This is a genomic window from Blautia sp. NSJ-175 (genome assembly GCF_022867815.1).
GTDB classification, from domain to species: domain Bacteria; phylum Bacillota; class Clostridia; order Lachnospirales; family Lachnospiraceae; genus Blautia; species Blautia celeris.
Genome location: NZ_JALIFQ010000002.1, coordinates 57,672 through 115,342, shown reverse-complemented (window position 1 = coordinate 115,342; position 57,671 = coordinate 57,672). Strand labels below are relative to the sequence as shown.

The window sequence follows — 57,671 nt, the reverse complement described above, 5'->3', positions numbered from 1 at the left end:
TGAGGAATCCGCTATTATTGACGGGGCAAATTATTGGCAGATATTCTGTAAGATATTTCTTCCTTTATTAAAACCCCAGATGGTTCTTTCAGCAGTAATGTATATGATTATTGTATGGAATGATTATCTTGGACCATTGGTATACATATCAAATTCGGAAAAATTTACGCTGCCTATCGGGCTGTCTCTGTACAAGGGAGCTCATACGACTAACTTCTCAGCAATCATGGCTATTACTGTGATTATGACGGTTCCCACAGTCGTGGCATTTTTTATAGGACAGAAGCATATCCTGGGAAGCAATATCTCTTCCGGGATCAAGGGATGATCAACTATGTTCCGAATATTGAAAAATCTGAAGGGTAATCCCAGAATATGCATTCTGATTGAGCCTCTTTGGAGCATTCCTTACAATCTTTATCTTCCCTATGCAACTGTTTTTATGTATGCATTAGGTATCCGTGATGCGCAGATTGGATTTTTGCTTTCCATAGGAATGGTATTCCAGGTGGCAGCATCTTTTGCAGGCGGTGTGATTACGGATAAATTGGGGAGACGGCTCACGACAGTAATTTTTGACATTACTTCCTGGTCTATACCCTGTCTGATATGGGCGTTTACAGAAAGTTTTGCAGGATTTGCCGTGGCAGCTGTTTTAAACAGCCTCTGGCAGATTACAAATAATTCCTGGACATGTCTTTTGGTAGAGGATTGTGAAAAAGAAAAAATAGTGGATGTGTATGCATGGATTCATTTTACAGGGCTATTGGCTGTTTTCTTTGCACCATTATCTGCTCTTTTAGTAAATTCACTGGGAGTGGTGGCTGCGGTCCGCAGACTATATCTGATGTCTTTTGTCCTTATGACCTTAAAGTTTCTGATTCTATTTTGTTTTGGAAAAGAAACACAGCAGGGGAAAATAAGAAAGCAGGAGACCGCGCAGATATCTTACAGGAAATTGTTCAGTCAGTATGGTGCAGTGATCTGCAAAATGATACATTCCCGACAGGTTATGACAGCACTTGCCTTTATGGCGCTGATGAATATTTCAGTCTTGATCACAGGTAATTTTTTTAGTCTGTATATTACCAGAACACTTGAAATCAGGGAAAGCTGGATTGCGGTGTTTCCTACAATTCGTGCAGTTATTATGCTGGTATTTATGTTGTGCATGCAGAGATGGGTCAACAGACTGCCTTTTCGACGGGTCATGATGACAGGATTTTTGTTCTATCTTGCGAGCCAGCTTGTGCTGATCTTCGCCAGAGCGGAGAGTATTGGTACGGTTTTAGTCTATACATGCCTGGAGGCGATTGGATATGCACTGGTCATGCCCAGAAAGGACAGCTTGATGTCCCTGTGCATTGACATCAGAGAACGGGCGAAAATGACGGCACTTCTGTATGTGGGCATGATTGGGATCAGTGTGCCGTTCGGATGGATAACCGGATGGCTGTCTTCAATTAGCGGGGAACTGCCGTTTGTCCTAAACATGGTACTTTTTCTGACAGGCATGATCATTGTGCGTATCAATAAGACACTGAAAGATTATGATAGAAAATATTACAGGTTTTAGTACATGGAGGTAAGTTATTTTATGGTTGCGGTACGGAAGAAAGGTAGGATTATTTTAGAATGAATTGGTCAGAATGTGTGATGATTTCCACAATATTGCCGGGAGAGGAAAGTGTGGTAGTAGTGGGAAGCATGAGATTTACTGTGCTTTCCGAACGGACGCTGCGGATGGAGTACAGTCCTTCAGGGAGATTTACAGATGCTCCGAGTCAGGTTTTCTTCCGGAGGGAAGGGAAGAAGACAGAATACAGACGTGAAATCCGCGAAGGGAAATTAAGACTGGAGACAGACTGTCTGGTGCTGAAATGTGCGGCAGAAAACAGAGAAGATTTTGAAAATACTTTGTCTGTGAAGATGAAGGAGACTGGACAGGTGTGGAACATAGGAGAAGCACCGAATGGGAATCTGGGTGGAACATTGCAGACTCTTGACAATATTGACGGAGCGGTGCCTCTTCCAAATGGTCTGCTGAATCGGGCAGGTTATACGATTTTCGATGACAGTAATACAGTGCTCCTGGATGAAAAGGGATGGCCCTATGAACGAGAACAGGGCAGCAGAGATTTATATTTTTTCTATTACGGTACGGATTATAAATGCTTTCTAAGGGAGTACTTTATGCTTTCGGGAAAAGTACCTGATATCCCACGGTGGACTCTTGGAAATTGGTGGAGCCGTTTTTATCCTTATACGCAGGATTCTCTGCTGGAATTGATGGATGCGTTCCGGGAAAGAGAGATTCCACTGTCAGTGTGCGTCATCGATATGGATTGGCACATCCGGGAGAATCCTTATCATGAAGGCTGGACCGGTTATACATGGAACAGAAATCTTATTCCCGAGCCGGAAAGACTGATTGCCGGACTGCACGAAAGGGGACTGAAGACGGCATTAAATCTGCATCCGGCGGATGGCATTGCACCTTTTGAGGACGGATACCGGGAGATGTGCCGGGATATTGGACAGGATGCAGATCAGGACCGGGTGATTCCTTTTCGTCTGGACGACAGAAAGTTTGCAGAAAGTTATTTTAAACACCTGCATGAGCCGAAAGAGAAAATAGGAGTTGATTTTTGGTGGATGGACTGGCAGCAGGATAATACTTTTAGTATCCCCGGACTGGATACGCTCTGGTGGATCAATCATTTACATTACTGCGATCAGTTAAAGCATGAGGGAAAGATACCGGTAATTCTGTCAAGATGGAGCGGGCCTGGTTCCCATCGTTACCCAATACAGTTTTCGGGGGACACTATCGTAACGTGGAAAAGTCTTGCGTTCCAGCCTTATTTTACAGCTACGGCCGCTAATGTGGGATGTTTCTGGTGGAGTCATGATATTGGTGGACACATGGGAGGTGTGGAGGACGGAGAACTGTTTTTGAGATGGATACAATATGGGGTGTTCAGCCCTGTACTCCGTCTGCATAGCAGTGATAATGAGTTCCAGGACAGAAGACCGTGGAATTATGGGAATGATATCTTTTCTCTCTGCCGGGAAGCTATGCGGCTGAGGCATGCACTGATTCCCTATTTGTACAGCGAGATGTATGCGTGCACAGAGGGGTGCCCCATTGCTGCACCTATGTACTTTTATCACAGAGAGGAGGAAGCGTATCAGGTTCCTCAGCAGTATTATTTTGGCAGATATCTGATTGCGGCACCCTATACAAGTCCGGCAGACAGGGAGAATATGCACAGTCATCAGGCAGTATGGCTTCCGGAAGGATTGTACTATGATTTCTTTACATACAAGACCTATGTGGGAAGTAAAGTTCACGGTATTTATGGAGACAAATCCCATATACCGGTGTTTGCCCGTGCTGGCTCTGTCATTCCCATGGCAGAGTATGTTTCCTTTGGTGATACTGAAGAACCAGCCCAACTGCTGCTGAAGATATTCTGCGGATGCAGCGGAAGTTATCTGCTTAAGGAAGGAGATATGCAGGACAGGGAAACAATGTTTGAGCTTTTTCATGAAAATGACATCATACAGTTTTCTATTCACAGGAGACAGGAAGAGAAGTACAGGAAAAGAGAGTATCACCTGCTTTTTATAGGGGTAGGAAAACCGGAGCTTGTCACTGCAGAGAATGGAACATTTGCGTTCCGACAGGAATATCAGAAAGAAAAGGCAGTACTGCATTTGTATGTGACGATGGAAAAAGGACAGGAGAGGTTACAGCTCTGTTTAAAGGCTGGCACACCTGAGGCAGACCCCGTAAGTCGGAAGATTATGGAAGTAAAGGAATTTTTGAAATCCTGCAGGATTAGCAATGCACTCAAAAAACATATTTATAACTGTTTATCTGAATGGAAGCCGTTGTGCAGGGAATCAGAGAAATTGTCCTTGGAATTGTCCGGTTTTATACGGGATATACGACAGTTGGTTCCGGATACAGTCCTCTGTGGCTTGCTTGAGATTCTGACTGGCTGCGGCTGCATAGAACTTTGTAATACAGCGCAGAGCAATGTCCTTTTATGGAATGCCGAAGATATGGAAGGATTCACTTACAGCATTCAACAGGAACTATACTGGGAAATCATTACTGAAAAAGGGAGTGTAGGAAATTTTCGCAGTATACCACTGAATAGGGAAAAGGATACGGAAAAGAAAAAGCTGGAAATTAACTGGTTTGACTTGTTCTGCAGTGTATTTGGATGTTGACGGGATACATATTATAAAGGTCTGTCCGAAACGGTGTGGTTCATGGACGTACTGTGCCAAAGTTAAACATAAAAAATGCAGGAATCAAGGGGGCTGTCCAAAACAAGCCCCCCTTGATTCCTGCATTACCTATCAGCCTTTTCCAGATAGGTACTAATTAAATGCACCAATTTTTCAATCTCAATAGGTTTGGTAGTATGTGCGTTCATACCGGCATTGAGCGAACGTTCCACATCATCCTGGAAGGCATTGGCGCTCATGGCGATTATGGGGATTTCAGCTGCCCCCGGCTTTTGGCACTTTCGGATTTCCCGGGCAGATGTCAGGCCGTCCATAACCGGCATCTTTATATCCATAAGAATCAGATCATAATATCCCGCCGGTTTTTGTAAATAGCTTTCCAGGGCTTCTTTTCCGTTTTTGCAGCGTTCCACCTGAAAATTGTAGCTGCCAAGCAGTGTCTGGGCAATCTCTGCATTGAGGTCATTATCTTCTGCAAGAAGAATGCGTTTTTCTTTTAAAGAGCTGTCTATCCTGTCCGCTTTCGGTGTGACCCGATCAGCGGCTGTCTGACATTTGGACAATTTCATCGGTATTGTAAAGTAGAACTCTGAACCGAATTCGAGCCGGCTCTCCACCTGAAGGGTTCCGCCCAGAAGTTCTACCAGGTTCTTGCAGATTGCCAGTCCCAGTCCTGTACCCGGGGTTTTGCTCATGTTATTCCCATCACCCTGTTCAAAAGCGTCGAAAATGACCTCCTGGTTCTCCGGGCTGATACCGCAGCCGGAGTCTTTGACTCGGAATGTGAATTCGGCCTGTTCCTCATTGACAGATACTTCCTCAGCCACCAGTACCACCATACCCATTGATTGTGTGAATTTTATGGCATTGCTCAGCAGGTTCCCCAGAATCTCGCGCAGAAAGACAGGATCGGAGATCACATGCTGGTGCCGGATACTGATGGCCCGTGTCAGGCCGACTCCGCCTTTGGTGGCAGCAAAATTATATTCAGCGATGATTTCCTCCAACAACTGACGCAGATCGTAATCCACTTCCCTGCATTCCATCTTGCCGCTCTCAATTTTTGACATATCCAGTACATCATTTACCAGCATCTGAAGGTGCTGCATGGAAAGTTTCATTTTATCCAGACAGTCCTCGATTTTATCCCTGTCATCCATATTTAATCTTGCGATATCGATCATACCCATAATGCCGTTCATAGGTGTACGGATCTCGTGGCTCATTTTGGAAAGGAATCCTGTTTTGGCAGCATTGGACTGGATTGCAACTGCCAGCTGCATTTGCGCTTCTTTCAGACGTTCGCGCTCCGTCACGTCCAGGAAAGTAAACTGAATGATACTGGAGACTTTGTCTTCTATGATCCAGTTGGCGGTACCTTCAATAGTGGTAAGGCCGCCGTCCTGTTTCGTCAGGTTAAAACGTACCTCACGCTGTTCACCCGGTTTACCAAGAGAATGCATAAAGGTACCGATTCCCGCCAGGCATTTCTGATGTTTGTCCTCCGGTGTCTCATTAAAAAGATGTCTTTCAATGTCTCCCTCATTTTTTTCATCCAAAATATCAAGTGCGATTTTGTTTATGCTCAAGATTTTATTGCTTCGGATATCCACTTGGACGATTCCGCATACAGCTGTATTATAGAGTACCTTGTAAAGTCTGTCATACCGGTCGCGCTCTGCCTCCACCTGCTCCAGGGCACGTTTTCTTGCGGTGGTGTCCATAAATGTACTCTGAATCAGTTTTTTGCCGTCCGGGGTGCAGATCACCTTTGCCACTCCTGTGACCCAGCGGATACCGTCATCCTTTGTGCAGACACGGTGTTCAAAACTGGCACATTCACCTTCTTCCTTCAGAGAAAGCAGTGTGCGCCGTATGTATTCCGTATCCTCAGAAACGGTCACCTGAGGAAGTGTCTGCGCTGTCTGCCTGCGAAATTCCTCCATGGACTTATAACCCAGCATTTGGAGGGCTTCACTGTTCGCGTTATAACAACGCAGGTTGTTGTCCTCTATTTCATATTGAACGATCCCGCAGACTACGTTTTGATACAGCTTATTATAATAATCGCGTTCTTTTTTGAGCTGCTCCTCATAGTCTTTGATCAGTGAGATATCAGTGACGATACACTGCAGTTCGATATGCCGTTCCTGCCGGAATGCTACGGCCTGCAGGGAACACCAGCGGCCTGTTCCATTCTTCTGCCACAGGCGGCATTCTACCTTGAGAAGTCTGCCGACGGAGGCGGCATCCCGGATTTCTTCCTTTAGTTCAACCCAGTCGGAAGTATGCAGGAGGCGGTCGAAACGGTTATGCAGGTCCAGGCACATTTCCTCCGAGGTATACCCGATCAGGTCAAAGAAGCTGTCATTTGCATACTCGATCACCAGGATATCATTGAATCTTAGGCGGAGCACACCGCCCGGGACACTGTCCGTCAGATGTTTTAGATCAAATTTGGCGGCTTCCAGACGTTTGGTGATATCGAACATGGATATGAGGACACCCTTTGGGGTGTGGGTATGGTCAAAATAAGGGCGGATCCGTACAAGCCAGATGACATTATTTTGATCGGTGATCTCCTTTTCCACAATTTTTCCATGTCTTGATACATCAGTTACATCCTGTGTAAAGTCAGGGTAAGAATCAAGGAAGTTGATCTGTGTGACCGGACGTTCCAGGTCTGTGACCCGCAGATTTGTATGCTGGAGCATAAGGGGCGTTATTTTTCGGATGTGCATATTTTCATCCACATACAGGGCACCCACATCTGCGTTCAGTAAAAGGTTATCAAAGTCCGCATTGGCAGTGGTCAGTTCCACAATCTTGTTCTGGTACTCAGCATTGATGGTGTAAAGCTCCTCGTTGACGGACTGCATTTCCTCATTGGTGCTTTGAAGTTCCTCATTGGATGCCAGAAGTTCTTCATTGGTGGCCTGCAGCTCTTCGTTGCGGGATTCCGATTCCTCTACGGCCAGTTTCAAATTCCAGTTGCTTTCATTCAGCGCATTTTCCAGGATCTGAATACGGCTGTCCTTTAATTCTCTTAAATCCATGGGGGAATCAGCAGCTTCTGACTCTGCCTTTTCTTCGGATTTGATTTGTATCAGGTAGTATTCCCCTTCGGTAAGGTTGAAAAAGCGAACTTTCACACACAAAACTTCCTCGGGGTAGTCTGCCAGGCCGGTAGCCCGTTTTTCAACGATACCGTCGGATATCTTTCTGGAATCCAGAAGCAGACGATTGAGAAAGGCAGCCAGGCTGGGAGAAAAAAAGGAGCTGAGGCCTCCGTCAAATTGTCCGTCCTGCATCCTCATATACTGCCCGCCGCCCTGAATGACCTGCAGTACCTTAAACTCATGATTGAGCAGAACGGATGGCCCGGCCATGGCGAACAGCAGCTTTTCAGAGATATTGGTAGAGTGCAGTTGTTTCTGCAGGGGATTAGCCTTCTGGATACGTTCTGTCTGGTGGGGAGAAAAATTCCCAAACATGTTCAAAGCCGGATACATGGAAATATCTTTTTTGGAATACTGTTTATTTTTAGAATATATCTTCCACTTTTTATCCAGCAGATTATAAGCATCTCCCATATCCCCAACGGATTCGCTGCTGCCTAAAAACAGATAGCCGTCATCAACTAAGAGCTGATAGAAGGAGGCCAGTGCCTTCTGCTGCATTTCCGGTTTCACATAGATGAACATATTACGGCAGACGATCAGATCCAATTTTGAGAAAGGGGCATCCCTGAAAATATTATGTTTGGCAAAGACGATCATTTTCCTGATCTTTTCGCCTGCCAGGTATCCGCCGCTTGTGTGTTCAAAGTAGCGGTCTAATATTGCCTGATTCAGATTTTCCAGAAGACTTTCCGAGTAAATGCCCTTCTGGGCGGTAGTGATGGCATTTTGATCCACATCTGTGGCAAATATTTTCACATCCGCAGTAAAATGCAGGTATTCCATACATTCGCAGAGCAGTATTGCCAGGGAATATACTTCTTCACCGGTAGAACATGCGATACTCCACAGGCGGATGGACTTCTTTTTCTTAAGGAGGGGAATGACCACATTCTCACCCAGATGGCGGAATGCTTCCTCATCCCGGAAGAAGGAAGTTACGCCAATAAGCAGATCCCGGTGAAGCTGGGCACGTTCTTCCTCTGTTGAGAGGAGATAGTCCAGATATTCCTCCACTCCATGGAAATTATTGAGTGCGATGCGGCGTTCAATCCTTCGGTAAATGGTATTTGTTTTATAGATCGTAAAATCAATATCCGAATACTGGCTGATAGCATTGAGAATGCAGGAATAATCCTCTGCCAGCTCCATGTGATCCGGTTCTTCCTGGTGCATGGACTGTATATGAGGATTTTTCAGGTATTCTCTCAGGGATGAGCCTATCTGCGTCACGTTTAGAATCAGGTCCACCATACCTGTTGAAATGGCACTCTGGGGCATGGATGCATACTGGGCCTCTGTGGGTTTCTGAACTATGACAAGTCCCCCGTTTTCCTTGATAGAGCCGATTCCAATCGCTCCGTCAGAACCGCTTCCTGACAGGATAATGGCCGCGGCATGCACATCGCTTACCGAGGCCAGGGACTGGAACAGCAGATTAATGGGCAGATAGAGCTGGTTTCGGTCATGAGCAGATTCCAGGTGAAACTTTCCTTCTTTCATGGTCAATGTTTTTCCCGGGTGATTTAAGTAGATGTGATTGGGCTGGGGAACTGCGCCTTCCTCGGCCAACTGCACCGGCAGACTGGAGGATTTCTGCAAAATTTTATCCATCAGGCTGACTGCGTCCGGCGAAAGATGCTGTACAATAATAAAAGATGCGCCGGTGTCCGGCGGCATATGCTGAAATAGTTCCTGTAATGCCTCCACACCCCCTGCGGAAGCCCCTACACCAACATAACATCGAACATTTTCCTGATTCAGTGTAAGATGCTCTGCCTGACCGGCATCCTTCTCTTCCATAATAGTCTCCTTTCATGCAGACAATAACTATGGCTATAGTATATATTTTTTTATATTTGATTTATAACTTTTCTTTTTATGCAAAAAACACCTGATGAAGATATTTCCTCATCAAGTATTATTTAAGTATATCATATGGAATGACACATTGCACTTGTATTTGCCAAAGTTTGTCATTCTTAAGTAAATATTAAACTATCTGGATACAATTTCAGCTATTTATAAAATTACCTGGTATATCTGGCGCAGCTATTCCTCTCAGCTATATAATGGGGCAGTTCCACTTTCAGATTCAGTTTATGTCCGCCCTGAATCCGGTCCAGTAAAACCTTCATGGCAATATTACCCAGCTCTCCGACGGGAACATGTACTGTAGTGAGCATGGGTATAGTGCGCTGGGCATGGGGAATATCGCCGATTCCTATGACTGAGATATCTTTTGGGATTCTCCTTCTGCATTCCCGGTAATACTGCATTGCACCTATAGCTGTCAGATCATCAGCGCATACAACTGCGGTGATGTCAGCCTCCCGTTCCAGAAGCAGCCTTGCTCCGTGATAGCCCCCCTCCATTGTCTCCTTGACATTGACCGTATTGGTTATGTGAAAGGGCAGTCCAAGTTCTCTCAGTGCCTGTTTGTATCCCTGAAAACAGGAAGTGTCTTTTTGTGCCCCGAGATATCCGATTTTATTATGCTTCAGACGGTGAAGATATTGTACAGCAGTAACAGACGCATGATAACCATTACATATAACCTGGTCGCATTTTAAATCCAGAGGATTGATGCCGATGTATACAAGGTTTCGGTAGGTGGTTTCAAGAAGTTCAAACTGCCGCTGCGTCAGGCATCGTTTTCCGAATAACACAGCACCGTCAGCATTGTTTTTTTGCGTTGTTGGGGGATTTGGGGGAAAGGAAAATTCTTCCAGAAAAAAAGAGCGGCGTACAGTACATTTTTGTCGAATGGCGATCTGTTCAATTGCCCGCTCTAATTCCTGGTAAAGTGGGCTGATATCTGTTCTGGAATGTTCACCGTAAATACAGTCAATCGTGTAAGACGGTTCGGATTCCTCCGGGACGGGGCTGCCGTTCTTTAATGTCCGGGCAGCCGCGTTTGGGATGTATCCGTTTTTTCGGACGATAGACCAGATTTTGTCCTGGGTATGTTTGCTGGCAGCATTGCTTCCTTTATTGTTTATGACTCTTGAGACTGTGGAGATGGAAACCCCGGCTTCCTTTGCAATATCCTTCAGTGTCATTTGATTTCCTCCTGTGTTGTTATATTATAAGCCGATACAGAAAATCCATACTGTCGTAGATATCCCCAAAAGAGCAGGGCAGATAGGCAGGGATTCGGTACATGTCTATCTGTTTGCAGAACGGTATTTGGAACAACTGTCACGTTTAGCTATGAAAAACGGTAGTTCTACTTTCATTGGAAGAGTATGTCTGCCGTTTATGCGGTCGATTAATATGCGTGCAGTCTGTCTGCCTAATTCTTCGATGGGGATATGTACAGTGGTAAGCATGGGTGTTACGTATTGAGCCAGATCGATATCATCCACGCTTATGACAGAAATATCTTTGCTGACCTGTTTTTTATTCTCATGAAAGGCTTTGATGGCGCCAATGGCAGTCAGATCATTTGCACAGAAAACAGCTGTAAAATCAGAGCTGCTGTTTATTAACTTCTGAGCGCCTTTGTATCCACCGTCTGTGGATTGTATCACGTTGGCAGTATTATGGATCGTAAAATTTAAATTATGCATGGATAAAGCATCCTTATAGGCCAGAAAACGGCATTCATTCGCCTGTTCTCCAATATAGGCGATTTTTTTGTGCCCCAGTTCTATTAAATGTTCCACTGCACTGATGCCTGCTTTGTATCCGTCGCATATAACCTGGTCACATTTTAGCGGTATGGCATTGAGTCCCACATAAATAATGTTTTTATATACTTCTTTCAGGATCTTTAATTGTTCTTTTGTGAACATGTATCTTCCCAGTATAACAAGACCGCATATATTCCGTCCATCTGCCTGTATCATAGAATCCAGAGACTTCAGGTCCATAGGTCGGTATGTATGTTTGACAATATAATTATAATCAAAAGCCTCTTGTTCCAGTGCACGCTCCAGTTCGGAGAAAAAAGGATCTGTATTTAGATTGGGGGTACGGGCCTGAAGGCAGTCTATATAGAACAGCGGATTTTCTTTGGAATCCGTAATAGATGTCCTGCGTTTCAGATTCTGTGCCAGGATGTTAGGGGTATAGCCATTTTTCCGTACAATGGACCAGATTTTATCACGTGTTTCTTTACTGGCGGCTCCTTGTTCCTTTCCGTTGATAACTCGGGAGACAGTTGAGATGGAGACACCTGCTTCTTTTGCGATATCTTTTAAAATCATAGAATTCCCTCCTTGTCCTGGTCATACTGAAGATTTATTTTAGAGAACTGCGGCATGTATTTCGCAGGATCTAATTTTCGGATACGTTAGTATTCATATTTTCATTATATTAAAAAAATAAAATAATAAAATGCAAAAAAATACAAACGTTTGCGTAAGATAACGACAGTCAAAGAAGAATAAAAAAGATAAGGGAAAATATAAGGTTTATGAATAAATTGACAGTGAAAATAGCGAAAAAAGGAAAAACGTTTGTGTAAATAGGCGTTGAATCCGAAGAAAATACAAGATAAATTGTAGATAGTAACAAATGGAGCGTGAATTAAATCATATTGGGAGGAAAAACATGAAGAAAAAATTAGCAGTATTGTTAGTGACAGGAATTTTGGGTGTAACGTTGGCTGCATGCGGCAGCGGCAAAGAGCAGAAAAAGAATTTGGAGACTGCGGGAAATGAGAGCAAAAGCGAAGATAAGATACCGCTTAAGATCAGTCATCACCCGTATCTGCATGCGCTGCCCAGTATCTATGCGGAGGATAATGGACTCTATGATGAGTTTGATTATACCATTGATATGTATGCAGGAGGCCCTGTACAGAACGAGGCGATTGCATCCGGTGCATGGGAAGTCGGGACAACAGGTATCGGCGGGGCAGTGCTTGGATGTCCTGCCTATAATATGAAGGTTCTTGGCTACTCCTGTGATGACACTCAGGCACTGGATATCTGGGTGAGAAAAGATAGTGAACTGGCTGGCAAAGATGCAGATGAGATGGGAGTGAGGGGAACTGCAGAGGACTGGAAAGGTAAGAAAATTCTCTGCCAGACCGGAACCACGTGCCATATGACCCTGATAGCAACGCTTGAACATTTGGGGCTTACCATGAATGATGTAGAGATAATTGATACAGCAGTAGCACAATCATATGCTGCATTTAAGGCCGGAGAAGCAGATGTCGTATGCTTGTGGTCGCCGTTTGGATACCAGGCAGAAGATGTTGAAGGATGGATAAAAGTGGCGGATGCAGGCCATCTGGGATTAAAGATGCCTACTCTGATTGTTGCTACGGAGGATGCAGTTAAAAACAGACCTGAGGTGGTGCAGGAATGGCTTAAATGTTATTTGCAGTCAGTGGAAGAATTGAGAAAAGATCCGGAAGGCAGTGCCCAACTTTTGTATGATTTTGAGGAAGAAGAGGGGATCTCCATGACGGAGTCGGCAGCTAAAAGAGATATCGAGACCCGTACTTTCCCATCTTTGGAGGAAAATAAAAAGGCTTTTGCGCAAGATAGTGATGGAAATATCGCAGCTCAGGAGGATTTACTGAAGTTTGCTGACTTTATGATATCACAAGGTAAATTAACAGAGAAAGACAAACAGGCCATGATTGATAATAAGGCAGTTGACGGAACTTTTATGGCAAACGTTACACTGGATTAAACTGCTTATGAGGTAAGGATTATGAAAGAATCTGAAAAAATAGTGAGTTCTGTTCAGATTGAAGAGAAAAAGAGGGCAAAAGAGAAAATACAGCTGTTTCTGATTTCAGCAGCCAGTGTCATTGTGTTTTTGGGAATTTGGGAGGCAGCAGTGCGGCTGTCCTGGGTAAATTCTCAGTTTGTATGTTCTCCATCGGAGGCTTTCATGGCATTTGTGGACAAACTCACGCAGCCCAATCCTGATGGAGCGGTCCTGGGTGTACATATCTGGGAGAGTTTAAAGCTGGCGCTGATAGGTTATGTGGCAGCAGCTGTTATAGGAGTGCCTTTAGGGCTGCTCCTTGGGTATTATCATACATTTGACAAGCTGGTAAACCCCATTTTTGAAATTATACGTCCCATTCCCCCTATTGCCTGGATTCCATTATCTGTTATCTGGCTGGGAATAGGAACAACGGCAAAATGTTTTATCATATTTCTGGCTGCTTTTGTTCCCTGTGTGATCAATTCTTATACAGGTGTAAAGCTTACAAATTCTGTGCTTATCGACGTGGCGAAAACATGCGGGGCAAGCAGATGGAAAATATTTATCACAGTCTGCACGCCTTCAGCCATGCCTCTTGCATTCACTGGTATCAGGGTGGCTCTTGGGAATGCGTGGTCCACTTTGGTTGCAGCAGAAATGCTTTCCGCGACAGCCGGCTTAGGCTATATGATCCAGCAGGGCAGAGCTCTTGGAAGATCCGACATAATCATTGTCGGTATGCTTACAATTGGTGTTATAGGAGCAGTTCTCACAGCTGTCCTGAATAAATTGGAAAACAGGGTAATCAGATGGAGGGCCAAATAATGGAGAGACGTAAGTTAAAAGATATTTGCCTGACATGCATATCCCTTATTGCATTGGTGGTTCTCTGGGTAATCGTTTCCAACAGTAAGCCTGATTTCTTTCCAACGCCCCAAGCAACCTGGGAAAGATTTTTAAAGATGGCAGAAACGCCAATCAGCAAAACAACAATCATAGGACACATATTAATCAGTTTGAAGAGGGTTTTGACTGCTCTTGTTCTGGCGGTTGCCTCAGGAATAGGCATAGGCCTGATCATGGGATGGAGCAAAAAGATGAACGCTGTTTTAGGCCCTATATTGACGGCGCTGCGTCCCATTCCTCCAATTGCCTGGATACCATTGGTGATTTTATGGTTTGGAGTCGGTGAATTTTCGAAGGTTCTGCTGGTATTTATAGGCGCGTTTTTTCCGGTAGTATTGAATACAGCGACCGGTGTAAGCATGGTGGACCCTATGTATTTAAATGTAGGCCGTGTTTATAATGCCAATACCTTTCAAATGCTGTGCCATGTGGTTATGCCGGCAGCGCTTCCGGCTATCATGGCAGGAGTAAAGATCGCGCTGAGCAGCGGTTGGATGGTGGTTGTGGCAGCAGAAATGATAGCCAGTAAATCAGGTCTCGGATTCCTGATCACAAGGGGGAATGAGAGCTATGATGTTGCTCTTGTCCTGTGCGGAATGATACTGATTGGTCTGGTGGGAGCGATTTTAAGTGCGGTTTTTACATTGATGGAAAGGTGGTTATGTCCGTGGATGGAAAAGAAAAACGGGTAAAACTGACATTAAAAAATATATCAAAGTCTTTTTATGCCAGAAAGGAAATCTTCGAGGCAGTGAATAATATTTCCATTGATGTCTATGAAAATGAATTTCTTGTCATACTGGGTCCCGGTCAATGTGGGAAAAGCGTTCTGCTGAACATAATAAGCGGCCTGGAGAAGCCTACAGCTGGGGAAGTGAAGTTCCCCAGCAATGATGAAAAAAAGGTTGGTTTTGTTTTCCAGAAGACAGCAGTATTTCCCTGGAAGACAGTCATGCAGAATGTGGAATTTTCCCAGGAGCTGAAAGGTGTAAATAAAGCGAGACGAAGAGAGCAGGCACAGTATTTGATCGAGCTGGTTGGGTTAAAGGGATTTGAAAATTCCTATCCGCGTCAGTTGTCAGGAGGGATGAAACAGAGGGTGGGAATTGCCAGGGCTTACTGCAGCGATCCCGATATTTTATTGATGGATGAGCCATTTGGGGCGTTGGATGCGCAGACACGGTATCAGATGGAGGAGGAAGTGCTCAGAATCTGGGAAAAGGAGAAGCGCACGGTGATTTTTGTCACAAATAATATTGAGGAGGCTGTATATCTGGGAGACAGAATCATCCTGCTCAGTGAGTGCCCTGCCTCAGTGAAAGAAATTTATACCCTGGAGGCTCTTCAGCGGCCAAGAGACTATGTAGATACAGAGTTTCTCAGAATGAGGGAAACAATAGAGAAAAATATGGATTTGGCATTATAAAAGAAGGCAGGATGCACATATGGGAGAAGAGGTAAAGGTAAGGGTAGAAAACCTGACAAAGTGTTTTGGGGATTTAAGAGTTCTTGATAAGGTTTCCTTCCAGATAAAAAAAGGAGAGTTTGTATGTATCGTGGGTCCTACAGGCTGCGGAAAGACAACATTCTTAAGACTTTTAACGAAGCTTACAGAGCCCACGTCCGGAGAAATTTACATAGACGGTGAGCCGGCTGATCCTCAGAAACATAATATATCCTTTGTGTTTCAGGAACCTTCAGCTTTTCCGTGGCTGACCGCAGAGGAAAATATTGAATATGGGCTGAAGGTCAAAAAGAGGCCGGCCCGTGAAATAAAAGCGCAGTCTGACAAAATCATTGGCTTACTTGGATTGGAAAAGTTTCGCAAAGCATATCCTCACGAGATGTCAGTGAGTATGGAGCAGAGGGTTGTGATTGGCAGGGCATTTGCTATGAACCCTGATTTGCTGCTGATGGATGAGCCGTATGGGCAGATGGATATTAAAATGAGATATTTCCTGGAAGATGAGGTGATCAAACTCTGGAAGGCAACAGGCAGTACTGTCCTGTTTATCACCCACAACTTGGAAGAGGCAGTATATCTGGCGGAAAAAATACTGATCCTGTCGAATAAACCCGCAAGGGTAAAAGATGAAGTGGTAGTAGAGCTTCCGAGACCAAGGGATATTGCAGATGAGAAATTTGTTGAGATCAGGAAAAAGATAACAGAAGAGATTAAGTGGTGGTAAGACGTGTTTAGCGGGTGCAGAGAGAGGCGAAGGAATATACATGAAAAATCTGAGAGATAAAAAAGTGCTGGTGACCGGAGGCGCACAGGGAATTGGATATGCGGTTGCTGAGTGTTTTGCAAAAGAAGGTGCGGATGTTTTTATTGGTGATATCAAAATCCAAAATGCAGAGGAAGCAGCAAAAGCGCTGCATGAGAAGTACGGTATTAACACCGGAGCTTATATGCTGGATGTGAGTGACAGAAAAAGTATTGCTTCCTGTTTTGAAAGATTCGGAAAGGAACAGAAGGTTCTGGATATTTTGGTTAATAACGCAGGGGTGCAGATTCGTATGCCTTCCCTCGAATTTGAGGAAGAGAAGTGGGACCTGCTTATGAACATCAACTTAAAAGGAGCTTTTTTCTGTGCCCAGGAAGCGGCGAATATCATGAAGGACAAAGGCGGTGCCATTGTAAATATATCATCAGGAACTTCTACTGAGACCCTGCCCGGAAGAGCACCGTACTGTATCAGCAAGGCGGGCATTAACGGTTTGACTGCTGTTCTGGCTTCTGAGTGGGCCAAATATCATATTCGGGTGAATGCGGTTGCCCCCGGGTGGATTTTAACTCAGCTGTTATTAGACGGGATGAATATGGGAATCGTCAGTGAGAAACAGATACTGGCAGCGGTTCCCATGAAGAGGCTGGCAGATGTCAGTGAGATTGCAGAACCTGTGGTGTTCCTCGCTTCAGATGAAGCCAGTTATGTGACGGGTCAGACCTTGTTTGTAGACGGAGGGCAGTCTGCTCTTGGCCTGCCGGATATTGAATTATGAGGAGGTGTGAGAATGAGGCAGCAGAATAGTGTAGAAGAAATCATCAGACATGCACAGCAGATACGGAGGAATACGATTATCAGTCTGCACAGTGCAGGTTCCGGGCATCCTGGCGGGGCTTTGTCTATGGTTGAGATCATAGCAGTGCTGTATTTTTATGAGATGAATATCAGTCCGGACAAGCCGGAAGAAATGAATCGTGATCGTTTTGTTTTGTCAAAGGGACACGCGGCACCGGCTTACTATGCCGCATTGGCAGAACGGGGATATTTTGAAAAGAGTGCTTTGACCACACTTAGAAAAATGGGCAGTATGCTGCAGGGACATCCGGATATGAAAAAGGTACCGGGAGTTGATATGTCCACAGGTTCCCTGGGCCAGGGTATATCTGCAGCATGCGGTATGGCTCATTATGCAAAAAAGACAGGAAAAGATTACAGGGTTTACTGCATAATAGGGGACGGAGAAATGCAGGAAGGACAGGTATGGGAGGCGTTTATGAGTGCCGGTCATTTTAAACTGGATAATCTGGTAGTGTTTTTGGATAACAATAATCTGCAGATTGACGGGAGGGTAGATGAGGTTATGTCCATATATCCTGTAAAAGAAAAGCTGCAGGCATTCGGATGGCATGTAGAGGAGACAGACGGTCACAATGTCAAAGGGTTGATAGAAACTCTGGACCGTGTCAGACAGGTGAGAGACCAGCCTGCTTTTATAATAGGAAAAACAACAAAAGGTAAGGGGGTATCTTTTATGGAGAATCAGGCAGGGTGGCATGGAGCAGCTATTAATGACGAACAGTTTGAACAGGCAATGAAAGAATTGGGGGAGGCGTGCGTATGAGTTCAACAAGAGAAGCATATGGTGCTGCGCTGACTGAATTAGCGGAAAAATATGAATTCTTTGTTTTTGATGCAGATTTATCCAAGGCAACCCAGACAATACATTTTGCGAAAAAATATCCTGACCGGTTTACAGATATGGGTATTGCTGAATGTAATATGATGGGATATGCAGCGGGGTACGCGGCCAGCGGAGCTGTGGTATTTGCAAGCACTTTTGCTGCCTTTGCAGCGGGCAGGGCATATGATCAGATCAGAAACAGTATAGCCTATCCAAATCTGAATGTTAAGATTGCAGCTACACATGGAGGAGTGTTGATCGGTGCGGATGGGGGTTCCCATCAGTGTGTAGAAGACCTGGCTCTTATGAGAGCAGTACCTAATATGACTATACTCTATCCGGCAGATACCATAGAGACAAAAAAATGTGTGGAGGAGGCAATCAACCATAAGGGACCTGTTTATCTCCGATTTGGCAGGCTGGATTCTCCGGAAATATACACTGAAAAAAAAGATTGCAGGGCAAGCATCGGGAAAGGAACGCTGCTGCGTGAGGGACAGGATTTAACTATCGTAGCTGCAGGAGATTTGGTAAGCAGAGCACTGGAAGCTGCAAAGGAAATGGAGAAAAACGGTATCTGTGCGGATGTCATTGATATGGCATCTGTCAAACCAGTTGATGCGGAGCTGCTTTTGGATTCCGTTAGGAAAACGGGATGCGCAGTGACTGCAGAGGATCACAATATACTGGGAGGATTAGGCGGAGCAGTCAGTGAAGTGCTTTCCAAAAACTATCCCGTACCTGTAGAGATGGTCGGAATACAGGATATGTTCGGATGTTCAGGTACACCCAAAGAGCTGGCAGAACATTATGGACTTACTATTGAAAATATTGTTGCGGCTGCACACCGTGTGATCAGGAGAAAAGAAGGGAAATCATGAGAAAAATAGTATTTGAAAGTCCTATGAAAGCCGTGGTCCGACAGGCTGATAAGCCTGTATGCGGCAGGGGTCAGGTTTTACTGAAAATGAGACGGATTGGTGTATGCGGAACGGATATTCAGGTATTTGCCGGAAAAAATCGGTATATGGAATTTCCTGTTGTGCCGTTTCATGAGGGAATTGCCATAGTGGAAGAGACAGGGGAAGACGTGAACGACCTAGAACCGGGCAGTCTGGTCACAATCCGCCCCATTCTGAGCTGCAACATGTGTTATTCCTGCAGAAAAGGAAAGAAAAATGCCTGCATGAATTTTAATTCGTTAGGTGTTCAGTCTGATGGTCTTGGTGCAGATTATTTTGTGATAAGCAGGGAGTATGTTTACCCTCTGGAACAGGATGCGGATCTGGATAAAGTTATTTTTATCGAACCTTTTGCTGTGGGAGTACACGCGGCTTATCAGGGCGATGTGGAAGGAAAGGAAGTTTTAGTCGTAGGGGGCGGTACAATTGGAAATTTTACGGCCCAGGCATGTATGCTGGCCGGGGCAAAAAAGACTGCAATCTGCGATATCAGCCGTGAAAAGATCAGAATGGCAGAGAAGTCAGGGATTGATTTTGCCATTGATACATCGAATCTTACTTTGGTACAGGCAGCCCGGCAATGTTTTGAGGAATTTCCGGATGTCATCATTGACTGTGCAGCAGTACCGGCAGTTTTTACACAGATTCTGGAGCTGGCGGGAAAGACAACCACTGTAGTTATCGTAGGGAATTACAGTGTTCCGGTGCAGGCAGACATTGCAAAAATACAGAGAAACGAACTTACAGTGAAAGGGTGTATCACGTATCGGGAGGAGGACTTTATAAGAGCCAGGGACTTGATAGAGGAAGGCAGGGTTTATTTGGACGGGTTTATATCAAAAAGGTATCGGTTTTCCCAGGTTCAGGAAATGATGGAACAGGCATTGAAAAATAAAGGTATCAATATGAAGACGATCATGGATTTTGAGGGGGAATGATAATGTACCATATAGCGCCTACAATGCTGTGCGCGGACTTGTTCAAAATGAGGGAAAGTATGGAGCTACTGGATAAGCTGGGAATTGACTGGTTTCATATAGACGTTATGGATGGGAATTTTGTACCTAATTTTGCATTTGGCACAGATTTTCTAAGGCAGATGACAACAGTGGGTAAAAGCCCGTTTTATTTACATCTGATGGCTGCCAGGCCTGAGGAATATGTGGATTTATTTGCAGAACTTGGAGTGGAGTATTATTGCTTTCATTATGAATGTACCAAAAATCCCTTCCGGCTGTGCCAGCAGATAAAAAAGCAGGGGATGAAGGCAGCGGCAGCGCTAAATCCGGCAACACCAGTCCAATTTCTAAGGGATTTGATTCCTTATCTGGATGCGGTCACACTTATGTCAGTGGAGCCGGGGTTTTCCGGGCAGCGTTTTATGGAATTTACATATCAGAGAATTAAAGAGTTAAGAGCTTTGGCAGACGGATTTAAGTTACTGATCGAGGTGGATGGCGGTATAGACATTGAAATAGCAAAGAAGTGTATAGATGCCGGATGTGATGTTGTAGTAGGAGGATATTTTACACTGTTTCAGAAGGGAAAGTCAATAGAGAAAAATTACGAGACGTTTCGGCAGGCAGTTAGGAATCGATAATCAGGGAGATAAGGGTATGGAGTTAGAACAGTTGAAACAAATGGTGGTGGAGGCAAATAAAGAATTGCCCCGCCGGGAATTAGTCAAGTATTCCTGGGGAAATGTAAGTGCGGTAGACAGGGAAAGAGGGATTATTGTTATAAAGCCTGTGGGGGTACCTTATGAGGAGCTGACCACTGAGAATGTCAGTGTTGTCACTCTGGATGGAAAATTGCTGGGGAAATCGTGGGAACCATCAGTAGATCTGGATATTCACAGAGCAATATATGAGAATTTTGAGGGTGTCAGTGCTATTGTCCATACACACTCCACATATGCGACAGTTTTGGCTCAGCTTCGGCGTTCATTGGTCTGTTTTGGGACCACGCATGCAGATTATTTTGCCGGTGATATTCCCTGTGTCAGGGAATTAAGTGATGATGAGGTTGTCAATAAGTATGAGTGGAATACTGGAATGACAATCGTTGAGTTTTTCAAGGAGAATAAAATTTCCCCTGAGGACATTCCGGCTGCGTTGACACCGGGACATGGACCGTTTACGTGGGGCAGTGATGTGTGGGATGCTGTACACAAATCGGTTGTATTGGAGGAGATAAGCAAAATGGCAGTCCACATGCTGTGTATAGATAAAAATGCACAGCCTCTGAAGCGTATTGTCGCTGACAGGCATTATGACAGAAAACATGGCGCTAACGCATCTTTTACAAGAGATGATTATGGACATGGAATGGTACAGAGATAAAATGATTGGGGGACTTCACAGAATGAAGTATATTTTTGCAAATTTGAAACGGTTTGATATACCAAAAGAAATGGATGGAATTAATACATTGGCACCAGTCAGCTTGTGGGGAAGTTATCTGACAGGCCAGATACGGGAAACGATGAACCAATATTCCGCTCAGGCAGAATTTGCTGTTTTCTATCCCGAGGCTTATCTGCTTCAGGCAGCAGACGCAAAGGCAGCAGAGGATGGTTGGAAAGTCGGGGTACAGGGGATTTATAGGGAAGATACGGAGAAAGGCGGAAACTTTGGGGCATTTACTACGAACAGGACAGCCAAGAGTGTAAAATCTATGGGATGTGAATATGTTCTGATAGGTCACTGTGAGGAACGAATGGATAAAGCCGGAGTTCTGGCCCATGCGGGTATTACTGATTCAGAGGCTGTGAACAGAATCTTAAATGAAGAGGTTGTCTGTGCAGTTAAAGCAGGTCTTTCTGTCCTGTATTGTGTCGGGGAAACAGAAGCAGAACAGAACAGATGGCAGGATGTTATAGGGGAACAGCTGGATGTGGGGCTTAATGATGTGGACTTATCAGGTATTTCCGTTGCATATGAACCACTTTGGGCAATTGGACCGGGAAAACCAGTGCCGGATTCAGATTATATAACTAAAATCGCCTCATTTATTAAATCTCGGACAGATGGCTGTCCTGTGATATACGGAGGTGGTCTGAAAGAGGAAAATGCCCGTATGCTGGCAGAAATACCATGTGTGGATGGAGGCCTTATCGGACTTACAAAATTCAGCGGGGATATCGGATTTTATCCGGACGGATTTGCATCTATCGTTGAAAAATATCTGGGGGAGGGTAAATAAGATGAAATTGGATTTTGAATATGGTACGGGCACCATGGCGGCAGAACTGCCGGATGAACGGACAGATGTTTTTATTCCGGGTATAACAGTATCTGATCCCCCATGTATCCCAAGAAATCAGCTGATAAACAAAACAAGAGAATCCATATTACATCCTGTGGGAATGCCGCCTCTGTCAGAATTGGCCGGTAAGGGCAGCAAAGTCACAATAACAATTCCGGATATCGTAAAAGGGGGATGTCAGCCAACCTCACACCGAAAACTGGCGGTTAAACTGATTCTTGAAGAGTTATATAAGGCTGGGGTGGAGAAAAAGGATATCCTTTTGATATTTTCCAATGGACTGCATCCGCGGACCAGCAAAAGGGAAATGCAGCAGATCCTTGGTGATGAATTATTTCATGAGTTTTTTCATTCTCATCAGATTATCAGTCATGACAGCGAAGATTATGAACATTTGGTGGATCTTGGCTGCACAGAGAGGGGAGACCGAGTCCTGATGAATAAGTATGTCTATGATTCTGATATAGCTGTTTTGATCGGACATACTCAGGGAAATCCTTATGGCGGTTACTCCGGTGGATATAAACACTGCGCAACGGGTATTACACACTGGAGGAGTATTGCGACACATCATATACCGGATGTGATGCACGGAAACGATTTTACTCCGGTCAATAACCATTCACTGATGAGAAAAAAATTTGATGAAATAGGCATGTACATGGAAAAATGTATGGGTAAGAAGTTTTTCTGTTGTGATGCTGTTCTGGATTCTATTTCCCGTCAGATAGAGATCAACAGTGGTTACGCAAAAGAAATGCAGCTTATTTCATGGCAGACAGCTGACAAGAGGACATATGTACCCTGGGCAGAAAAGAAATATGATGTAATGGTATTCGGCATGCCTCAGGATTTCCATTACGGGGATGGTATGGGGACGAATCCAATCCAGATGATGCAGGCTTTATCCGCTCAGGTCATCCGTCATAAGAGGGTGATGAGTGACAATTGTGTGATTATATGCTCTTCTATATGTAACGGTTATTTCCACGATGAGCGCTGGCCATACCTTCGGGAACTTTATGAAATGTTCCAGCATGATCATATGAATATACTGCCGGATATGGATAAGTACGGAGAGTATTTTGCTACAAATGAAGAATACATCAGAAAATACCGTTATGCCGGTGCGTTCCATCCTTATCATGGTTTTTCCATGATGAGCTGCGGCCATATCGCGGAGATGAATACCTCCGCCATATACATAGTCGGCGCACAGGAACCCGGAATAGCCAGAGGTATGGGATTAAAGACCAGGGCCACGTTCGAGGAGGCACTGGAGGATGCTATGAAGAAATATGTGGGAGGAAAGCCGAATATCCTGGCGCTGCCGCTGGCTTTTAAGAGGGCATCCGTACATCTGTGTATGAAAGAGGCATAAAAGGAAATGCAGGAAATATATCTGTGAATAGCTGTAGGCGGAGAACGAGAATGTCTCCGCCTTTTTGACAATATTCTTTCCATATTCCGTACAAAATGCTGGTATAAAGAAGTTTGACACTTGATAAGCTTATGTGTTAAGATTGATTTAACTAAAGCGGCCTAAAAGCTGAATATTGGGCGTAAAATAAAAAGACAGAATCTGTCATTAGGGGAATCAGGTGTAAATCCTGAGCGATGTGGTCACTGTATGTGGGATGCAAATCTCATGAGCCAGAATACCTGGTGCCGGATGGAATGAAGCTTCCGAACAAAGCCATGCATTCCGGATTCTCTATAGATTCATATATTGATTCGGAAACAGACCGGCGGACGGAAGCGGGTCTGTTTTTTACGTGCGAAGGAAGGAGAACAACATGAAAAAGAACAACAGCAAAAAAGTAATCATAGGAGCCATAGCGCTGGTCGTCGTATGCGCAGTCCTGCTCCTGGTTTACAAAAATTTCATGCCGAAAGGAGCGGAGGGTGACAAAACCGTCACAGTAAAAGTAGTACACGGAGACGGCAGTGAGAAGGAGTTCAGTTATGCGACTGACGAGGCATATCTTGGAGCGGTGATCCAGGCTGAGAATCTGGTGGAAGGTGAGGAAGGCCAGTACGGGCTTTTCATGACATCTGTGGACGGTGAGAAAGCAGACGATTCCAAACAGCAGTGGTGGTGCCTGACAAAGGGCGGAGAACAGGTGAATACATCAGCGGACCAGACGCCTATAGAGGACGGGGATACTTTTGAACTGACCCTGACTGAGGGGTATTGATTGAAAGGATGCGAAATACCAATGAAAACAAGGTCTCTTGTTATTATGGCAATGCTGACAGCCATTTTGTTTCTGGGACAGGTGTGTATGGCTTTTCTTCCCAATATTGAAGTGGTGACATTGCTGGTGATTCTGTATACACAGGTGTACAAAAAGAAGGTTTTCTTTATTATCTACGCGTTTGCCCTGCTGGAAGGCGTCTTCTACGGGTTCGGGATCTGGTGGTTCAACTATCTGTATGTGTGGAGCATTCTCGCATTGATCGTACTTGTAGTTAAGAGTGAATCGCCGTTGGTCTGGAGTATAATCGCCGGCGCCTATGGGCTGGCCTTTGGATTTCTGTGTGCGCTGCCGTATTTTGTATCAGGCGGTGTGGGCGGCGGTCTGGCCTATTGGATCTCAGGGCTGCATTTCGATGTGCTGCACTGCATCGGCAATGTGGTTGTCTGTCTGGTCTTATATAAGCCGATGTATTATATTTTGAAAAAGCTTGAAAATGTACAGCAGGTGCATGTGCCTTCAAGCCCGCAAATAAGATAAAAGTAATGAAACAGCAGAAGAATATGAAAGCCCTCCTCTGCGGATACTAAAGAAGTCAGGTATCTGCAAAGGAGGGAATTTTATGCTGATAATTAATGGGAAAATATTTACCATGACCGGAAAACCGGTAGACTGCGGATATATAAGAACAGAGGGCAAGGTGATCACAGAGGTGGGAACCATGTCCTCACTGGATAAAAGGCAGAAGGGGGAAGAGGTTCTGGATGTGGATGGTGCCTGGGTGCTGCCGGGGCTGATCGAGGCACATGCCCATATCGGAATCTCTGAGGAAAAATGGGGTGCCATCGGGGATGACTGCAATGAACTGACAAACCCGGTGACGCCGGCACTGCGGGCGATTGATGCCGTTAATGCCATGGACCCGGCATTTCATGATGCGATCAAGGCAGGGATCACCTCTGTGATGACCGGGCCCGGAAGCTCCAATGTAGTGGGCGGCCAGTTTGTGTTTATGAAGACCCAGGGCAGATGTGTGGACAATATGGCGATACTGAACCCGGCAGCCATGAAAGCAGCACTGGGGGAAAATCCAAAAACTACTTACGGGGAGCAGGGAAATTGCCCGGCTACCAGAATGGGGGAGGCAGCCCTTCTGCGCAGAACACTTTTGGAGGCAGTGCAATACCAGAAGGACAAGGAACGGGGCCGGCTTGACAGGGAGGACTTTGAGAAGGAACCGTGGATGCCTGTGCTCCAGCGTGTGATCCCTATGAAGGTCCATGCGCACAGGGCGGACGACATACTGACCGCCATCCGCATTGCAAAGGAATTTAATATAGATATAACCATAGACCACGGCACAGAGGCACATCTGATCGTGGATGAGGTAAAGGCATCCGGGTTCCCGGTGATCGTGGGCACGGATTTAACCTCGCGCTCCAAACTGGAAGTGCAGAATATGAATTTCAAGACCAATAAGATCCTGGCAGAGGCAGGGGTGCTCATTGCAGTGACCACAGACCACCCTGTGGCGCTGATCCAATATCTGCCCCTGTGTGCCGGGCTGGCGGTGAAGGAGGGGCTTCCCATGGAGGAAGGGCTGAAGGCCATTACCATCAATCCCGCCAAAATATGCCGCGTAGAGCAGCGTGTGGGAAGTCTGGAGGCCGGAAAAGACGCAGATATTGCCATATTTACGGGAAATCCCATGGAGGTTTTTACGAAGACCCTTTATACCATAATTGACGGTGAGATCATCTATAACGGCATGAAAGATGAGGAAAATTCTGAATTTGTACCGGGAGGCAGCCGAAAGGACGCACAAAAAACGGCGGCAGGAGAGAATGAGTAGAATTCTTTGAAATGCTGTGGTAAGATAAAGGTAACTATTCAGCAGGCAGTGCGGACTGCAGGTCCTTCCTGCAGAGCCGCAGGTACAAAGGAGGATGTAAGTGTGGCAAAATACAAATGTAGTGTATGCGGGTATATTTTTGAAGAGACAGAAAGTAAAAAGTTTGAGGACCTAAAACAGTGTCCTGTATGTAAACAGCCGGCTTCCGTATTTGTGCGTATAGAGGAGGAAGAGAAGGAGGCACCGGCGCCGGAAGAGCCGGGAACGGAAAATGCGCTTGATTATCCGCCGGAGTATGTGCGCCGTGATCCCTCCTGCCGCTATATGGCAGAGATCCATCAGATGGCGGTCACAGGAAAGCCGATCATAGAGGCCATGGGCACACAGATGAAAATGCCCAATTGGGATGACATCCTGATACTGGGTGCCCAGCTCAATCCGCCGCCTCTTATGGAGCACGACCCGGTCAGCACCACTACGGTGATAGGGAAACATGCTGAGAAACCAATGGTCCTGGACATGCCGGTCTACATATCACATATGTCATTCGGCGCTATGTCAAAGGAGATGAAGACAGCTCTTGCAAAGGGCAGTGCTATGGCAAAAACCGCCATGTGCAGCGGGGAGGGAGGAATCCTTCCGGAGGAAAAAGCGGCTGCGTACAAGTACATATTTGAATACGTCCCCAACCGTTACAGTGTTACACCTGAAAATCTTTCCACAGCGGATGCCATCGAAATTAAAATCGGGCAGGGTACAAAGCCGGGAATGGGCGGCCATTTGCCTGGAGAAAAGGTGACACCTGAGATTGCAGCCATCAGAAACAAACCCCTCGGACAGGATGTGATCAGTCCGTCCAAATTCCCCGATGTCAATACAAAAGAGGATTTAAAGGAACTGGTGGACCAGCTCAGAATGGCCTCCGGCGGGCGTCCCATAGGGATCAAGATCGCGGCAGGCAGGATCGAAAAGGATCTGGAATACTGTGTGTTTGCAGCGCCTGATTTTATTACCATTGACGGCAGGGGCGGTGCCACGGGAGCAAGCCCAAAACTGGTGCGGGATTCCACCAGCGTGCCGACTATTTATGCGCTTCACAGAGCCAGAAAATATCTGGACAGCATAGGTGCGGAGATTGACCTTGTCATTACAGGCGGTCTGCGGGTGTCCTCGGATTTCGCAAAAGCTATTGCCATGGGTGCGGATGCCGTTGCTGTTGCATCTGCGGCTCTGATAGCGGCAGCCTGTCAGCAGTACCGTATCTGCGGCTCGGGCCAGTGTCCGGTAGGCGCGGCTACCCAGGACCCGGAACTCAGAAAGCGCCTGAAGGTGGACGCGGCAGCCAAAAGAACGGCGAACTTTTTAAACTGCAGCAGGGAAGAACTGAAAACATTTGCCCGTATCACAGGGCATAAAGATGTCCATGAGATGAATGTGGATGACCTGTGCACGATTAACCGTGAGATATCAGAATTTACAGACATAGCACATGCATAAGCATAAAGATACCGCGGGGTATGCTCCATAACGGAGACTGCCCCGCGGTTTTTTAAACCTCTTCGCCCAGAAGTGAGCGGTAAAATTTCTTCTGTTTTACAAAATAATAAATGATAAACAGCACAGCCGTCAATGCCCAGGAGATCGGATAACTCATAAGTATACTCTGGATGCCCGGAATATGCGGCACAACCGCAAAAATCCAGAAGATTCTCAGCAGACACACACCGCCGCAGGTCATGATCATCGGAATCAGTACATCCCCGATACCGCGGAGGGCACTGGACAGGATCTCTATGAAGATGAACAGCACATAACTCGGGGCAATCACCTGGATGATCTTCATACCAACTTTGATAACCTCCGGGTCCTGGGTAAACATGCGGAAGATATAGCTGCCAAACAGCAGAAACAGGGCGCTTACCAGTATGGAAGCGATAAAGTCCATGAACAGGCAGACAAACACACTTCTCTTCATACGGGAATATTTCCCGGCTCCGTAGTTCTGCCCCACGAAGGTGGTGATGGCGATGGAAAAGGCGCCGGATATCATCCAGTAGATCGCGTCCATTTTGCCAAATGCCGTGTAGGCTGCCATGGTGTCGGTTCCCAGGTTGTTCAGAGAGGTCTGTATGATAATATTTGAAATATTATACATGACAGACTGGATTCCGGCAGGAAGCCCGATGGTGACAATGGATTTGAGCAGGAATCTGTGGAAACGGATATTCTTTGCCTCCAGCAGATACATTTCCCCCGGCTGCATCAGGGCGCGCACCACAAGGATGGCACTTACGGCCTGGGCGATCAGCGTGGCGATGGCCGCTCCCTCAACCCCCAGATCCAATCCCACTACCAGCAGGATGTCCAGAAATATATTGATAAAGCAGCACACGATCAGATAGTACAGGGGGCGTTTGGAATCGCCCACTGCCCTCAGGATCGCAGACCCCACATTGTAAATAAATACAAAGACAATGCCGCCGAAATAAATGCGCAGATAAGACGCGGAACCTGCCATTACATTTTCCGGTGTGTGCATCAGCCGCAGCATGAAGGGGGTAAGGATCAGTCCCAGCACAGTGATGATGATACTTCCCACAATGGACAGGGCGGCCGCTGTGTGGAGCGTGGCGTTTAAGTCCTTTTTATTTCTGGCACCGTAATATCTGGCAATGATGACCGTGGCACCGGAGGAAAGACCTACGAAAAAGCCCACGACCAGGTTGATAAGCTGCCCGGAAGAACCGCCCACGCAGGCCAGAGCCTCTTTGCCCACGAACCGGCCTACCACAATGGCATCCGCTGTGTTATAAAGCTGCTGGAACAATGTGCCCAGCATAATGGGAAAGAAAAACAAGAGAATCTGTTTCCAGATGACTCCCTCGGTGATCTGATTTTGACCCGTTTGTTTTGTATCCATGATGTTTTCCCCCTGTTTATAACGTGAAAATTCATGCAGAAAGCATGTTTACTTATATCGAAAAAAAGCACATAAGGTATCATACCTTATGCCCTATATACATATATAACACAGTTTTTCGGGAAAGTCGATAAGAGAAAATGAATTTACTGTGAACAGTAATCATTTTGTGGTATGATAGAGGCAGAAAAATTATGTTTGGGGTAAGACTGGAGGAACTTATGAAGGTAAAGATACGTGTAGCGGACCCGGCAGGGAATATCACAATTTTTGTCATGACACCACTGGAAAGGAGTCAGTACGCGGAGGCAGCCAATCAGCTTCTGGAGCAGAAGAAATATAAGGCGGAGCAGGTTGGATTTGTGGAGGAAAAGGAGGACGGAACCCTGCATATGCAGATGATGGGCGGCGAGTTCTGTGGTAATGCCACAAGAAGTTTCGGATATCTGAAGAGTCTCATGGACGAGAAACATCCGGCGCTTGTGCAGGTGGATGTGAGCGGTTCGGAATCCCCCCTGGATGTTGAGGTGGACCTTGAATCCGGAACCAGCCGCACAACCATGCCGCTGCCGCGAAAGATCGTAAATCTTTCCGTGCCCGGCCAGGGAACCTGTCCCATGGTCTGCTTTGACGGCATCAGCCATATGATCGTGAAGGGACCGAGAAGGAGTGATGCCTTCGTACAGGAAGTGCTGAAGGCAGCCAGGGCATGTGAGACATGCGATGCATACGGCATCATGTTCCTGGAACCCAGCGGTGACGGCATGGAGAAATGCTACCGGATGACGCCTGTGGTATATGTGGTGGAGACAGATTCCCTTGTGTGGGAATCCAGCTGCGGCAGCGGAAGTATGGCCTGCGCGGTGTACCTGGCGGACAGAAAAGCAGACGGCACTTATGTGTATGTACTGAGACAGCCGGATGGTCAGATCGAAGCAACGGTGATCCGCCGGGAAGGAAAAACGGTACAGTGCAAAATGGGCGGAAAAGTCACGATTTCCGGCGAACTGGAAGCAGAAATCCTGTGAGACAGGTACCGTGTAAAATAAGAGAGAAAGGTTGACATAAGTATGCAGAGGAGCAGTTTACATAATCCATATCCAGTAATAGAAAAGGATGGCGTCCTGTCATTTGGAGGAAACCAGGCGTGGTCAGATTCTGCTGTTATGAGAAAATGCGGATGCGGTGTCATAGGCGGGACGGATTTATTGCTGTATTTAAGTTTACATAAAGATATCTGCCGGACGGAGTTATTTCAGGAAGCCTATTTGGAAAACGGTATTCTTGAACTGCCGGAATATATGAGTTATGTTAACTGCTTTAGGAAGAAATACCTGCCGGTCATTCCTCATTTCGGCATGGCCGGGTGGATGCTGGTGCTGGGGCTTAACAGGTATTTCAGGCATGAGCGGATCAGGCTCAGGGCAGTCTTCGGCGTGCTGCCCAGAAATCTGTGGGTGAGGATCAGCGCTATGCTGGCCCATGATATTCCTGTCATTTTGCTGGTGGGACCTAATTTTCCCTTTGTGTGGGGAAAGCACAGGCTGAATATGTACCACCGTTCCCAGGAGGGAGAGTATTCTCCCTCCTGCCAGATAAAGGCGCATTTCGTCACCGTGACGGGGATGGATGATACCTGGATGCGGGTTTCCTCCTGGGGGAAGGAGTATTATATCAACAGGCAGGAGTATTTTAATTATGTGAAGAAACACAGTAGTTTTCTGATCAGTAATATTTGTTATATTAAGAGCAGGAAGTAGTGAGAACTGCCGCCTGTCGAAATGAATTTAGAAACATACTTTCGTCTAAATTAGGGAATTATCCCGGGCCGCAGACAGCGGCTTGGTGATAATTCCCTTTTATATTGTATGTTTCTTTTGCAAAATGGTCAAAATATCAAACATTTTTGGTAAGAAAGGCACCTGTTCCGTCAGATTGACATGGGTTACAATGATTTTATCAAAAAGATTACGGAGGAAACAGAAATGAGGAAGAAAACAGTAGCTGTATTACTTACAGCGGCAATGATGACCGGTATGCTGGCAGGCTGCGGGAACAGCGGCGGAGACAGTGGGAAGGAGGCTTCCGGCTCTGCCGGTAAAAAGGGCGACAGCGATACGCTTACTGTCATGTGTGTTGGGACAGAGGCAGATACCTATATTGATGCCTACAACTCCATAGCTGAAAAGTTCTCTGAGGACAATGAGTATGGCGTAAATGTAAAAATTGATTTCTATGAGAATGAGCAGTATAAGACAAAGCTGACTACGCTGATGGCCTCTAATGCAGTACCGGATGTATTCTTTACATGGGAATTGTCGTATCTGCAGCCGTTTGTGGAGGGTGGTAAGGTAACGGATATTACTTCTTATCTGGAAAAGGATGCGGAGTGGAAGGACAGTTTCGCTGACGGTACCCTTGAACTGTTGTCATATGACGGAAAAAATTATGGAATACCTACACAGAAGTCATTATGTGTCATGTTTTATAACAAAAAGATTTTTGAAGAGAACGGGGTTTCGGTACCGTCTACCTATGATGAGTTTCTGAAAGTGTGTGATACTCTGAAGAATAACGGGGTAACTCCTATGGCTATGTGCGGAACAGACGCCTGGATTCCCGCTCAGTTTGTACAGCAGATAGCCGGAGGAATGGCGGGTGACAGTCTTTTTCAGGATATTTGCGACGGAAAGGAAAAGTGGAATAATGAGACACATGTAAAAGCGGCTGAGGAAGTGAAAAAGATGGCCGATGCAGGATATTTCCAGGATGGATATATAGGCATGGGGCCGGAGGAATCTACGGATCTGTTTACCAACGGGAAATCCGCCATGTATTTTATGGGTGCATGGGATGCGGATAAGATTCAGAAAAGCGGTATGGGTGAGGATGCGGGGGCCTTTGTGCTGCCGGCCTATGATGCGCAGTATAATAATATTTCGGTTGGGTCTGTGGATACCAGCTTTGCTGTATCAGAGACTTGTAAGAATAAGGACGCGGCAGTTGCATTTTTGAAATTCTGGACTTCTCAGGAGATGGAGGAGATGCTGCTGTATGAAAACGGAAGGATTCCGGCAGATAATTTCGATCTGGATACCGGTAAGCTGACACCGCTTATGGCGGAAGTGCTGACAATCTCCAATGAACAGGTGGGATTGACTCCCTGGTGGGACAGACAGTTTGGGGCTGGTGAAGGTGTGGAGTTTAATAATACCTGTGTATCGGTTCTTGGAGGAGAGGATGCTGAGGGGGCGTTTGATGGGCTGCAGCAGTTTGCGGAGGATAACGCTGATAGGTAGTTAGTATAATTTAAATTTATGGTTAAAGGGACGGGGAGGAAGGCGGGGCAGAACCCTCCCCCTCCGGCCCGGTTCTGCCCCGCCTTCCTCCCCTGACTTTGGCTGCGATAGGAGTAAAGATACAGAGTTGGATGAGATAAGAAGATTGAAAATCAGAGGAATATAGAGGAGGAAAATCGGATGGAGGATAAAGTGATAAGGGGGATGAGATGTGGTTGTGTTTGGGATTGGTGAGGTGATGTGGGATGAATAAGGTTCTGGGTAATAAGAAGAGTATTGCGGTTTTTGTGCTGCCGGCTTTTTTGATTTATGCGGTTTTTGTGCTGGTGCCGATTGGATATAATGTGTATGTGAGTTTTTTGCAGACGGATTTGATGAGTCCCAGTAAATTTGTGGGAATTAAGAATTATGTTAACCTGTTTCGGGATTCGACTTTTACGGGGGCTTTGAAGAATAATATATTGATGGTGATTGGGTCGTTGATCGCGCATTTGCCGTTGGCGCTGCTTTTTGGGAATATTTTGTTTCAGAAGATTAAGGGGAGTCATTTTTTCCAGACAGTGTTTTTTTTGCCGAGTGTTATCTGCGGGGTGGCTGTGGGGCTGACCTGGACGTTTGTGTATAACTCGGAGTTCGGGCTTTTGAATAAGTTTCTGGAGATTATCGGCCTGGAGAGTCTGCAGCATGTATGGCTGTCGGATAAGAATCTGGCGTTGTTTTGTATTATTGTGGTTGTTATGTGGCAGTTTGTGGGTTATCACATGATCATTCAGCTTGCTGCCATGAAGAATATTCCGTCCTCTTATTATGAGGCAGCGGAAATTGACGGGGCCAGTAAATGGGTGCAGTTTAAGAGTATTACATTTCCGCTTATTAAGCCGATCTTGAAGGTAGATGCTGTACTTATCATTACGGGTTCCCTGAAATATTATGATTTGATCGCCGTTATGACAGGGGGCGGGCCGAATCATGCTACGGAACTTATGTCAACCTATATGTTTTATCAGGGGTTCAGGACGCTGAAGTACGGATATTCAGCCGGAATCGGTGTGATACTGCTGATTTTGTGTATGTGTTCTGTGCTGCTGTCAAACCTGGTGTTCCGTTCGGAACCTGTTGAATTTTAAGAGGAGGACAGTGAGATGAGATTATCAGCAAAGGATAAGGTTTTTCTTGTACTGAAATATATTGTGCTGGGGATTTTTACGATACTATGTCTGTATCCTCTTTTGTGGCTGTTTTTGAGTTCCTTTAAAACAAATACGGAGTTGTATGCAAATCCCTGGGGGCTGCCGGAACATTTCAGCCTGGATAATTATGTTCAGGCCATAACAGAAGGCCATATTTTGCAATATTTCGGCAACTCTGTTATTATTGCAGTATCGGCCGTATTAGTGGCAGTTGTACTGAGCAGTATGGTATCTTACGCAATAACCAGGATGCAGTGGAAGTTGTCCAGACTGACACTGAATGTGTTTCTTCTGGGGATGATGATTCCGGTGTATGCTATGGTGGTTCCTCTGTTTTCCATGTTTAACAGGATGGGACTTCTGAATACACATCTGGCAGTTATCATACCGCATATTGCAATCGCTTTTCCGATGGCGATTTTTATTATGACAGGATTTATGGGATCTCTTCCAAAAGAAATGGAGGAGGCAGCAGTCATGGACGGGTGTAATATTTACCAGATATTTTTTAAGATCATTATGCCTATTTCAAAGTCATCTGTTGTGACAGTGGCAGTCGTTACTTTTATCAATATATGGAACGACCTGCTGCTTCCCCAGATATTCCTGACGGATGCCTCCAAGATGACGCTTCCCGTGGGTCTGACGGAGTTTCAGGGGCAGTATGCGACCAATTATGTGGCGGAGATCGCGGCGGTGATCATTACGATCATACCAAGTATTATTGTGTACATATGGCTGCATAAGCATATTATGGAAGGCATGGTGGCAGGAGCGGTAAAGGGCTGAGCGCGTCCGGAAAAAAGGACAGTCCGGCTGCCTGAACGGCTGCGATACAAGAGGTGGGGACATGAATTTACTGGTTGCAGATGATGAGATGGCTATTCGGAGGGGGATGCTCTCCCTTCCGTGGTCAAGTATAGGGATTGAGAATGTGTATGAAGCGGAAAACGGGCTGCAGGCCAGGGAAATGCTGCAGCAGAAGAAGGTGGATATCATGATAAGTGATATCAAGATGCCGGGGCTTACAGGGCTTGAACTGGCTGAGTATGTGAAAGAGTATGATCTGGACACCGCGGTGATTCTTCTGACAGGATTTTCTGACTTTTCCTATGCCCAGAAGGCGATCAGAAATGAGGTCTTTGACTATATGCTGAAGCCTTTGAGACCCAGGGATATTCTTGAAACCGTATCGGGTGTTATGAGACGGCTGGAACAGCGGCGTTATCAGGAAAATGTAGTGCGCAGGTATGAGACAGATGCGGACAGTGTTGACCTGGGGGACCAGATACGGCACCATTTCAGAGGTGTCAACCGGCAGTGTATGGAGATTCTGCAGGATATGGCCCAGAGGTTTACACAGGACATCACACTGAATTCCTTTGCGGATACCTATCATTTTTCGCCCGCATATCTTTCCAGAATGATCAAGAAGGAGACGGGATATTCTTTCAGTGAGATTTTAAACAGTATGCGCCTTGCAGAAGCTGCCTGGCTGCTCAGGGAAGAAAATGTGAAGATAGGGCTGCTGTGTGAAAAGTCCGGATTCCGGGATGCCAGGTATTTCAGCCAGGTGTTCAAGAAGGCCTTTGGCTGCAGTCCCGGTGAATTCAGAAAAAATGCCGGACAGCAGAAAAACTACAGTATTAAGAGTATATTGGAGCTGATACAGGATAAAAAATAACAGAACTGTCCGGGGGCATGTGATGAGGGGAAAAAGGAAGTGCAGACTGAAGATCACAGGAATCAGAAAAAAGATGCTTTTGGTGTTCGCAGTTCTGATCACTGTCACAGGAGCCGGGATCTCTGTTTTTTCTGCCGCGGTTTTCAGGCAGGGATACGGAAAGATTTCCAAGGTTTATTTACAAGATGTCACACAGCAGACAACCAATAATCTGGAAAATATGATTCAAACCATAGAGGATATCAATATCCAGATCCTGTCCAGCGCCGTGATCCAGGAGCAGCTTGAAATTGTGAACGGACAGGAGATGGAGCTGTACAGTATCAGGAACATCAGTAAGATCGTGGAGCGGGAACTGGAGACAAATGCACTGTTCAGTTCCGACGTGGTTTCCCTGAGTGTGATCTCAAAAAGCGGACTGGAATTTTCTGTGAAAAAGATTACAGGCCGCGGAACGGATTTTGCATTTCCGGAAAAAGATATCTATGCTGCTAACGGGACAACCCTGTGGGGCCTTGTTGGTCCGGATGATGATATCTGCATCGCCAAGGCAATACTGGATCTGACTACCATGAAGCCCATCGGATATATTAATATTGTCTACGAGAAAGAATACTTTGGTGATATTGTTAAGGATAATTCCACTGAGTATTCCGGAGCGTCTTATGTGGTGGACCAGGACGGTATTATTACGGTCACCAATCACGAAATGTATCTGGGCGATAAATTTCCGGTGGAGATAGAGACCCTGAGGGAGTCTGAGACATCCCGGTATGACATTTTAAACGGAACAAATTCATTTTACTACGTAGGAAATCAGATGCCCAACGGCTGGACTCTGGTGGAGGCTGTTTCTGTGAAGGAGTTTTATAAAAATACATACCGAGTGATCGGGCTGACCGGGATTTTTCTGCTGGGTATCCTGATTCTGAGCTTTCTATCTATCAGTATGGCGACAAAACATATTGCCAGGCCTACGCAGGATCTGCTGGAGAGCATGAAACTGTTCGGCAGAGGAAATCTCTCACATCGTGTGGAGGTCAAGACCACGGATGAGATCGGACAGATAGGCAGCGAGTATAACCGTATGGCAGAGAATATTGAAACGCTGATTGAAAAGGTCTATAAGATGGAAATCACACAAAAGCAGGCGGAGATTGATTTCCTGTGTATGCAGATCAATCCGCATTTCCTCTATAATACGCTGGATACGATCAGTTGGATGGCGATCATGCAGGGGAACCTGGATATCTCAGAGATGACCATATCCCTGGCTGACCTGCTCAGGGCCATGATCAAAAAGGACAGATTCGTCACAGTGGAAGAAGAGATGAAGACAGTGAAGGATTATCTGCTGATCCAGGGACAGCGGTTTGGTGATAAGATTTCTGTTATATATGATATAGATGAACAGGCATATCCTTGTCAGATACCTAATTTTATTCTACAGCCCCTGATTGAAAACGCGATCATCCACGGATTGGAGCCGAAGCTTGATAAGGGGACGCTGCGAGTGCAGATAAGACTGGAAGAAGACAGAGTCGTATTTTGTATTGCAGATGACGGCGTGGGCATGAGCCGGGAGGAAATCCGGGAGCTGTATGAGAAGTGTGAAATGAATGATACAAATCAGAATATCGGACTTAAAAATGTTTACCGAAGGCTTATCCTGTGTTATGGTGAAACCAGCAGGCTTAATATAGAAAGTGAAAAGCACAGAGGAACGAAAATTAATTTTATCCTGCCCATGACAGTCAGGGAGCAGGAGGAGGAGGAAACTAAATGAGGAAAACACAGAATTACAATTGGCCCACCCTATCCCTGGGCACCTGTTATTATCCGGAGCACTGGGACAAAAAGCTGTGGAGGGAAGACCTTCGGCGTATGAAGGAAAACGGTATCTTTACCGTCCGGATCGCGGAGTTTGCATGGAACAAGCTGGAGCCGAGGGAAGGGGAATATACCTTTGACTTTTTCGATTCTTTTCTCGATGTGGCGGAGGCGGAGGGTATGAAGGTCATATTCGGCACTCCCACAGCCACACCGCCGGTCTGGCTGACGGAAAAGTATCCGGAAGTGCTGAACTGCCGTCTGGATGGGACCCCATTTAGGCATGGTATGCGGAGACATTATAACTATAACTCACCTGTTTACCGGAAATTCTGTTCCATTATTGTGGAGAAGGCGGCACAGCACTACGGACAGCGCCCTTGTATTGTGGGATGGCAGATAGACAATGAGATCAACTGTGAGGTGGATGTCTTCTATTCAGAGAGTGACACAGCAGCCTTCAGGGAGTTTCTGAAGGAAAAATATCAGACACTGGATGCTCTCAATGAAGCCTGGGGGACCGTATTCTGGAATCAGACGTATACAAAATGGGAAGAGATCTATGTGCCCAGACCCACAGTGCACGATTCCACCAATCCCCATCAGGTACTGGACTACACCAGATTTGTATCCGCCAGTGCCATACAGTTCTGTAAAATGCAGAGTGATATTATCAGAAAATATAAAAAACCTCAGGATTTCATCACCACAAACGGCATGTTCGGAAATCTGGACAACCACAGGATGATGGACGAATGCCTGGATGTGTACACCTATGATTCCTATCCTAATTTCGCTTACTGTCTGTGTGAGGACCCCATCCATTCGGATGACTTGAATGACAGGAAATGGAGCCGGAATCTCACAGAGGTCCGGTCCATCTGTCCGCATTTCGGTATTATGGAACAGCAGTCAGGGGCAAACGGATGGAATACCCGTATGGAGGCGCCGGCCCCGAAACCGGGCCAGATGATGCTCTGGGCCATGCAGAGTATTGCCCACGGCGCTGATTATGTGAGCTTTTTCCGCTGGAGGACGGCTGTTATGGGTACCGAGATCTACTGGCATGGGATTCTGGACTATGACAACAGGGACAACCGGAAACTGTCCGAGGTATACAGAATCTGGAAACGCACGGAGGCCATCCGTGAGATGGCAGGGGCTGACTACCAGGCGGCCTTTGGACTTGTGCGGGACTATGACAATATCTGGGATTCCCAGTTGGATGTGTGGCATATGAGACTGGCTAAGAAGAGTGAAAAGGAAATCTTCACAGCCGCACAGTTAAACCATACTCCCATGGATATGGTCTATCTTCTGGAGGATACAGACGCTGAGGAACTGTTAAAGTATCCGGTGCTGTTTTATCCCCATCCCCTAATCCTCACAGAGAAAAGGGCAGAAGTTCTGAGAGCCTATGTGGAAGCAGGCGGCTGCCTGATTCTGGGGTGCAGGACGGGACAGAAGGATGAGACAGGCAAATGTGTGATGCAGCCAATGCCGGGACTTCTTTCCTCCCTGACACAGACGGATGTAAAGGAATATACCTTTGTTGGCCCGGCAGATGAAGCAGTGTCTATGGAGTGGGAAGGCAGACAGGTGGAAACTGGCCTGTTTAACGATATTCTGGCAGCTGCGGGACCTGACGCCGATATTTTGGCAAAATACAGTTCCAACTATTATGAGGGACGCCCGGCTCTGGCGGAGACGTTATGTGGTAAAGGAAAAGTCCTGCACTTTGGAGGGACATTTACCAGGGATAATGTGAAAGCGTTTCTGGCCTATACAGGCGTGCTGCAGCCTTATCAGTATCTGGCTGAGGTATCAGAGGCCTGTGAGATCGCCATGCGGGTGAAGGACGGGAAGCGGTATCTGTTTATTCTGAATTATGACAAAGAGCCGCAGAAGGTGGTTCTGAAGGAAGCAGTCATGGATATGGACACAAAGGATGAGGTACAGGGAAGTGTTCTGCTGAAGGGATATGAGACCAAGGTTTACCGGATTTTTTAAGATACAGAATATAGAGCGAGTAACAGAAATACAAGAAAACGCAGAAAGCCGCGGGAACAGATACGGCGGCTTCTGCGTTTTTTTCAGGAGGAACAGTAAAATGGAAATATTTGATATCATAGATGAATCAGGCAGACCCACAGGTAAGACCGTAGACAGGGAGACTGCCCACGCGGAGGGGATTCTGCACCGCACGGCCCATGTGTGGCTTCTTCGCAGGCGCGGTGACAGGACAGAGGTACTTCTCCAGAAACGGAGCAGGAACAAGGATTCCCATCCGGGATGCTACGATATCTCAAGTGCCGGACATATTCCTGCAGGTGTGGACTTTGTTCCCTCTGCGCTCAGGGAACTGAAGGAGGAACTGGGTGTGGATGCGTCTGCGGAGGAGTTGGTCTGCTGCGGCAGGAGAAGGATATTCCACAGGGATGTGTTTTACGGCAGGGATTTTGTGGATAACCAGGTCAGCAATATCTATTGTATGTGGAAAGATATAGAGCCGGAACAGATGACGCTTCAGAAAGAAGAGGTGGAGGAAGTCATATGGATGGATCTGGAGCTCTGCAGGGAGCTGGTCAGGACAAACGGTATTCCTCACTGCATTTACATGGAAGAACTGGATATGCTGCCGGGATGACAGCAATATCCGGTTCTTCTCATTTCTTAATGACAGTTCCGGAGAATCATCACAGCTTCCGCCGGTACTTTTTCGTGTCTGTGCTCAGGGGATCCTGTTGAATCTTACGCTTTAAAAAGCTATAATAGTGATACATGTTGGTGAAAAACAGTAAACTCGGGGGACAGTATTGTGATCGGCGTGCCCATTGTGCGGAGCGGCGAGGAGAGATGCCCTGACAGAGACCATACGCAGGGAATTTAAGAAAAAAGACGGCGGCAGCTACCGGGTCTTCATGTTCCTGGACATAGATCATTTTAAAGGAATCAACGATACCCACGGACATGACGCAGGCGATAAGGATTACAAGGGAGTGATGAAACGGGCGGACCAGGCTCTGTATAAAGCAAAGAGACAGGGCAGGAATCAATATGTTTTAGATGATTCCTAATGGTCTGCGCCCCTCACAGCAGTAATGACACAGTATAAAGGAGACAGAAATGAAAAAGAAGATTGGTTACATTTACCTGTTTATCACGTTTTTTATATGGGGGAGCATTTATGTGGTGAGTAAGTTCGCCCTTGATGTCATGGCACCGTTTATGCTGCTTCTCATCCGATATGTGGTTTCCGTGGCGGCACTTACCGTACTTTTGAAGCTGCGGGGAACCAGGATAAAGGTGAAAAAAGAGGACCGGAAATATATTCTGATCGTGGGCGCCCTGGGATACTTTGTCTCCATAGGCTGCCAGGTCATGGGAACAAATCTTCTGGACGCCTCCCTGGCATCTCTGATCAATGCCATGAATCCCATCTCCATTTCCATTCTGGCTATGATATTTCTGAGAGAGAAGATACATAAAAAGGATGTGGCAAGCATTATTATTTCTCTCGTTGGAGTTTACATAATATTGGGAGCGGGAAGCGGAAATATCAGCGCGGCAGGGGTGCTGGCCTCTGTGTGCTCCGTGCTTTTATGGTCCGGGGCATCGGTAGCTATCCGAAGGATCTCAGGGGGATATGATCCGGTACAGATCGCGCTGTACGGAATGGGAGTTGCCCTTCTTTTAAACATTCCGGCGGCTGTTTTGGAGGCGGGGAGCATACCCAGTACCTTTACTGCAAAAGCGGTTCTGTCCTGCATCTATCTGGGCATCGTCGGGACAGCAGTGGCCCATACGCTGTGGAATATGAGCCTGAAGCTTCTGGACGCAAGCGTATGCTCCATGTTCTATCCGCTGCAGCCACTGACCTCTGCAGTGCTGGGAATTTTCTTTCTCCATGAGGTGATCACCTGGAATTTTGTGGTGGGGGGCCTGCTGATTTGCGCAGGGGTGCTGATCACGGTTCTCTTTACGGGAAACAGAAAGACAGAGAAAGCGTGAGACCGGTAAAATGGTTTCACGCTTTTCTTTTGCCCGCTTTACAAGAAATCATTGTTATGATACCGTGGGTAATAGTGAAAAATACAGAGGTGATTAGAATGAGGAAAAAGCAGGGATGGTTTATCCTTTTGACAGTTGTTCTGTCTCTTGCAGGATGCGGAGGCAGGGTAGAGAAGGGCGAAGGGCTGGTGCCGTCAAAGGAACAGGAGACGGAGAAGAAGACAGAGCTTGCCGTATTTTATTCCGGGGAGGATGCCAGGAGGATATCCGTAATGGAGGAGCTGTGTGAAAAGTTTATGGAGGAAAATCAGGACATCCGGGTGCTCAGCGAGCATTCCGGAAGCGGAATCTATTCAGAGACGCTGAAGGCAAAGGAGGCTGCCGGGGAGTTCCCGGATATCTTTGAGATCCAGGACCCTTATACTTTTGCTGAGGCAGGGAAACTCGGTGCTATCTCCCAGGAGGTGGGAAAGCTGGTGGAACAGCCCTTTGCGATTGACGGAAATATATATGCGGTGCCCTTTTACAAGACCTCCTTCGGGATTATCTATAATCAGGTGATCTTCAAGGAACTGGGGCTTGAAGTACCCAGGACATACGGGGAGTTTCTGGAGGTCTGCAGAGTCCTGAAGCAGAACGGAACCGCGCCCCTGGCAGCCGGGGGAAATCCGACGGAGACGGGAAAATACTGGCTGAATTATTTCTTCCAGGTGGACCTTGCAAAGGCGGACCCGGACTGGCAGAGAAAGAGAAATGAGGGCCTGGTATCCTTTCAGGATGAAAATGTCAGGAACATGCTGGCAGACTATCAGGATATGATGAACGGGGAATATATGCTGGAGGACTCCGTAAATATGAATGAGAACCAGGTGATCCAGGCCCTGATCAACCAGGATGCCGCCATGGTCCTCACAGAACCCTCCATGGTCTCTAAAATATGGGAGGCCTATCCTCTGGCTGTGGAATCCGGCAAGGACACACTGGGCGAAGAGTTGGAGGAGGACCCCTGTAAATTCCGCCTGGGGTGGTTTTTCCTGGGGGATGAAGCAGGTGACCCTGTGGTAGTCAGCGAAAAAGGCGCCCAATGGGCAGTCTCGGATACCTGTGGGGAGAATGCCGAAAAAAACCGGGCCGCCATGAGGTTTTTAGAGTTCTGCTACAGGAAAGAGAACTACAGAAAAGTGCTGCAGACCGTTTACGCCATCCCTGCCACCAGGGAAAAGATCCTGTATCCCGCTCCAAAGGTACAGCAGAGTTTTCTTGTGGATTACCGCTATGCGGATAAAAGCGATGTATATCTGGGAAATGAGGACACACCGGAGCATTTCAAACGCAGCATGTACGATGTTTTCTTTTCCGTGGCGACGAAAACCATGAGCGTGGATACTGCGGCGGAGAAGCTGGATGAGTATTGGGACAACGTGGCGGGAGGTTTAGGGAGGAAGTCATGATAAAAAGAAAGAGACAGCATTACCAGAGCCTTTTTGTAAAATCGGTGGCAGCATTGATTTTGATCGGTATCGTGCCGCTGCTGATCATGGGTATCTCCATTTACAGTGCATACATGGATTCTCTCAGGCAGACACTTCTCTCCAATATGTACCGCAGTGCTCTCTATGTGGGGAAGAATGCCGCAGATCTGTTTCAGGAAATGGAGGAGACCACCAAATATCTCTATAACTATAATATCACGGAGTATGACTATCTCTACGAGCTGATGGAGGATGACACCATCACCCAGGCCCGCAGGGAGGCACTGATGAGTGACGTGCTCAGGGATATTTTATATATGAATCAGCATATTGACCATGTGTTTTTCATCACTCCGGGTGGGGAACAGTATTCTGTCATGCGTCCGCCTGAGGTTATGGTGAAAGAGGAGGAAATGGGGCGTTTTCATGAGGAGAACTTCCTGGAAGGCCACAAACAGATGCGCCTTCTGCCCACCCATGATACCAGCTATTACTCAGATGTCAGCGATTTTACAGTGACAAGAAATATTATGAACACAAGGACCATACAGTCCGCGGACGAACAGGAGCTGGGAACTCTGTATATTGATGTGAGCGCGGATTATTTTGACGGCATCATCAATGAGACGGACCTGGAGGACGGCTGCAGGATGTATGTGATAGACAGAAAGGAAAAAGTATTTGTCTACAGCCAGGAAAAGGAGAATATCGGGACAGGCATCGGAAAGCTGGAGGATTATCTGCCTGAGATGGAGGAGGACAAGCAGTACATAAAAGCGGACGGAAACTATTTTATTTACAGGCTGATACCCGGTACGGACTGGTTGGTGACAGAAGAGATTCCGGCATTTAATCTGGAGAACAGTTATCAGGAGATACAGACGAACATTTTGATTATTATAGGGTTCAGCGTTATCCTTCTCATGATCATCTATTTCTTTTACTCCAAGATGATGAATAAGCCCATCCGCACACTGAAGGATGCCATGGAACAGATCCAGGACGGGAATCTGGATACGAGGGTGACGATCAAGTCCAACGACGAAGTGGGATTTCTTGCAAAGGGTCTGAATCAAATGACGGAAAACCTGCAGAATCATATCCAGCAGGTCTATATAGCAGAGATACGGCAGCGGGATGCAGAGATTGAGGCCCTGAAAACGCAGATACAGCCTCATTATCTCTACAATACCCTGGATGTCATCCGCATGACAGCCATCACCAATGATGACAATGTGACAGCGGAGATGATAGACAGTCTGTCCGGACAGCTCAAATACCTCATAGGCAATGCCAGAGACATGGTCACCCTTCAGGCGGAGATCGACAGTATACGCAATTATTTTAAGATCATCCGCATCCGGTATGAAAACCGTTTTGAGCTGGAGATCAACATTGAGGAAAATCTTCTGGGCCTGGAAGTCCCCCAGCTCATCATCCAGCCTGTAGTGGAGAACGCGGTAAAATACGGACTCAAGCCAAAAAGCGGCACAGGTGTCATAGCCGTAAATGCCAGGGAGGAGGATGGCTGCCTGGAGATCACAGTTATGGACAACGGCGTGGGTATGGAGCCGGAGCGCCTGAAGACCGTGCAGGAACGTCTGGAAAGTCCGGAGACAGTCAAGCATCCGAAGAGCAAACGCGCCAGCCTCGGTCTTAAGAATGTGTATGACCGCATCAAACTCATGTTCGGCGACACATACGGACTGGAGATCAGCAGTTTTGAGAATATAGGAACTATGGTAAAATACCGGCTTCCCATCATAGACGGGACAGAACCGGCAAAGGAAAATCCAGGAGGAGAAAATGTTTAAGATCATAATTGCAGACGATGAGCCGGTGATCATCAGAGGACTGAAAAAAATGATGAACTGGGAGCGCCTGAACGCGGAGGTGATCGGGGAGGCTGCCAACGGCGAGGAACTTCTGAAAAAGACAGAGGAGCTGAAACCGGATATTATTATTTCCGATGTTGCCATGCCCAGGAAGACCGGTCTTGATGTAATTCGGCAGATCAGGGAGAACGGCTGGAAGATAAAGGTCATATTTTTAAGCGGCTATCAGGAATTTGACTATGTGAAAAAGGCGATCAGCTATGAGGCGGTGGACTACCTTCTGAAGCCGGTGGGGCAGGAGGAGCTGGAACAGTCCATTCTGCGGGCTGAAAAAATGCTGCGCACGGACAGTCCCATGGAATACTGGGAGGAAGAGAAGGATGATATGCAGACGGTGTTCAAGAAGATCAACTCTGAGTATGAGTGCAGGGATCTGTACGGCCATTTTCAGGAGATGGGGATAGAGACAGAGGGAAAGCAGTTCATCGGCGTGTGCTTTGCCATTTCCCCTGAACTGAACCGGAAGGTGACGGACCAGAATATGAGAGAGCTGCTGCGCTTCTCCATTTTCAAGAGGATACAGGAGCATCTGAGGGAGAATAGGAGCGGGTTTGTCATCAAGCGGGAACCAAACAGCAGTAATGTGATTCTCCTCATGGAAAAAGACCGGGACGATGCCTGGGTGAGAGAAGAGATCAGACGCATCAGGGAACACATTTACGGGGAATATAAAATATGGCTCATAACCGGCGTGGGGAAAAGGGTAGAGCAGGCATCTGACCTGAAATACGCGTATAAGACGGCAAAGTTTTCCTGTGAGCTTTACTATTTCTGCGAGGAGGATGTGGTCTGGTATCAGGAGATATCCAGAGAGTTTTGTTCTTCCTTTGAGGATTACAATACTTGCTATAAGGAACTGCTTGACCAGATCTTAAACCGGAGGGAAGAGTGGACGGCAGCACTTACCAGGATTCTGGACATCATTGAGAATCTTCATTACGGAAACAGATATGCCGCTGAGAACCGGTGTATCGCCATGGCTATGGACCTGTTTCGTGATCTGCAGGAGTACCGGGTGCTCACAGAGGATTTCAGGGAGGAGTACGACAGGTTTACCGCCAAAATACGGGCCCAGAGTACTTTCCGGGAGCTGAAGAAGCTGGTGTGCACTTATCTGGGAAAACTCATAGGGGAGAATGCATTTAACGGCACTGACAGTGAGCGGGAGACCATCACACTGGTGAAAAACTATATCCAGGAGCATTACGCGGAGGATATCGGCCTTGGGAGCATGGCGAAGATGGTATATATGAACCCGTATTATTTCAGCACGTTTTTTAAGAAGGAGACGGGACAGAACTTCAAGAATTATCTGGTAGAGGTGCGCATGAGGGAGGCTATGAAGCTGCTCATGGCTTCGGATATGAAGACCTATGAGCTGGCAGAGGCTGTAGGTTATCACGATGTACGCACATTTACGGACAAATTCAGGGAAGTTTTCGGGGACAGTCCATCCGCTTATAAAAAGCGCAGAAAAATATAAAAGAGCTGTTTCGCCGGGGCTGTATATTTAACGCGGGGAATGTGTATAAGAGCAGTGGCAGCAGATGAAAAAGGGTGGTGTTTTTAATATTATTCCGTGGGGTTTTTTAGGAGAGTGCCCGATTTCATTGTCCGTGTTTTGAAAGTATGATACTCTTTCGTCAGTACAAATGGTACGGAAAAAAATCAGATGAAGGAAAGAGGGAAATATCATGAAGAAAAAGGTAGTAGCAGCGTTAATGTGTCTCACAATGGCCATGTCACTGGCAGCATGCGGCGGCGGTTCCGGCAGCTCAGAGGGAGAATCAGCCTCCAAAGGAGACAGCAAGAACGAGGAGAGAGTTGTGGAACTTTGGACCTGCTGGACAGACGGCGCGGATACACAGATCGCGGGTACGGAGCAGATCAAGAAGTTTGAGGAAGAGACCGGAGTTAAAGTAAATCAGACAAACTTCACATATGACATGCTTCATGAAAAAATTCTGACAGCGGCAGCAGGCGGCAACGTACCGGACCTGATCTGGGGACTTCCGGAGTATGTCGGTGAGTTTTACAACATGGGAATCGTTGAGGACCTGACAGACCGTTTTAATGAGTGGGAAGATAAAGACGCCCTGTCCGAGGCCGTGGTGAAAGCCATGACCATTGACGACAAGATCGTGGGCATTCCCTATGAGATGACTGTGCGTGCTTACCTGACACATGAAAAGGATATCACAGCAGCAGGCATTGAAGTTCCGAAAACATGGGAAGATCTGCTGGCACAGACAGATTATAAAGAGAAAAACGGAAAATACCTGACAGAGCTGGCCTGCACAGGCGTCCGCTCCGCACAGGAGCTGCTGGTATACCTGGCACAGTATGATCTGGAGATTGCTTCTGCACAGGATGACGGCAAATATAAGAACACCTGGAAAGACAACAAGGATGAGCTTGAAAAGGCAACAAGAGTATTCCAGTTCTATAAAGACCTTGTAGATCAGGGAATCATTGACCCGAACTGCAAGAACTGGGGCTGGGAAGAGACAGACGAGAACTTTGCAACAGGAATCACCTCCACATATGTATCAGGAAACTGGCTGGCAGAACGTGAATCCTCCAACCCGGATACCATGGATGATGTGGCAGTATCCGCGATCCCTTATCCGTCAGACGGACACGAGGCTACTTACATGGAATGTAAACCGCTGTTCATCATGGCTGACAGCAAGAATAAGGATGACGCGTTTGAACTGGCAACTGCATTCTGCAGTAAAGAATGGCAGGAAGCAGGATTTGCAGACCGTTCCCCGCGCTCTGATGTGTCCACAGACAGCAAATGGAGCAAGGATTTCCAGGCATTATCCGATACAGGAATCACCTTCCCTCCGGTAACCCTGGGAGGAATCACACAGGCTATGCAGGACGCCATGGCGAAAGTGCTTCAGGAAGGCGAAACTCCGGAAGCAACAGCAGAATGGTTATGTGACGCAGTCAATGCTTCCTTATCTGATTCCGGTGAATTAAGCGAATAAAAACAGAATGCCGGAATGTTTAGGCAGCAAGCGTAAGCGTTTCGGCGCAGGAGTCCGGCTTGCCGGGCTCCTGTTTCGTTACAGACAGAGTCACAGGAAGAGTCCTGGACCCGGTTAATTCGTATAGGAGGGATTAGAGTTGAATAAATTTAAGAAGCTTACCAGAGACCAGCGAAAATGGCGGACAGCGGTCATCATGCTGCTTCCCGCGCTTGTTTTCCTGGCTCTTTTGATCGCGTATCCCCTGGGGAAAGTAATCCATGACGCGTTTTACCATGTGCATCTGATCAACAAGTCCATGACCGGTTTTGCCGGGATGGCCAACTTCCAGAAGGTTCTGGCAGATGAGCATTTTGGACAGGCAGTGAAGAACACTGCGTACTGGACCATTTTCTCTGTACTGGGTGAATACCTGGTGGGCATGGTGACAGCAGTGCTGCTGAACCAGAAGTTTAAGGGCAGGGCCATATTCAGGACCTGTATCTTTATACCGTGGCTTGTACCCATTATCGTTGCAGGCATGACCTGGGACTGGATGCTGAACCCGGAGTTCGGTATCATCAACTACGCGCTGACTAACATGCATATAATCAGCCAGCCCATCAATTTTCTCGGTGATTCCAAATACGCCATGGCAACCGTTATTTTTGTAAATATATGGAGAAGTTTTCCGTACTACACCATCTCCTTTTTGTCAGCCATGCAGTCCATCCCGGGAGATTTGTCCGAGGCGGCTGCTATTGACGGAGCCGGCGTGTTCAAACGTTTCTTCAAGGTTACGCTCCCGCAGCTGCGCAGCGTTTCCCTTGTGATCGTGTTCATACATATTATCTGGACTGCCATCAACTTTGACTTTATCTGGGTTATGACAGAGGGTGGTCCAAACTATGCAACGGAGACCCTGCCGCTTATGATCTACCGCTACTCTATGAAGAAGTTTGACGTTGGTGCTGCTTCGGCGCTTTCTACCATGATGTTTACGGTTATGGTGGTGCTGTTCATTTTCTATTACAGGAAGCGTTCCAGTCTCAGCGATGATATGGCGTAAGAAAGGAGGAGATAAGAGATGTTAAATAAAAGAAACCGTGTTATCAGCAAGATTGTCACCTATGTATCCCTGGTGTTTTTTTCAGCCATCTGTATTTTCCCCTTTTTGTGGATGCTTCTGTCAGCGCTGAAGCCTAAGACAGAGATACGTACGGCAACGCCGTCACTTTTGATCCATGCCCCGACTCTGGAAAATTTTAAGAGGGTACTGGTGGATGTGGGATTTTTGCAGTATATTAAAAATAGCTTTTTTGTTTCTATTGTGGCATGTGTTCTCTCTATGATCATAGCTGTCATGGCAGGATACGCCCTGAGCCGGTATTATAAGATGAAACTGGTGAAGACCTCCAATCTGGCAATGATGCTCTCACAGATGATTCCCGGTGTGCTGCTTTTAGTGCCCCTGTATCTGATCATGCAGAAAATGCAGATCCTGGAGTCCTATACTTCTCTGATCCTGGCTTATACCACTTTTGTAATACCCTTGTGCACCTTTATGATGAGCAGCTTTTTCGATACTGTGCCTTTAGCGCTTGAGGAGGCTGCGGAGATTGACGGGTGCAATAAGGCGCAGACTATTTTTAAGATCATATTGCCCTTATCTCTGCCAAGCCTGGTGTCCACAGGACTTTACGCTTTTATCAATGCATGGAATGAGTTCATGTTCGGATACATATTTATCTCCACCGACAAATACCGGACACTGACACCTGCCATCATGCTGTTTAAAGGGGTAAATACGGTTGACTGGGGCGGCCTCATGGCCGGTTCCGTGGTTGCCGTGATTCCTGTCACCTTTATTTTCCTGTTCCTGCAGAGGTATTTCCTGGCAGGATTAATGAGCGGTTCAGTGAAGGGCTGACGGGAGGAAAAAATGAAGAGAATCGAATTATATGAGAACAAGATCCATATGCTGTGGGAGGTGACAGATGCCGGAGAGATCAAACTGCTGCACTTTTCCGCACTGCCCTTTGAGGAGAAGACGCTGACCTCAGAGACGGGGACCCAGTCCTTTTATCCGGTGGAGATCCTGGTTACGGGCCAGGACCGTGTGGGAGAACGGCATGGTCATAAATACATCCAGACTTCCCCGGGATACAGGATGAAATACAGAGAATTCAGGGATTTCCGTAACGAACTGGGAAGGAAACTGGAGGTAGTGACAGAAGATGACATCACCGGCCTTGATGTTACCAGCCATTATCAGTTCTATGACGGGATTTCCGTGGTACGTGTCTGGACTGAGGTGAAGAACCGGGGAACAGAGCCGCAGGGACTGGAGTATGTTTCCTCCTTTGCGCTGAATGGTATCGAGAAGGAGGGAATGCGTGAGTTTGATGAGAAGCTGGAGCTTAGGATCCCTCACAACGCATGGCAGAAGGAGCTGGACTGGGCATCCTACAACCTGCATGAACTGGGACTTTCCTCTACGCAGCCGCATCCTATGCACCGTTCTTCCAAGACTGTCGGCATAGGAAATACAGGGAACTGGTCGGCTAAGGAGTATATTCCCATGGGATATCTGGAGAATCAGGAGACAGAAAGTTCTCTGTTCTGGCAGATTGAGCATAATGGCTCCTGGTATTGGGAAATCAGTGACCAGGACGGGCACGTGTATTTGAAGCTGAGCGGCCCTACAGAGCATCACAACCATTGGTGGAAGAACCTTCAGCCGGGAGAGACCTTTGTGACGGTTCCGGCGGCTGTGGGAGCAGCTGCAGGCGGATTTGATGAGGCCATGGGAGAACTGACCAGGTACCGCCGGGCGATCCGCAGGGTGAATGATGACAATGAGAATCTAAAGGTTATTTTTAATGATTATATGAACTGCCTGTTCGGAGATCCCACAACAGAGAAGGAGATCCCGCTGATCGACAAGGCAGCAGAGGCAGGATGTGAGTATTTCTGCATTGATGCAGGCTGGTACTCTGCAGGCTACTGGTGGGACGGCGTGGGTGAATGGCTGCCGTCCGGGGAGCGTTTCCCGGGCGGAATCAAAGAAGTGACAGATTACATACGGTCGAAAGGGATGATTCCCGGTGTATGGCTGGAGCTGGAAGTCATGGGAATCAAATGCCCGAAGGCAGATAAGGTACCGGATGACTGGTATTTCATGCGCCATGGAAAACGCGTCTATGACAGAAGCCGTTACCAGCTTGATTTCCGTAATCCCCAGGTGCGTGCCCATGCCACAGAGGTGATAGACCGGGTGGTAAATGAGTACGGTGTCGGATATATCAAGATGGATTACAATATAGAGCCGGGAATCGGCACGGAACTGGATGCCGACAGCTATGGAGACGGACTTCTGGGCCATAACCGGGCATATTTGGAATGGCTGGACGGCATTTTTGAGAAGTACCCGGATCTGATCATAGAAAACTGTTCCTCCGGCGGCCTCCGCATGGATTACGCCATGCTGTCCCGTTACAGCATCCAGTCCACCAGTGACCAGGAGGACTATGTAAGGTACGCTACGATCACAGCCAACGCGCCCTCCGCAGTGACGCCGGAGCAGGCTGCTGTCTGGTCTTATCCTCTGACGGACGGGGACTGTGAGGAGGTTATCTTTAACATGGTGAACGCACTGCTTCTGCGTATCCACCAGAGCGGACATTTAGTGAATCTCAGCCCGGAGCGGTTCGGATATGTGAAGGAGGCGATTTCTTATTATAAGACGATCCGCCATCTGACCAAAAAGGCACTGCCTTACTGGCCGCTGGGTCTGTCCTCCTACAATGACCCATGGGTGAGCCTGGGACTGGAAGCGGAAGGGAAGGATTTCCTGGCTGTGTGGAGAAGAGACAGCCAGTCTCCGGTACAGGAAATCCCTGTGAAGCATCTGAAAGGAAAAGAAGTGGAGGCGGTATGCGCCTATCCACAAAGCGCAGAGTGCGGATTTCACTGGAATAAAGAGGCAGGCACGCTGACTGTAGAGCTGCCTGAGAGAGTGAGCGCAAGAATATTTGAATTGCGGTATTGAAAGTATGAGAGAGAAATAGAGGTTTAGAGTGTGCAGGAGAATGGCACGCGGCTGGGATGGTCTTATTTGTTTTTTTGGGACAACCTGGCTGCGTGTTTTCTTATGGAATATTGTTTGGAGGGGTGCTGATTCTGCCAATCCATACAGGTACTGCAGGTATTATACACTGTATTTTATGGGTAAAACAAGCAGAAAACATGGCCGCCTCCTTACTGATTACATACGAAAGCCCAAGATAACTTTTGAATTATGGGTAAAATAAGCAGAAAACATGGCCGCCTCCTTACTAATTACATACGAAAGCCCAAGATAACTTTTGAATTATGGGTAAAACAAGCAGAAAACATGGCCGGACCCTTACTGATTCCATACGAAAGCTAAGGGTATCTTTTAAATTATCTGTAAATCAGGAGAAATCTGTAGTTATTCTTCTTGGCTATTTGTAAAATATAGAAATTCTGTGGCTGTCATCTGCATCTGTATCGTTAAATGATAGATTGGGTTAACTGATATTGGGAGTGAACAGCAAAAATGTATTTTTTGAAAATTTTGTATCGGAGTTTTGATTGACATAGCTGTGAAAACGTGATAGAGTGTTTTTATCTTCAAAAAGATGTATTTTATGAATGCATTTTCATATTATCCCTGTTCAGGGATTGAATACCCCATTTTATGAAATGAAATTTATTAATTTGATTTTTGCAGGGAAACTGTGCCGTTTTATTCATCAAAGAAAAGGCAGCAGGTGTTTGTTTTTGTGCCTGGAGAGAACAGGCAGGCATTTCAGAACAACAGTCTGCCCCATATCGCTTCGGAAGTTTTGAGATTTTCATGCCTTCGGCCTGAAAATACCTCGCGGGACAGTGGCATGTGAACAGTAACCATAATATTCGTCTGACAGAAAATGTGTTTGAAAGAGGTTGAGGTATCCGCCTGTAAAGGTTATACTATGCGTATAGATAACCGATATCTTTTCATCTTTCAGTTACGGAGAGGAGTAGGGATGGAAAGATATACAAACATCAGATTCATCATGAAGCCAAAGGTAGATTTCTGTTTTAAGGAACTGATGGAGGATGCAGAGGTACGAAAGGGATTCATAGCAGCTGTTCTGCACATACCGCCGGAGGAGGTGGAGGAGACCACGCTGCTGCCGACACATCTGAGAACCAGATATGAGGAAGATAAGCTGGGAATTTTGGATGTACGTGTACGGTTAAAGGATGGGACGCAGATTGACATAGAAATTCAGGTCAGCCCGTTTTTGTTGTGGCCGGAGCGCTCCATGTTCTATCTCTCAAAAATGTTCACAGACCAGCTGGAAAAGGGCGAGAGTTATGAAAGGCTGGAGAAATGCGTACACATCGGGATTCTGGATTTTATTTTGTTTGGCCGGGACGAGGCATTTTATTCCTGCTTTCATATGAGGGAAGACACAAACCACCGACTTTATACAGACAAGCTGGAGGTGCATATCCTGGAGCTGCCGAAACTCAAAAACCATGAGTATCCTGAAACAGAGCTTCTGAACTGGGCAAAATTCATGAATGCCGAGAGGCAGGAGGATTTTGAAGAGATGGCGGAAAAAGACAAGTATATCGAAAAGGCATACGAAACTTTGAAAAATATCAGCGCAGATGAAGAGAAAAGACTGGAATATGAAGCCCGCGAGAAGGCACTGCGGGATCACAATTATCTCATGCAGAGCAATTGGGAGGCCGGATTGGAGGCAGGCAGAAAGGCTGGTTTAGAGGCGGGCAGAAAGGCCGGGCTGGAATATGGTGAAAATCGAGTAAACAGGCTGATTCAACTGTTGATAGCCAATTCCCGTGGGGAGGAAATTGAGAGAGCAGTCAGCGATAAAGCGTATCAGGATGAATTGTTTCTGGAATTTAAGTTATAGACCTGATTGACCGGATGCTTCGATATTAATTTTTGAATTCAGACGGTTCATAACTCTTCAGTCCGGTCCGCACATAAACAGCACTGTCTGTGCGCAAGTGCAGTTACGGGCAATTCTATTATTTTCCACCTGTATTCTACCCTCAGTGGATAGGATTCTCTGCTGAAATACGGTATAATTTTGACAGGAGGTGGAATATGAACCAGCAGAAAATAGGAGAATACATTGCCAAAAAAAGAAAAGAACATAATATGACCCAAATACAGTTGGCAGAAAAGCTTGGGGTCTCAAATAAGACCGTATCAAAATGGGAAAACGGAAAGTGCATGCCTGATTACTCTGTCATAAAACAACTATGCCAGACACTTGACACGTCTGTAGGCGAGTTGCTGAATGGGGATGATGCGGTCAATAAAGCTGTAATGGAGGATCAGACCTTCTCCATTTTAGAAAGAATTTCTGTACTTGAGAAAGAACGGATTTATTTTATAGGTATCGGCCTTGTTTTCATGGGAATACTGCTGTTAGTTCTCTCAAAATTTATGGGAGGTACGAATGTACAGGATTTTATCTCGGGATTATTATTCGGTATCTCGCTGGGCGAGATTCTGGTCGGCATTTTTGTGATAATAAGAAACCTTGTTCAAAGGAACGCCGGATGAGAAGAAGGGACTGGAATAAGAAGAATGTCCCGGAACTGTGCAATGCGAAACATACTGCTGTGCACGCAGTGAAGAGTCATGACATAGACAACAAAATCTAAAAAAAATACACATTGCTATTTTCCCCATTTTGTTATATTCTTATAATTACCGCGAAAGACGAACTGAGACAACCAGGGCAGTGCACTCCCGGAGTCACAGGCGGCAATTGAAATACCAGGCAGAGCCTCGTAAGACCCTGCAGGGGAGGAGAATAAGACAGAGGATAAAGGAGGAACCGGCATGTGTGAGAGAACCGTTCGCTTCAGTGAGATCAATGAAATTAAGGAGTTTGTGAGCGCGGCATGCCGATGTAATTTTGACATCGACGTTGTCAGCGGCAGGATTGTGATTGATGCTAAATCCATTCTGGGTATGCTGAGCCTGAACTGGGAAGAGGAGCTCCGTGTGGTTTATGAAGAACAGGACCCGCATTTTGAGAATATTTTACAGAAATATATGACCAGTTGAACAGAGTTGGAAAAAATGGATCACCCCCCCGCCTGTGGATGCCGCTGCATGCTGATATGCTGCTGTATCTGTACAGGGGGGATTTTTTATTTTGCCAGTTTGCGGTATTCCTTCGGCGAAAATCCCAGCTTCTGGTTAAAGAGATTGATCAGGCTGTTGCTGCTCTGATACCCTACCTCATAAGCAATCTCCTCCACGGTCATGGAGGTACGGGCCAGAAGGATTTTAGCCCGGTCAAGACGCGTATTGATCACGTAGTCTATAGGGGACAGACCTGTCTCCTCCTTAAAGCGGTGGGAAAAATAATAAGTGCTGAGATTCGCAATATCTGCCAGCTCCTCCAGCGTGATCTTATCCCCTACATGACTTCTGATATAACGAATCGTCTTTTCGATAGAAGTGTCCTCTTTCTGGTTATGCAGTTCCCTTTCACTGAGAAGCTGCAGCAGTTTATAAATCCTCATGGAGCTGTCAAACATATTTTCAACCCCGTCCTGCTCGTAAAACTTTACCATATTATAAATCAGGTTCCCTACCAGGGCATTATTCTGGTTCCGTATCAGCGGCCCGAATAATTTAAGAATATGTCCGCAGATCTCGTGGGAGTTGGAACCGTCAAAATGGATGTACACAAATTCAAGCCCATCCATTGCCTGGTAATAATGGGGCCTGGCACAGTCCAGAAGCACCACATCTCCTTTCTTCGCGTCAAATGTTTCCCCTTCGTATTCCACATGCAGAGTCCCTTCTCTTATATAGGCCACAAGCAGCGGCGGAAAATAATCCCTTCTCATAAAATACCTTCCCGTACAGAAATAATGCCCGCACCAGGTAGGGTAAAAGTATAGCTGCCTGGCTGTATCGGAAGGAGTAAAAGAGAAGCAGATGGAGCGGGCCAGCACACCGGTATCTACACTTTTCATATCTATCCCCTTTCCCGTATTTTTATCCCATTATAATCCTTCTGCGCAATAAAAGCAATATCCATGAACTTTTTGACAAAAATCCATATTTAAAAGCACGCTGTATATGCGTATAATACAACTATCGAAACAAACAAACCAATACGAAACACAAAACACCGCAGCAGTTCAGATACCCGGACAACAAAGGTATTCAGTCATAAAGATTGCCCTAAGGCAGGCTGATTTTTCGTAGTCCATACGCCTTTTGGCGGGCAGCGCAGAAATTGTGCAGACCTTGCCCGACCTGCTGCAGACATCACCAATATACAGAGAAAACGGCCGTTTTCATGGTGGGTCAACTGCGTGCAGTTGGAAAATAACAAAAAGAACAAACAATTAATAAAAAAGCAAATTAATGTGAATTTATCAGGAGGATATTAAAATGTTAAACGGAGAAAAAAGAATCGAGAGACCGCTGCGCTGGGGAATGATCGGCGGAGGAAGAACAGGCAATGTAGGTTACAAACACAGACTGGGAGCATTGAGAGACAATACGGCGTACGAGCTGGTGGCAGGAGCCTTTGACCTTGACTTTGAGCGCTGCAAAGATTTCGGAATGAATCTGGGCGTGGCAGAAGACCGTTTATATCCGGATTACAAGACCATGTTTGAGGAGGAGGCAAAACGTCCTGACGGTGTGGAAGTAGTTTCCATCGCCACACCAAACTTTACACATTATGAGATCACCAAAGCAGCTCTGGAAGCAGGACTTCATGTGATTTGTGAAAAACCGCTGTTCTTCAAAGTGGAGCAGGGAGAAGAGATCAAAGCTCTGGCCGAGAAGATGAACAAGATTGTAGGCGTTACATATGGATTTTCAGGAAGCCAGCTTCTCCTTCAGATGCGCCGGATGGTACAGAACGGTGATCTGGGAGATATCCATATGGTAGAACTGCAGTACACACACGGGTTTGCCTGTGATGAGATCGGTGATAAAGTTTCAGAAGGCCAGAAATGGCGTGTTGACCCGGAAAAATCAGGCCCATCCTTTGTACTTGGTGACCTGTCCACACATACCTTCTACATGTCAGAGCTGATCTGCCCGGAACTGAAGCTGAAACAAGTTCTCTGTGACCGCCAGAGCTTTGTAAAATCGCGGGAACCTCTTGAGGACAACGCTTATGTTCTGATGCGCTATGAAAACGGAGCCGTAGGCCGTATGTGGGCCTCGGCTGTCAACGCCGGCTGTATGGACGGACACAGAATCCGTATTGTGGGTTCTAAAGCTTCCGTTGAATTTTCCGACAATCAGCCAAATGAACTGCTCTATCAGGTGCAGGGTGAACCAATCCGCAAGATGATCCGGTCCATGCCGTACCTGTACGACGAATGTAATGCGGACGAACGCCTGGGTGCCCTGCATGCAGAGGGACTTCCGGAGAGCTGGGCAAATATTTATCTGAAATTCGCCATTGCCATTGATGCGAAAAACAGAGGCGATGAGGAAACTTTGAAAAATCTTGTGTACCCGGGTATCGACGCCGGTATCGAAGGCATCCGCTGGGTGACAAAATGTGTGGAATCCGCTGACAAAGGCGGCGTTTGGGTAGATTTTAAATAATCGGAAAAGAGGAGGAAATAAGAATGCAGTTAGCCATATGTACAGATGTTTTCGCGGATTTATCTTATACAGAGATGCTTGATAAAGTAAAAGCTCTCGGAATCGACGCAGTAGAAATGACAGCAGGGGGCTGGGGTGCCCGTAAACACTGCGACACAGCCAGACTGCTGGCGGACCCTGCCAAGCTTGAAGCATTCAAAGGGGAACTGAAGAAGAGGGGCATGCGCATTGCTGCCCTGAACACCTCCTGCAATCCCCTCTGGCCATCCGAGACGGGAGAGGAGTACAAAAGGTCCATGTATGCCTGCGTGGATCTGGCAGAAAAGCTGGGGGTCAGGAAGATCGTAGCCATGGCCGGACTGCCGGCAGGCAGCGAGACAGACACCACGCCGAACTGGATCACATCCACCGTTTCATGGCCGGATTTCATGGCGCCGGCCTATGAATACCAGTGGAAAGTCACCATTGCTTTCTGGAAAGAATTTGCGGAGTATGCAAAGAGCCACAATATAGAGCAGATCGCCATAG

The 57,671-nt window shown here is 46.6% G+C and carries 48 protein-coding genes (2 of these 48 cut by a window edge); 43 read left to right on the top strand and 5 right to left on the bottom strand.

All coding sequences use genetic code 11. The features are described from left to right. The 3 genes in view from MUB35_RS04160 to MUB35_RS04150 are tightly spaced (at most 59 nt apart) and all read left to right on the top strand, a layout consistent with a single transcriptional unit that may run on beyond the window. On the top strand, nt 1-328 hold the 3' portion of the coding sequence (locus MUB35_RS04160; RefSeq protein WP_103731519.1) for a carbohydrate ABC transporter permease. 497 nt of this gene lie to the left of the window's left edge; only the last 328 of its 825 coding nucleotides appear in the window; the start codon falls outside the window, past its left edge; its stop codon occupies nt 326-328. Nucleotides 329-334: 6 nt separating this feature from the next. Beyond that, nucleotides 335-1,576, top strand: a complete 1,242-nt coding sequence (locus tag MUB35_RS04155) for an MFS transporter (protein WP_054350355.1) — start codon at nt 335-337, stop codon at nt 1,574-1,576. Nucleotides 1,577-1,635: 59 nt separating this feature from the next. After that, nucleotides 1,636-4,242 carry a glycoside hydrolase family 31 protein gene (locus MUB35_RS04150; protein ID WP_103731520.1) on the top strand — a complete coding sequence of 869 codons (2,607 nt, stop codon included), beginning with the start codon at nt 1,636-1,638 and terminating at the stop codon, nt 4,240-4,242. 125 nt (nt 4,243-4,367) lie between these two features. Here the strand turns inward: MUB35_RS04150 and MUB35_RS04145 are convergent, their stop codons facing one another. The 3 genes from MUB35_RS04145 to MUB35_RS04135 form a co-directional block, all read right to left on the bottom strand. After that, on the bottom strand, nt 4,368-9,245 hold the full coding sequence (locus MUB35_RS04145) for a CheR family methyltransferase (RefSeq protein WP_103731521.1): 4,878 nt from the start codon (nt 9,243-9,245) through the stop codon (nt 4,368-4,370). A 227-nt stretch (nt 9,246-9,472) separates the two neighbouring features. After that, nucleotides 9,473-10,504 (bottom strand): LacI family DNA-binding transcriptional regulator, encoded by a 1,032-nt coding sequence (locus MUB35_RS04140; RefSeq protein WP_054350359.1) that lies wholly within the window; start codon nt 10,502-10,504, stop codon nt 9,473-9,475. A gap of 105 nt (nt 10,505-10,609) precedes the next feature. Beyond that, entirely contained in the window at nt 10,610-11,653 is a 1,044-nt protein-coding gene (locus tag MUB35_RS04135) for a LacI family DNA-binding transcriptional regulator (protein ID WP_033141581.1), read from the bottom strand. A 346-nt stretch (nt 11,654-11,999) separates the two neighbouring features. On the opposite strand from MUB35_RS04135, the gene MUB35_RS04130 reads away from it, so the two are divergent. From MUB35_RS04130 to MUB35_RS04050, 17 genes are all read left to right on the top strand, one after another. Continuing rightward, the gene (locus MUB35_RS04130; RefSeq protein WP_033141580.1) at nt 12,000-13,094 is read left to right on the top strand and encodes an ABC transporter substrate-binding protein; all 1,095 of its coding nucleotides are present in this window, start codon (nt 12,000-12,002) and stop codon (nt 13,092-13,094) included. Nucleotides 13,095-13,112: 18 nt separating this feature from the next. Then, entirely contained in the window at nt 13,113-13,943 is an 831-nt protein-coding gene (locus MUB35_RS04125; protein ID WP_181014455.1) for an ABC transporter permease, read from the top strand. Continuing rightward, on the top strand, nt 13,943-14,716 hold the full coding sequence (locus MUB35_RS04120; RefSeq protein ID WP_052099492.1) for an ABC transporter permease: 774 nt from the start codon (nt 13,943-13,945) through the stop codon (nt 14,714-14,716). Before MUB35_RS04125 ends, MUB35_RS04120 begins: the two co-directional genes overlap by 1 nt. Further along, nucleotides 14,686-15,450 carry an ABC transporter ATP-binding protein gene (locus tag MUB35_RS04115; protein ID WP_033141577.1) on the top strand — a complete coding sequence of 255 codons (765 nt, stop codon included), beginning with the start codon at nt 14,686-14,688 and terminating at the stop codon, nt 15,448-15,450. The genes MUB35_RS04120 and MUB35_RS04115 overlap by 31 nt, the downstream gene beginning before the upstream one ends. A 19-nt stretch (nt 15,451-15,469) precedes the next feature. After that, nucleotides 15,470-16,213 (top strand): ABC transporter ATP-binding protein, encoded by a 744-nt coding sequence (locus tag MUB35_RS04110; protein WP_033141576.1) that lies wholly within the window; start codon nt 15,470-15,472, stop codon nt 16,211-16,213. A 40-nt stretch (nt 16,214-16,253) separates the two neighbouring features. Next, nucleotides 16,254-17,030 carry an SDR family NAD(P)-dependent oxidoreductase gene (locus tag MUB35_RS04105; protein WP_052099490.1) on the top strand — a complete coding sequence of 259 codons (777 nt, stop codon included), beginning with the start codon at nt 16,254-16,256 and terminating at the stop codon, nt 17,028-17,030. Between the two features lie 12 nt (nt 17,031-17,042). Further along, the gene (locus MUB35_RS04100; protein WP_033141574.1) at nt 17,043-17,876 is read left to right on the top strand and encodes a transketolase; all 834 of its coding nucleotides are present in this window, start codon (nt 17,043-17,045) and stop codon (nt 17,874-17,876) included. Next, on the top strand, nt 17,873-18,817 hold the full coding sequence (locus MUB35_RS04095) for a transketolase family protein (RefSeq protein WP_033141573.1): 945 nt from the start codon (nt 17,873-17,875) through the stop codon (nt 18,815-18,817). The genes MUB35_RS04100 and MUB35_RS04095 overlap by 4 nt, the downstream gene beginning before the upstream one ends. Continuing rightward, complete coding sequence (locus tag MUB35_RS04090) at nt 18,814-19,836, top strand: zinc-dependent alcohol dehydrogenase (protein ID WP_033141572.1); 1,023 nt, start codon at nt 18,814-18,816, stop codon at nt 19,834-19,836. Before MUB35_RS04095 ends, MUB35_RS04090 begins: the two co-directional genes overlap by 4 nt. Nucleotides 19,837-19,838: 2 nt before the next feature. Then, nucleotides 19,839-20,498, top strand: coding sequence for a ribulose-phosphate 3-epimerase (locus MUB35_RS04085; protein ID WP_033141571.1), 660 nt, complete (start codon nt 19,839-19,841; stop codon nt 20,496-20,498). Between the two features lie 16 nt (nt 20,499-20,514). Continuing rightward, a complete protein-coding gene (gene araD, locus MUB35_RS04080) occupies nt 20,515-21,240 on the top strand; it encodes an L-ribulose-5-phosphate 4-epimerase AraD (protein WP_033141570.1) in 726 nt (241 codons plus the stop codon). Nucleotides 21,241-21,262: 22 nt separating this feature from the next. Then, the gene (locus MUB35_RS04075; protein WP_033141596.1) at nt 21,263-22,102 is read left to right on the top strand and encodes a triose-phosphate isomerase family protein; all 840 of its coding nucleotides are present in this window, start codon (nt 21,263-21,265) and stop codon (nt 22,100-22,102) included. A gap of 1 nt (nt 22,103) precedes the next feature. Then, nucleotides 22,104-23,546 (top strand): lactate racemase domain-containing protein, encoded by a 1,443-nt coding sequence (locus MUB35_RS04070; RefSeq protein ID WP_033141569.1) that lies wholly within the window; start codon nt 22,104-22,106, stop codon nt 23,544-23,546. Between the two features lie 415 nt (nt 23,547-23,961). Then, nucleotides 23,962-24,363, top strand: a complete 402-nt coding sequence (locus tag MUB35_RS04065) for a DUF4430 domain-containing protein (protein WP_054350367.1) — start codon at nt 23,962-23,964, stop codon at nt 24,361-24,363. A gap of 21 nt (nt 24,364-24,384) precedes the next feature. Further along, nucleotides 24,385-24,903: a hypothetical protein gene (locus MUB35_RS04060; protein WP_033141566.1), complete on the top strand. Its 519-nt coding sequence runs from the start codon at nt 24,385-24,387 to the stop codon at nt 24,901-24,903. 82 nt (nt 24,904-24,985) lie between these two features. Further along, nucleotides 24,986-26,215 (top strand): amidohydrolase, encoded by a 1,230-nt coding sequence (locus MUB35_RS04055; RefSeq protein ID WP_103732734.1) that lies wholly within the window; start codon nt 24,986-24,988, stop codon nt 26,213-26,215. A 102-nt stretch (nt 26,216-26,317) separates the two neighbouring features. Beyond that, nucleotides 26,318-27,712 carry a glutamate synthase-related protein gene (locus tag MUB35_RS04050; RefSeq protein WP_103732736.1) on the top strand — a complete coding sequence of 465 codons (1,395 nt, stop codon included), beginning with the start codon at nt 26,318-26,320 and terminating at the stop codon, nt 27,710-27,712. A 52-nt stretch (nt 27,713-27,764) separates the two neighbouring features. Here the strand turns inward: MUB35_RS04050 and MUB35_RS04045 are convergent, their stop codons facing one another. Beyond that, entirely contained in the window at nt 27,765-29,135 is a 1,371-nt protein-coding gene (locus MUB35_RS04045; RefSeq protein WP_103732733.1) for an MATE family efflux transporter, read from the bottom strand. A 221-nt stretch (nt 29,136-29,356) separates the two neighbouring features. Between MUB35_RS04045 and MUB35_RS04040 the strand changes: the two genes are divergently transcribed. The 21 genes from MUB35_RS04040 (at nt 29,357) to MUB35_RS03940 (ending at nt 54,617) form a co-directional block, all read left to right on the top strand. Next, nucleotides 29,357-30,163 carry a hypothetical protein gene (locus tag MUB35_RS04040; protein WP_103732735.1) on the top strand — a complete coding sequence of 269 codons (807 nt, stop codon included), beginning with the start codon at nt 29,357-29,359 and terminating at the stop codon, nt 30,161-30,163. 42 nt (nt 30,164-30,205) lie between these two features. After that, nucleotides 30,206-30,895 carry a hypothetical protein gene (locus tag MUB35_RS04035; RefSeq protein WP_054350368.1) on the top strand — a complete coding sequence of 230 codons (690 nt, stop codon included), beginning with the start codon at nt 30,206-30,208 and terminating at the stop codon, nt 30,893-30,895. 225 nt (nt 30,896-31,120) lie between these two features. Next, nucleotides 31,121-32,434 carry an ABC transporter substrate-binding protein gene (locus tag MUB35_RS04030; protein ID WP_158587244.1) on the top strand — a complete coding sequence of 438 codons (1,314 nt, stop codon included), beginning with the start codon at nt 31,121-31,123 and terminating at the stop codon, nt 32,432-32,434. 245 nt (nt 32,435-32,679) lie between these two features. Continuing rightward, the gene (locus tag MUB35_RS04025; RefSeq protein WP_186971015.1) at nt 32,680-33,561 is read left to right on the top strand and encodes a carbohydrate ABC transporter permease; all 882 of its coding nucleotides are present in this window, start codon (nt 32,680-32,682) and stop codon (nt 33,559-33,561) included. A gap of 15 nt (nt 33,562-33,576) precedes the next feature. Further along, nucleotides 33,577-34,413 (top strand): carbohydrate ABC transporter permease, encoded by an 837-nt coding sequence (locus tag MUB35_RS04020; protein ID WP_103731334.1) that lies wholly within the window; start codon nt 33,577-33,579, stop codon nt 34,411-34,413. 61 nt (nt 34,414-34,474) lie between these two features. Continuing rightward, nucleotides 34,475-35,308 carry a response regulator transcription factor gene (locus tag MUB35_RS04015; RefSeq protein ID WP_054350371.1) on the top strand — a complete coding sequence of 278 codons (834 nt, stop codon included), beginning with the start codon at nt 34,475-34,477 and terminating at the stop codon, nt 35,306-35,308. A gap of 22 nt (nt 35,309-35,330) precedes the next feature. After that, nucleotides 35,331-37,094, top strand: a complete 1,764-nt coding sequence (locus MUB35_RS04010) for a cache domain-containing sensor histidine kinase (protein ID WP_103731335.1) — start codon at nt 35,331-35,333, stop codon at nt 37,092-37,094. Next, the gene (locus MUB35_RS04005; protein WP_186971014.1) at nt 37,091-39,148 is read left to right on the top strand and encodes a beta-galactosidase; all 2,058 of its coding nucleotides are present in this window, start codon (nt 37,091-37,093) and stop codon (nt 39,146-39,148) included. The genes MUB35_RS04010 and MUB35_RS04005 overlap by 4 nt, the downstream gene beginning before the upstream one ends. A gap of 100 nt (nt 39,149-39,248) precedes the next feature. Beyond that, the gene (locus MUB35_RS04000) at nt 39,249-39,785 is read left to right on the top strand and encodes an NUDIX hydrolase (RefSeq protein ID WP_033141560.1); all 537 of its coding nucleotides are present in this window, start codon (nt 39,249-39,251) and stop codon (nt 39,783-39,785) included. Nucleotides 39,786-39,972: 187 nt separating this feature from the next. Then, nucleotides 39,973-40,215, top strand: coding sequence for a diguanylate cyclase domain-containing protein (locus MUB35_RS03995; RefSeq protein WP_033141559.1), 243 nt, complete (start codon nt 39,973-39,975; stop codon nt 40,213-40,215). A 49-nt stretch (nt 40,216-40,264) separates the two neighbouring features. Continuing rightward, nucleotides 40,265-41,149 (top strand): DMT family transporter, encoded by an 885-nt coding sequence (locus tag MUB35_RS03990; RefSeq protein ID WP_186971013.1) that lies wholly within the window; start codon nt 40,265-40,267, stop codon nt 41,147-41,149. A gap of 98 nt (nt 41,150-41,247) precedes the next feature. Then, the gene (locus MUB35_RS03985) at nt 41,248-42,600 is read left to right on the top strand and encodes an ABC transporter substrate-binding protein (RefSeq protein ID WP_158587245.1); all 1,353 of its coding nucleotides are present in this window, start codon (nt 41,248-41,250) and stop codon (nt 42,598-42,600) included. Then, a complete protein-coding gene (locus tag MUB35_RS03980; protein WP_054350377.1) occupies nt 42,597-44,435 on the top strand; it encodes a cache domain-containing sensor histidine kinase in 1,839 nt (612 codons plus the stop codon). Before MUB35_RS03985 ends, MUB35_RS03980 begins: the two co-directional genes overlap by 4 nt. Continuing rightward, nucleotides 44,428-45,999, top strand: a complete 1,572-nt coding sequence (locus tag MUB35_RS03975; RefSeq protein WP_033141555.1) for a response regulator — start codon at nt 44,428-44,430, stop codon at nt 45,997-45,999. Before MUB35_RS03980 ends, MUB35_RS03975 begins: the two co-directional genes overlap by 8 nt. Nucleotides 46,000-46,210: 211 nt before the next feature. Next, nucleotides 46,211-47,512: an ABC transporter substrate-binding protein gene (locus tag MUB35_RS03970; protein ID WP_054350381.1), complete on the top strand. Its 1,302-nt coding sequence runs from the start codon at nt 46,211-46,213 to the stop codon at nt 47,510-47,512. Nucleotides 47,513-47,651: 139 nt separating this feature from the next. Then, complete coding sequence (locus MUB35_RS03965; protein WP_033141553.1) at nt 47,652-48,560, top strand: carbohydrate ABC transporter permease; 909 nt, start codon at nt 47,652-47,654, stop codon at nt 48,558-48,560. A gap of 18 nt (nt 48,561-48,578) precedes the next feature. Continuing rightward, a complete protein-coding gene (locus MUB35_RS03960; RefSeq protein WP_033141552.1) occupies nt 48,579-49,421 on the top strand; it encodes a carbohydrate ABC transporter permease in 843 nt (280 codons plus the stop codon). A gap of 12 nt (nt 49,422-49,433) precedes the next feature. Then, the gene (locus MUB35_RS03955) at nt 49,434-51,542 is read left to right on the top strand and encodes a glycoside hydrolase family 36 protein (protein ID WP_186971011.1); all 2,109 of its coding nucleotides are present in this window, start codon (nt 49,434-49,436) and stop codon (nt 51,540-51,542) included. A 1,003-nt stretch (nt 51,543-52,545) separates the two neighbouring features. Then, complete coding sequence (locus MUB35_RS03950) at nt 52,546-53,445, top strand: Rpn family recombination-promoting nuclease/putative transposase (protein WP_054350383.1); 900 nt, start codon at nt 52,546-52,548, stop codon at nt 53,443-53,445. Between the two features lie 197 nt (nt 53,446-53,642). Then, entirely contained in the window at nt 53,643-54,107 is a 465-nt protein-coding gene (locus MUB35_RS03945; protein ID WP_033142935.1) for a helix-turn-helix domain-containing protein, read from the top strand. A 282-nt stretch (nt 54,108-54,389) separates the two neighbouring features. Continuing rightward, nucleotides 54,390-54,617, top strand: a complete 228-nt coding sequence (locus MUB35_RS03940) for an HPr family phosphocarrier protein (protein ID WP_054350384.1) — start codon at nt 54,390-54,392, stop codon at nt 54,615-54,617. A gap of 86 nt (nt 54,618-54,703) precedes the next feature. Here the strand turns inward: MUB35_RS03940 and MUB35_RS03935 are convergent, their stop codons facing one another. Further along, nucleotides 54,704-55,540, bottom strand: a complete 837-nt coding sequence (locus tag MUB35_RS03935) for an AraC family transcriptional regulator (RefSeq protein WP_186971010.1) — start codon at nt 55,538-55,540, stop codon at nt 54,704-54,706. A 424-nt stretch (nt 55,541-55,964) separates the two neighbouring features. Between MUB35_RS03935 and MUB35_RS03930 the strand changes: the two genes are divergently transcribed. Both MUB35_RS03930 and MUB35_RS03925 read left to right on the top strand, forming a co-directional pair. Next, nucleotides 55,965-57,143, top strand: coding sequence for a Gfo/Idh/MocA family protein (locus tag MUB35_RS03930; protein WP_186971009.1), 1,179 nt, complete (start codon nt 55,965-55,967; stop codon nt 57,141-57,143). Between the two features lie 23 nt (nt 57,144-57,166). Beyond that, nucleotides 57,167-57,671, top strand: partial view of a sugar phosphate isomerase/epimerase family protein gene (locus MUB35_RS03925; RefSeq protein WP_186971008.1) — the 5' portion only. 434 nt of this gene lie beyond the right edge of the window; the window shows 505 of its 939 coding nt (coding positions 1-505); the start codon lies at nt 57,167-57,169; the stop codon falls past the right edge of the window.

Excerpts from the sequence above, each read along its gene's own strand:
- MUB35_RS04155 (WP_054350355.1), top strand. The coding sequence starts at position 335 with ATGTTCCGAATATTGAAAAATCTGAAGGGTAATCCCAGAATATGCATT.
- MUB35_RS04150 (WP_103731520.1), top strand. The coding sequence starts at position 1,636 with ATGAATTGGTCAGAATGTGTGATGATTTCCACAATATTGCCGGGAGAG.
- MUB35_RS04145 (WP_103731521.1), bottom strand. The coding sequence starts at position 9,245 with ATGGAAGAGAAGGATGCCGGTCAGGCAGAGCATCTTACACTGAATCAG.
- MUB35_RS04140 (WP_054350359.1), bottom strand. The coding sequence starts at position 10,504 with ATGACACTGAAGGATATTGCAAAGGAAGCCGGGGTTTCCATCTCCACA.
- MUB35_RS04135 (WP_033141581.1), bottom strand. The coding sequence starts at position 11,653 with ATGATTTTAAAAGATATCGCAAAAGAAGCAGGTGTCTCCATCTCAACT.
- MUB35_RS04130 (WP_033141580.1), top strand. The coding sequence starts at position 12,000 with ATGAAGAAAAAATTAGCAGTATTGTTAGTGACAGGAATTTTGGGTGTA.
- MUB35_RS04120 (WP_052099492.1), top strand. The coding sequence starts at position 13,943 with ATGGAGAGACGTAAGTTAAAAGATATTTGCCTGACATGCATATCCCTT.
- MUB35_RS04115 (WP_033141577.1), top strand. The coding sequence starts at position 14,686 with ATGTCCGTGGATGGAAAAGAAAAACGGGTAAAACTGACATTAAAAAAT.
- MUB35_RS04110 (WP_033141576.1), top strand. The coding sequence starts at position 15,470 with ATGGGAGAAGAGGTAAAGGTAAGGGTAGAAAACCTGACAAAGTGTTTT.
- MUB35_RS04105 (WP_052099490.1), top strand. The coding sequence starts at position 16,254 with ATGAAAAATCTGAGAGATAAAAAAGTGCTGGTGACCGGAGGCGCACAG.
- MUB35_RS04100 (WP_033141574.1), top strand. The coding sequence starts at position 17,043 with ATGAGGCAGCAGAATAGTGTAGAAGAAATCATCAGACATGCACAGCAG.
- MUB35_RS04095 (WP_033141573.1), top strand. The coding sequence starts at position 17,873 with ATGAGTTCAACAAGAGAAGCATATGGTGCTGCGCTGACTGAATTAGCG.
- MUB35_RS04090 (WP_033141572.1), top strand. The coding sequence starts at position 18,814 with ATGAGAAAAATAGTATTTGAAAGTCCTATGAAAGCCGTGGTCCGACAG.
- MUB35_RS04085 (WP_033141571.1), top strand. The coding sequence starts at position 19,839 with ATGTACCATATAGCGCCTACAATGCTGTGCGCGGACTTGTTCAAAATG.
- araD (WP_033141570.1), top strand. The coding sequence starts at position 20,515 with ATGGAGTTAGAACAGTTGAAACAAATGGTGGTGGAGGCAAATAAAGAA.
- MUB35_RS04075 (WP_033141596.1), top strand. The coding sequence starts at position 21,263 with ATGAAGTATATTTTTGCAAATTTGAAACGGTTTGATATACCAAAAGAA.
- MUB35_RS04070 (WP_033141569.1), top strand. The coding sequence starts at position 22,104 with ATGAAATTGGATTTTGAATATGGTACGGGCACCATGGCGGCAGAACTG.
- MUB35_RS04065 (WP_054350367.1), top strand. The coding sequence starts at position 23,962 with ATGAAAAAGAACAACAGCAAAAAAGTAATCATAGGAGCCATAGCGCTG.
- MUB35_RS04060 (WP_033141566.1), top strand. The coding sequence starts at position 24,385 with ATGAAAACAAGGTCTCTTGTTATTATGGCAATGCTGACAGCCATTTTG.
- MUB35_RS04055 (WP_103732734.1), top strand. The coding sequence starts at position 24,986 with ATGCTGATAATTAATGGGAAAATATTTACCATGACCGGAAAACCGGTA.
- MUB35_RS04045 (WP_103732733.1), bottom strand. The coding sequence starts at position 29,135 with ATGGATACAAAACAAACGGGTCAAAATCAGATCACCGAGGGAGTCATC.
- MUB35_RS04040 (WP_103732735.1), top strand. The coding sequence starts at position 29,357 with ATGAAGGTAAAGATACGTGTAGCGGACCCGGCAGGGAATATCACAATT.
- MUB35_RS04035 (WP_054350368.1), top strand. The coding sequence starts at position 30,206 with ATGCAGAGGAGCAGTTTACATAATCCATATCCAGTAATAGAAAAGGAT.
- MUB35_RS04030 (WP_158587244.1), top strand. The coding sequence starts at position 31,121 with ATGAGGAAGAAAACAGTAGCTGTATTACTTACAGCGGCAATGATGACC.
- MUB35_RS04025 (WP_186971015.1), top strand. The coding sequence starts at position 32,680 with ATGAATAAGGTTCTGGGTAATAAGAAGAGTATTGCGGTTTTTGTGCTG.
- MUB35_RS04020 (WP_103731334.1), top strand. The coding sequence starts at position 33,577 with ATGAGATTATCAGCAAAGGATAAGGTTTTTCTTGTACTGAAATATATT.
- MUB35_RS04015 (WP_054350371.1), top strand. The coding sequence starts at position 34,475 with ATGAATTTACTGGTTGCAGATGATGAGATGGCTATTCGGAGGGGGATG.
- MUB35_RS04010 (WP_103731335.1), top strand. The coding sequence starts at position 35,331 with ATGAGGGGAAAAAGGAAGTGCAGACTGAAGATCACAGGAATCAGAAAA.
- MUB35_RS04005 (WP_186971014.1), top strand. The coding sequence starts at position 37,091 with ATGAGGAAAACACAGAATTACAATTGGCCCACCCTATCCCTGGGCACC.
- MUB35_RS04000 (WP_033141560.1), top strand. The coding sequence starts at position 39,249 with ATGGAAATATTTGATATCATAGATGAATCAGGCAGACCCACAGGTAAG.
- MUB35_RS03990 (WP_186971013.1), top strand. The coding sequence starts at position 40,265 with ATGAAAAAGAAGATTGGTTACATTTACCTGTTTATCACGTTTTTTATA.
- MUB35_RS03985 (WP_158587245.1), top strand. The coding sequence starts at position 41,248 with ATGAGGAAAAAGCAGGGATGGTTTATCCTTTTGACAGTTGTTCTGTCT.
- MUB35_RS03980 (WP_054350377.1), top strand. The coding sequence starts at position 42,597 with ATGATAAAAAGAAAGAGACAGCATTACCAGAGCCTTTTTGTAAAATCG.
- MUB35_RS03975 (WP_033141555.1), top strand. The coding sequence starts at position 44,428 with ATGTTTAAGATCATAATTGCAGACGATGAGCCGGTGATCATCAGAGGA.
- MUB35_RS03970 (WP_054350381.1), top strand. The coding sequence starts at position 46,211 with ATGAAGAAAAAGGTAGTAGCAGCGTTAATGTGTCTCACAATGGCCATG.
- MUB35_RS03960 (WP_033141552.1), top strand. The coding sequence starts at position 48,579 with ATGTTAAATAAAAGAAACCGTGTTATCAGCAAGATTGTCACCTATGTA.
- MUB35_RS03955 (WP_186971011.1), top strand. The coding sequence starts at position 49,434 with ATGAAGAGAATCGAATTATATGAGAACAAGATCCATATGCTGTGGGAG.
- MUB35_RS03950 (WP_054350383.1), top strand. The coding sequence starts at position 52,546 with ATGGAAAGATATACAAACATCAGATTCATCATGAAGCCAAAGGTAGAT.
- MUB35_RS03945 (WP_033142935.1), top strand. The coding sequence starts at position 53,643 with ATGAACCAGCAGAAAATAGGAGAATACATTGCCAAAAAAAGAAAAGAA.
- MUB35_RS03940 (WP_054350384.1), top strand. The coding sequence starts at position 54,390 with ATGTGTGAGAGAACCGTTCGCTTCAGTGAGATCAATGAAATTAAGGAG.
- MUB35_RS03935 (WP_186971010.1), bottom strand. The coding sequence starts at position 55,540 with ATGAAAAGTGTAGATACCGGTGTGCTGGCCCGCTCCATCTGCTTCTCT.
- MUB35_RS03930 (WP_186971009.1), top strand. The coding sequence starts at position 55,965 with ATGTTAAACGGAGAAAAAAGAATCGAGAGACCGCTGCGCTGGGGAATG.